Here is a 41,241-nt window from a genome sequence, read left to right as displayed (position 1 = left end):
TTGCTATAGCGATTCTTTTTTATACGGGTACTTTATCGGGGGATTACACTTCTTTGGAATAATAATAAAAAAGATAGCGATGCCCGAATACGAGTATCGCTATCTTGAGAAAAGAGACTAAAATATTATTTGATTTTAGCCTCTTTTAGCTTAACTAGATTTTATAAAATCTTATTTTCTCCAGCGTGGATCACCAATTTCATTATCTATGATTGTTTGGTTAGATACTTTGAAATTACCGTTTGCTGCATCTGTAAAGCCTGGATCAAGAGTGACTCCAGTTGCGTCTACCACTTTACCGGCTCCACCTTCAGGTATTGATAGTAAGGAAGGTGCCTCGAAATAATAGTTCGAGTTAAATGTCAGATTATCAGTTTTAGTATCTTGACTAAAGAATACTTTATTACTCATGTTAGCAAAAATGCATTTTGTGATATTTGCAGTAAAATCTTTATTACCAACTGAGTTGGAACGGACATAGAAGAGACCTTTACTTGTTGCTTCAATTCCATACAGAGTGCAATTCGATATATTTATGATATTGCCTTTCGTTGAATGTCTGTCAAAACGAATAAAATCAGAACCAGAGCAACAATTATAGAATGTGGAATTTTTCAATGTAAACTCTGCTATAAAGGATTTCTTCTTTTGATAGTCTACAAATCTTTTGCCACTTGCCATATCATGGAAAATACAGTTATCTACAGTAAATGTATTGATAGTACCAGTTTGTGTATTATCATTCTCTACTAACAACGAACCAAATCCAGTTACATCACAATTTGTAACAGTTATATTTCCACCTTTACTATCAAGTACTGTAATAATTGTACCTCCGTCACTAGCAGTTAAATTAAGGTTCTCTATTTTGAAATTGTTACATCCACTTAATACAAACTTGATATTAGTAGTTGGACGGTTTTCTGCATATAAACCTTTTATAGTAACATCTTTGGTTAATTCTATTTCCAATGTTTTTGCAGTTCCACTTTCATCTGTATATATGAAGCTATTATTGTCGTCTTTAGGTAATAGGACAATAGTAGCATTAGCCTCGGCTGTTGCTATGATTGTTGCAAGATTGTCACCCGGATAAGCAGGTAATGCTCCATCCAAGTTTATGAGAGTTGTGAATACCATCGTACCACGAGTTTTATCACCATTCTTTAAAGTTGCAGTATAAGTAGTTTCAGACTTTAAGTTTTTAATAGTAGCGGCACCGGCTGCAATTTCATCAGAAGTCACACGGTGTGCTGCAACATCATTTGGAGTTATGATGATTTCCGTAGCAACTTGTCCGGCGGGCCAGCGAAGTGTTACTTCTGATGCTGTCAGATCTTCTTCTGCAACTTCCAGAAGAATTTGTTCTGCATCTGTTGAACGGGTAGCGCTAACCCATTTGGAATCAGTAATTCCTTCTGCTACACTTTTTACCCGGATGGAGTATGATGTTTCTCCTTCTAATCCTGTAACCGTATAAGTTGCTTTTTCAGATTCTAACGTAGAAATAGCAGTTCCTGTAAAATCAGGATCTTCTTTAAATACTTCGATTACATAGGATTGGGCTCTATCCATTTCATCCCATGTTAATTCTATATTTACTTTGTCTCTAACTCTTGCGGTCAGATTAGTCGGGGATAATAGACGATCTAAATTTAATTCTTTTATGTCATCTATATCTTCACATGCAGTGAATGTAACGCTGCCTGTCAACAGTGTGATAAAAGCAAATGCTGTGATTATATATTTTTTCATCTTATCAATATTTAAGTGTATGAATTAATTATACCAGGAATAATTTTTCAATTCCGGATTGGCATTAAGATTAACCTGGAAGATAGGCCAATACATATATTTAACCGGGTCTTGTGCATAAATAGCTTCTATCTTCTCGTCTTTTAGTTGGCTGGAAGATATCCATGTTTTCGTTTCACCCGAACTGTTGGTGTATTCTGTGTAACCTGCCGGATTGATATTTTGCTCATCGCGGTTCAGACCGTATGTTACGAGACTGCCATCTTCGATTGTATTTGATGCTCCGTTGCGCGTCCATGTGTAATCTTCCATTTTATAATATAAATGCCCGCTTAATTCAGCATATTCTCCTTGCAAATCACGTAAACGATACATTTTAGCTTTAGCCTCATCAAGTTTGGTTTTTAATAGATTCCAACGGATCAAGTCAGCTTTGCGAACAAATTCACCGCAAAATTCCAAAGCGCGTTCTTGAACGATTGCATCAAACATTGCATCTTTATTACCTTGAACAGCTGCGACATATTGGTCTACTTCTGTATTCCAATCGGCTTGATCAAACGCACGTTGGCGAATCTGTTTCAAATATGGAGCTGCTGAGGCCGGACCATTTAATTCGTTTTCTAATTCTGCTCTCATCAATACGATATCAGCATAACGCATATATTGTTTATTGATACCATCGTCGGTGCTTTCAATATAGCGGTTCATCCATTCATAACGGAGTTTTCCGAAATACCATTTATCTATTGAATTGAGTTCTTGGACTCCTTTGTTCCATTTGTAAGGAACACATGTTACATCACGTCGTTTATCCTTTTGGGAATAATCAAAGAAAAAGAAAGGAGTAGGACCTGCCTGTCCACCGGATTGTTTGTAGTTTACTATGACATCAGCGGTCTCATGTCTTAAACCGAAAGTATATACTTGGCGTCCACGTGCAGTCGGTTCATTGTTGTATGGTATTTCCCATAATGATTCACTACCTGCTTTAATAATATCACGACAGTTATCAATAAAAATATCTTCGAAATTTGTTTTTAAAGCCACATATTTTCCTTCTTCTGCCATTACGTCTTTACATGCCTGCAGGGCGATAGGGTATAATACAGATTTTGCTAGTTCTGGATCACTGCTTAATGAACTGTTACCATCGGATCTCAAAGAATAACCGGATGCCTGAAGGCAAACTCGTGCTAATAATCCTTTTACAAAAGCTTTGTTGATTCGTTCTACAGTAGTAGTTGCATCCATTTCGTTGGGCCATGCTACCATATTTTCTGCTTCCTGTAAATCTTTTATCAGTTGTTTGTAGATAACGTCTTTGTCAGTTCTTGCAGCATACATTGTTTCTGTGGTTGTTGGTTCAAAGCGAGCGGGAACATCTCCCCAAGCGTTAATCAGATCAACATATGCCATAGCACGCATGGTAAGAGCCTCACCATAAAGGTGTGCCATATTTTTATCTGTCAAATCTGCGTATGTTCTAAGTCCTTGGATGGCAAGGTTAGCCTTTTCAATGCCTTGATAAATATTAGACCATGGTTCTTTACCATCAGCGAGATTCATCTGACTATTATTCGAAGAAACCTTATAAACCGCTAAATCTGCTTTTCCGTCACCTACCTGTTCAGAACTACTATACCATTCTATGTCAGTATTATAACCATACCAAGGCAAATAACGAGCACGATAGTTCTGTTCGCCATAATATATATATATGTTTTTAATTGTTCCTTCTGCTAAATCATAGATTGAAAATATATTGGAGTCGTCCATAGATGAAGGAGACTTTGTATCAAACAAGTCATCACAAGAAGTCATAAGTAAAGAACTTCCGCAGAATGGCATTGCTGCTATTACTGTATATAATAATTTTTTCATATTAGTCTTTTTTTAGAATGTTAAGTTTAAACCAATTACATATTGACGGCTCTTTGGATATGCTGAATAATCAACACCTGGGGTCAATGCGCTTTTAGTACGTGTAGATACTTCAGGATCGAAACCGCTGTAGTTGGTAATGCAGAATAAGTTATAGCCGGTTGCATAAAAACGGAGATTCTGTATTCCAACTTTTCTGGTCAGAGTTTGTGGCAGTGTGTAGCCAATGGAAAGAGTAGCTAGGCGAAGGAATGATCCATCTTCTACAGCCCAGTCTGTCAACACATATTTCTGTGTCCATGGAGACCACATTGAGGTATTTGCATTCATTGCCGCCAATTGTGTAGGATCATTACAGATAGTTCCGTCGGCATTTAGGTTAGTCCAACGTTTCTCTTCTGCCATGACATCAATCATGTTACGGTATTTATATTTGCTTGAAGATGTATATTCAATTTTGTTTGCATTATAGATATCATTACCAATACTATAGGTAAAGTTTGCAGTCAGATCGAATCCGTAAACACGGGCATTAACAGAGAAACCACCACTACAGAATGGATTAGTATCACCAATTACTTTTTGGTCGTCTTTAGTCACTTTATTATCTTCACTTCCATCTACGTTTTTTAGTTTCATAGCACCTGGACGGAGATATTTCTCACCGATGATGTCAGAAGCATCTGCTACGCCAGCTTTCAATACCCATTTACCATCAATGAAACCTTCGAAGTCACTGACTTCATAACGTCCGTCACTTACAAAACCGTAAATTTCTCCGACAGAATGTCCTGGTTGTACTTTGAAGTCTGATTGAATATCTGTTGATGCCCAACCTGAATCAGCAGAATAGTCCATTAAGCTACCTAAGGATTTAACTTTATTCTTATTGAATCCTACGTTTGCATTAAAACTCAAAGCATAATTCTTTTTATTGATGGCATTCCAATTTAGGGTTACTTCCCAACCTTTGTTTTCTGTTTCGCCTAAATTTCTGTATTGGAAGCTATATCCAACACCGGAAACGGGGAAGTTGATTAGCAAATCTTTTGTAGTATTCCAATAATATTCAACTGTACCACTTAACTTTCCGTTTAAAAGAGTAAAATCTAAACCGGCATTGCGAGTATGGGTTGTTTCCCATTTCAAATCAGGATTGGCCATTTGTGCACCAGTAGTCCAATAACTTGACATATTATTCATCCAGCCTATTGAAGCACCGGAACCAGCAGACCAAATAGTACTTGTTTGGTCACTTGGAATGTTGTTATTGCCAGCTGTACCATAACTAATACGAAGTTTTAAATCATCTAACCATGATTTAGTACTTTCCATGAAGTTTTCAGATGACATACGCCATGCAAGAGCTGCGGAAGGGAAGAATCCCCAACGGTTGTCTTTTGAAAATTTAGAAGAGCCATCGGCACGGAATGTTGCACTCGCAAGATATTTACCTTGGAAATCATAGTTTGCACGTGCAAAATAGGATAGCAGGATATCGTCAGCATTATAGAATTTGTCAGTTGAGAAAGCTGTGCCTTGACTTGATAAGTTGAAAGCTTGGTCTGCCGTAAATAGTTTTGGATAAAAACGAACTTCATCTGTATCCGTATTACTTTTCACCTTAATCAATTCCTGACCAACCAAAAGACTTAAACTATGATCTTTGTTCTTTAGTATCTTCTTGAAATCGTAATTTAAAGTATTAGTATTACGGAAGGTTTTTCTTTCTTTGGAAGTGAATACGGCAATAGGCTGATTGTTTCCATTGATGCGGGAGTTGTAAGTTGTAACTCCATAAAAACGTTTGTCTTTATTATAGTAATGATCTAAACCAAATTCAGTCTTGAATTTTAAGTTGTCAATAAACTCCCAAGTAAAACTACCGTTATAATTAAAAGTTTGACGTGACTGCTGACGTGCATTGTCCGCAACGGAAACTAATGGATTTGTTAATTGGAGATCAGGATCATACCCATCGCTCAAATCTTTGAAATTGAACGGGGTATAAATCATAACGTCTTTCATACGAGAGTCTGCACTGGAAACTTCGCTTTTGGACTCGTTAGCACCTGCACCATTGATTGTTGTATTGGAGTAACGTACAGAGAAGTCTAAAGCAACACGTTTATTGGGCTTGTGATTTACTTTTAAACTTAAGTTATCACGCTTAAAATCAGAATCTTGCATGATCGCTTTATCATCCATATGTGCATAGCTGAAAGCGAACTTTGTTTTGTCACTTCCTCCATTGATGCTTAAATTGTGATTGAAAGTATGTCCGGTACGCCCAAATACTTGATCTTGCCAATTGTTACCTTCAATATTTTCATAAAGATCTATATCCTGATAGTTACCAAAAACTTTGGTATAATCATCTGGATTGATCGTATCATGTTTACCACTATTCAACATAGCCAATTCATATTGCCATTTTGCATAGTCTCCGGATGAAAGCGTGTTTAACTGTTTGGCCATCTTTTTCCAAGAGTAGTAAGCGTTATAATTCACAGAAATCTTACCTTCCTTACCACTTTTTGTTGTAACAAGGATGACTCCATTAGCACCACGAGAACCATAGATAGCAGTAGAAGATGCATCCTTCAGAACTGTCATATCTTCAATATCTGAAGCGGGAATATCAGAAATAGATTCTACGGGGAAGCCGTCTACAATAAATAAAGGAGTGTTATCTCCCGTAATAGAACCACCACCGCGTACACGAATCTTCATTTCTGCATCAGGCGAACCTTCTGTTGTGGTAATTTGTACACCTGCCATCTTACCTGTTAGTGCTTCCGTTGCGGATGCAACAGGTACTACTGTCAATGCTTCAGCATTAACTGTGGCTACTGATCCTGTTATGTCTTTACGCTTGGCAGTACCATAACCGATAACTACAACTTCATCCAACGCTTTTGCATCATCTGATAGTGTAACATCAATCTTGCTTTTTCCTTTGATTGCGATTTCCTGCGTTTTCATACCAATATATGAAATAACTACAGTGGCGTTGGCAGGAACTTTTAGAGAGAAATTTCCATCCAGGTCAGTAATTGTACCATTGGTAGTATTCCCTTTTTCTACAATGGAAGCACCGATAATCGGTTCTCCGGTGGTGTCTTTCACATTACCATTTAAGGTAATAGTCTGCGCTGATACGCTGAGCGATAATGCTGCGAAAATCATTAGCAGCAAAGTGCGCATGTTTTTCATTCCTTTAGGCATCTTTTGTTCTTTTATATTAGATTATTAATATTCGAGTGTGTCCACTCTTAGAGTTCTCACTGGTGCAAAATTATGTTTTTGGGGCTTGTGGGATGTGTAATATTTGTTTTTACGATAGTATTTTTTGTTTTTCCGGCATAAAATGGATAAAGACGAGGATTTATGGGAAAATGTACTCTCGTCTTAATCTTTTATAACTGTTTATTCGGGCTTTTAGTTTTATTTTTTAGAATCCGCAGGATACAGATGATTCACTAGCTCGTTCAGATATACCTCCAGATTGCTGTATTCTTTACTCAAACCATATTGTGCGCCGTCGCTTGGATCATTCGGATTCAGATTGTACTTTTTCTCCCATTCGTCCGGTATGCCATCTCCGTCGGAGTCGGTTGGGGTCGGTTCGGATTTATATTCGGGCCAGCCTCCTACATCTATCGGTTGGTCAACCATTCCGTTGGTGCTTCCATGAGACCCTTCATAAGTGTAATTCCCTTTGCGGGTTTCTTCTACGATTCGTTGGTCTACGGCATCGCGGCGGTGAGAAGCTCCGGCAAATTGCAGTACATCTTTATAGGCTTTCTTTGCCGGTTGCAATGAAGTATGCTCTGCTATATCAAATGCTTTTTTGGATAATAAATTCTTTTCCGGTGCGAAGTCGTTCTTGACGATCAGACCAAATGTATTATCCATATTGACTTTATAAAGAGCTTCTTTCTGCTTGTCAGTCAGGCTGGGACAGGTGGCGTCCATAAAGTTTCCTTTGAAGTGGAAGGTTCCATGTACCCCTGCCTCATTTTGATTTTTGCCGTCGTCTGCATAAGCGGTGAACAGGCGTCGGTATGAACCTTTGGTAGCACTATAGGGACCCGGCTTATAGTAATTATTGAGAAAGTTGTACGAACCGCCTTCACCGGCATAAGCCCCGTCACTACCATAATTGTAGATTACATTATTGAATAATTCCACCTTTTCTTCTTCCGGTTTGCCGGTATAACGGCTGCCGCAGAGTCGTGGAGTACGATTGGTGTGATGTGCCAGCAGATTATGATGGAAGGATGCTTTTTGTCCACCCCAGATGCCACCATAGCCATGTGCTCCTTTCTCATGAATAGAGTTGGCGAGGCTTTCGCTGATGATACACCATTGAAGGGTGAATTGACTGTTATCATAGAAAGTGGCACATTCATCCGTACACCAGCTCAGAGAGCAATGGTCTATGATTATGTTACTGTTTCCTTTGGTACCGTTCATTGCATCGTCACCTTTTTGCTTGATGTCCGCTCCCATACGTGAACGGATAAAGCGGACAATCACATTGTCTGCTTGAATGGAAAAGGTGTAGTTCTTCAGACAGATGCCATCTCCGGGAGCTGTTTGACCTGCGATTGTCACATCTCCATTGCTGAGTTTTAAAGGCTTCTGCAATTCAATGATGCCGCTGACTGCGAAAACGATTGTACGGGGGCCTTTTTTGTTGATAGCCCAGCGGAAAGTTCCTTCCGAACCGTCATCTGCCAGTGAAGTTACAGTGTATACTGTTCCACCGGCACCTCCTGTTGTATATTTCCCTGCACCGTCGGCACCCGGGAAGGCTGGAACTTTTGAACGGTCGGGAGTAATATTCTCTTTGTACGAATTGTTAGTATTTGTATTCCCTTGAATAGAAGGGAGCATAAATAAGGCACATAGCCCTATCAGGATTTTTTTGTTCATAGCTACTTAGTTATTGGTTGGGTATAAGGAATTTACCAAACTATTCAGATAGACTTCAAGGTTGGTATATTCCTTGCTTAAGTTATATTTGTTTCCGTCACTACTGTCGTTGGGATTCAGTCCGTTGGCTGTTTCCCATTCGTCCGGTATCCCGTCTTTGTCACTATCCTGCTGTGCGGTGGTAGTGGATGCGTATTCACTCCATCCTTCCACATCAGCTTGTGTATCGATCAGTCCGTTCGTTCCTCCGTTTGAGCCTGTGTATGTGAAAGTGCCTTCCTGGGTTTCTTTTACAATACGTTCATCGATATGGTCACGCAGGTTGGAAACACCAGCGTATAGTAATACAGACTGATAGGCATCTTGTGCAGACTGAACGAACGAATAATCATCTAAGATAGGAAAACGTGAAGATACAAGCAAATCTTTTGTTGAAACTTCGTTGTTTTTTACGCAAAAAGCGGTTGAGGAGGTATTATCTGCATTTGCATTGGTCAATTCTGTCTTTTGTGAATTAGATAACTTCTCATGTGTTTCGAAATAATTCCCGTTTACATAGAATTTTCCATATACTCCTTTTGCCTGTTGATTCTTGCCATCATCCAGATAAGCGGTGAAAATACGGCAATGTACTTTCGCTATGGCATTAACAGGTCCCGGTTTATAATAGTTATTTATGATATTATAAGAACCTCCCTCTCCCGCATAGGCCCCTTCGCCAGTCCAATTATAGATTACATTATTGCATAAATCGGCTTTCTCCATATCTTCTCTGTTAGAGTAGCGACTTCCGCAGAGGCGGGGCGTGCGGTTGCTATGGTGTGCCAGCAGATTATGGTGGAAGGTTGCAGGGCTTCCTCCCCATATTCCGCCATATCCATGTCCTCCTTTGTTATGAAGAGAATTTGTCAGACTCTCGCTGATGATACACCATTGCATGGTAAAGTCGGTATTTCCATAAAATGAAGCACATTCGTCCGTACTCCAGCTCATTGAGCAATGGTCGATAATAATATTCCTTTTGCCGGGATAAGAATCTTGATACCCATTCATCGAATCATCTTCCGTCTTACATTCATCCCCCATACGTGAACGGATAAATCGGATAATGACATTGTTTGCGTTGACACGTAAAGTGTAATTTTTCAGGCAAATACCGGGGTGGGGAGCAGTTTGACCTGCAATGGTTATATCGTCATTCTTTATTTGCAACTGTTTGGTTAAAGGGATGACTCCACCTACAGCGAATACAATCGTTCTTTTGCCCGACTTCTCTATCGCCCAACGGAGAGTACCTTCTGAACCGTCATCTTTGAGAGAAGTTACTGTATATACTATTCCTCCGGCTCCACCACTAGTTCGTTTTCCGGCTCCTTCGGCACCGGGAAAAGCTGCGACTGTCGAACGGTCGGGAGTCGGATACTCCGGCAGCTGATCCTCTCCCGAATCATCCGGATCAGTAGAATCTCCCGGCTGTTCTGTTGGAGGATTTGTGTCCTGTTCGAGATTTTCTTCCGAACAGGCTGTGAATGATATGAAGACAGATGCAAGAAAAGCTCCTAAAAAAGTTTTATTCATGGCATTAGTTCTTTAAAATATTAGTTGTACTCACGTATTGTGTTAATTATATGATTGCAAATGTATAGGGAAGAAAAGACGTCGGTGTGCAATATTTGTTTTTCACATTGTATTTTTTGTTATTAGATTCAATTAGAGCATAATTTATTGCGCTTTACTCTGTTCCATTCACCGATTTTTATCCGGTATTCATCGGTTTACTGACCGGAAATCATCTGAAAAGCCTGTAAGAGCACAAAGAAATGATGTATCTTTGAACCATCAATCATTAATCATAGAAACGATGGAACAGAAATCTAAATTCTCATCTCCTACAGGTTTTTCAGGAAAACTTTTGGTAGCTTCATTATTTATCCTTTCAGGGATTTTGTTGTTCGCCCGCAATATGGGTTGGATTACTGCTGAATTATTTAGTATAATAGTATCATGGTATTCTCTTTTTATTATAATGGGAATTTATTCGATGATACGCCGTCATTTTGTTGGTGGAATTATCCTTGTATTGGTAGGTGTTTATTTTTTGCTAGGAGGTCTTTCATGGCTGCCTGAGAATTCTCAGGCAATGGTCTGGCCCTTAGCTTTGATCATAGCCGGAGTTTTATTTCTTTTTAAATCCGGACACAGAGGACCATGGAATGATAAACAGCGTATGTTTCGTGACCATAGAGAATGGATGAAACATGGACATTATGGTCATGCGGGCATGAACTTTGCCAACAATCAGCAGCAAAGTGAATCGGAAGATGGCTTTCTGCGTTCTGATAACACTTTTGGAGCTGCACGTCATGTTGTGCTTGATGAACTTTTTAAAGGAGCAGTCGTCCGTACCTCTTGTGGAGGAACAACGATTGACCTGCGCCATACTCATATCGCACCGGGAGAAACATACATCGATTTGGATTGCAGTTGGGGAGGCATCGAAATATATGTCCCTTCTGACTGGAAAGTAGTATTTAAGTGCAATGCTTTCTTTGGCGGTTGTGATGACAAACGCTGGCAAAACGGGAATATTAACAAGGAAAGTGTATTAGTCATTCGGGGAAGGCTTTCTTTTGGCGGACTGGAAGTTAAAGACTAACGTATGAAAACACATCCGATTATAGATTATCCTTATCGTTGGGTGCCGGTACTGGTGGTAGCGTTGGTTCTGGTGGTAGCTCAGGTAATGATAATGAGTGTATACACAGGTGCGGACTATGTGCCTGCTGTCATAGACGGAATAGCGACAATCGGTTGGTTGATGGCATTAGGTTATTTGGTCTGGTTTGTTGTCGGAGTAGTCTCTATCTTTCAGACGGAAGTCATTACTCTGGTGGCAGGAATACTGATCTGGATAGCCGGCAGCTTTATGGTTTACGATATTGTAACAAGGATAGCCGGTATACCCTATATCACTTTTGCATCTACCATCCCTTTTCGTCTGTTGTTTGGCATTCCGACCTGGGTTGCCATTCTTCTTTGGTATCGTTTGATTGTCGCTAAAGAAGATGCACTGAATCAGGAACTGGAAAAAGAATTGATAATGCATCAACCGGTTAGCCTGCCGGAAGAACCGCAGATAGAGCAGATCGACCGTATCACAGTGAAAGACGGTTCGAAAATTCATTTGATTAAAACGGATGAATTAATCTACATACAAGCATGCGGAGACTACGTTATGCTGATTACTCCTTCGGGGGAATATCTGAAGGAACAGACGATGAAGTATTTTGAGACTCATTTGCCTTCCGATACCTTTGTTCGTGTCCATCGCTCAACGATTGTCAATGTCACTCAAATCTCCCGTGTAGAATTGTTTGGGAAGGAAACGTACCAGCTATTATTGAAAAATGGGGTTAAACTTCGGGTAAGCCTTTCGGGTTACAGGTTATTAAAAGAACGTTTAGGACTATAAGAAATAGCTATTTGATCAACGGATGATTCATTTTCGTTCGTTATCAGCTAAAATTTGAGTGTCCATCAGGCGGCTAGCATTTAGAGTAATGAATGCTAGTCGCCTGATGGACACTTTTATTCTAATCCAAGCAAATACTGAAAATGACTAGTCGAAATTACTATGTAAAGTAAAATATGGAATTTTTGGTATTTTAATCCCAAAATCTCGTATCTGATATTTTAGTGATAAAATAGTGCACCTAAACGCTCAAAAAGTCCCCTCGCTTTATGTTTTATATAACTTCTTTTGCACATATGAAACAAAAAATAAGAACTATAAATCAGGAATATTAATGAATAAACACAAGATAATTCCTGTTTCAATTTTCCCCATGTTTTCAACGATTGATTTGCATGTAATATAAGTATTGATTAGATAGTAATATGTATTAACTTTAAATTGAAATGAATGAAAAATTGTGCATTTATTAAGAAATGGAAATCCTGGTATCAACGCTTTCCTGTGCTTATTAGAATGACGTTTGTGGTAACTCCAGTCTTTTTCAGACGTTACCTGGTACAATATCCTTTTTGTGCTTGTCTTTTATTTTTAGGGGCGTGTACCGATGTCAAAGGGTTTACTAATATGGAGTTAGGTCCCTATGCGAAAGGACCGGAGGTATTAAAGGCTTTCCCTACAGCTGAAGGCTTCGGTAAAAATGCTACGGGAGGTCGTGGAGGAAAAGTCGTTATAGTGACCAATACCAACGATGACGGAGAGGGCTCTTTTAGATGGGCATTGCAGCAATGCTCACAAAACGAAGCAACTACTGTTGTTTTTGCAGTTTCGGGCAAAATAGAATTAAAGTCGGAAATCCGTTGCAAAGCTAAGAACTTCACGCTGGCTGGACAAACAGCTCCCGGTGATGGTGTTTGTATCATAAAGAATGAAATAAATTTTGGTGGTTCGGAGAACTTTATTATTCGGCATATGCGTTTTCGTGTCGGTGAAAAAGATGCGAGTGGAAAGGAACATAATGCTGCTTGTCTGCGGGTGGAAAATGCGAATAACTTTATAATTGACCACTGTTCCTTCAGCTGGGCTAGTGAAGAGAATACCGATTTTATTGATACTCATTTTTCTACAGTGCAATGGTGCATTTCCAGCGAGGGGCTTTATTATTCGGTCAATAAAAAAGGTGCACGTGCTTATGGTGGTGCGTGGGGAGGAACTTCATCTACTTATCACCATAATCTGTTTGCTCATTGTAATAGCCGGACACCATTGATGAATGGCGCACGGGGGAAGGATCCTGGACAGGATATCGTTGTTTATATGGAATATATTAATAATGTGAATTATAATTGGGGTAGCCAAATGGCTACTTATGGAGGTATGGACGAGTCTCAGGATCCGGAACATCATGGATGGTCATGTAACTTTGTGAATAATTATTATAAACCGGGGCCCGCTACGACAGCCCGGGTAAAAGAACTGAAATTCTTCCGGCAATCAAGCGCCCGTGAACCCAATAAGGCACCTTTGCGTGCCGTTTCAAAGTGGTACTTTCATGGTAATGTAATGGAGGGTAATTCTCAACTGACTTCCGACAATTGGGAAGGTGTATATACGGATGGTAATTATCCTTATTCTATCGATGAGATGAAAGCTTCTTCTTTCATTATTCCTTCAGGGAAAGAGAATTATGAACAATATTGGTTCGACTGGGAATCATACACTTTATCTGACCAATATGAATCTGCGGAGAAAGCTTATCAATCTGTGTTGGCTGATAAAAGTGGTGCCGGCGCATTTCCCCGTGATAAAGTAGATGCGCGTATTGTAAAAGAAGTGAAGAGCGGACTTTGTACTTATACAGGAGCCGGAGACGCCAATAGTGGTGCTATCCCGGGCATAATAAATAGCCCGGATGAGGCTGAAGGTCTGGATGGACTGACGTATAAAACCAGCGGAACCATTACGGATGCGGATCAGGATGGCATGGATGATGCCTGGGAGAAAAAGGTTGGTTTGGACCCTGCTAATCCGGAAGACCGTAACAGGACAACAGAGGTTGGTTATACAGCTTTGGAAGTATATCTTAATAGTCTGGTAGGTGAAAGTATTTCCTACAACTTTAAGAAGTGAAATCAGTGTTAATATTAAAATAGAATGCTATGAATTTATTGAAATTAATGACAGTAGGGTGCCTGTTAAGTTGTTTTTCAGGACTGATGACAAGCTGTTCGGACGATGATGATGCCGGCTCAAAAGTATTGTTACGACCGGTTACTGCTATGGAGATAGTGCAAAACAAGGCATATCTTAGTTGGAAAAGCGTAGAAGGAGCGACCGAATATATCGTTGAGGTGTATAAGGTGGTGGATAAAGGGGAAGAACTTTATAAGACGGAGACCGTGCCGGGTGACCGTTCTTCCTGTGTGATAGATTTAGACTGGGAAGAAAACTACAAGTTTAAGGTGAAATGTGAAGGTAACGGAAGGCTGTCCGGTTATTGGGAAACAGAGGTGACAGGTGTTCTTTACCGCCCTTTGTCGATAGAGTTAGGAGAAGCTCGTACTATAGATACACAGGCTCTTATTTCGTGGACGCCTAATGATACTGTTGTGATTACAGCTCTGACTGCTGTTCCGATGGGGCTGGAGACTGTTAATTCTCAAGATATAAAGGTTTATAACGTTTCTTCCGAAGAATATCTGGCCGGCTCCAAAATTATAGATGATTTAACTCCGGAGACTTCTTATCGTGTTAGTTTTTATTCGGGTGATGAACAGAGTTCGGATACTTATCAGGCACGCATAGAAGTAAAGACAGCTGTAACCGAAAATCTGGATGAAGATTATGGGACGGCAAACCGGATAGATTTGCGTAACGAAGCATTTGATCCTGATTATTTTAATAAACTTGACTGGAACTCTCTGGCAGAAGGTACAACCTTTGTGCTTCCGGCAGGTAAGACGTACGTGTTGAATAGTGGAGAAACTGTTATTGAGTTTGCACATTCAGTTCATTTTGTTACTCCGCAAACGTTGGAAGATTATCCGACATTTAGTTTTGATAACGCTTTCCGTATAGTAGAAGGCGGAGTTGTAGACAAGGTTACTTTTAAACGCATCAATCTTAGGGCTTCCAAATCATTAAGTGAGGTTGCTGATAACAGTTTGAGTGGTAAACAAGTGATTTGTCCGGAGTCCGATGTTTTTCTGATTAACACGATTGATTTCACTAATTGCTATATTGAGAATTTCCGTTCTATTGTCCGTTCAAAAAAGGCTACCGGAAATGTAGGAGCTATTGCTTTCAAAGAATGTACCATTAACGCAATCGGTAATCAGGGTATAGTTTCGACTGATGGCAAAAATGGAAATTACATCAATGATGTCTCTTTTGATGAGTGTACTATCACTAATATTTGCGGTATTGCAGATTTGCGGAATAGTAGCAGCGGAAAGAGTATTTCGATTACAAATACTACATTCTGTTATGCGCCGATGGAAAACTCCTTCTTATTCCGGGTAGATCCGAGTATTGCTGTCAAGATTGAAAATTGTGTATTTGGCGGTTCCATGAAAATAGACGGAAAACTTCCGAAATTTAATGAACTGGGGTCCGGAGGACAGGATGATTATACCGGCGTATATCCTTTCAGTTCGGTTAATAGTTTTCAGGCTAATGATCGTACCTCAAGCAAAGGAAACCTCGGACTGAGTGATTCTAAAATGTCAACTGCCACTCTGTTCACTGCTCCGGGGACTAACAATTTTAAATTGAACGAGTTATTCACAGGTTGTTCCAGCGTAGGTGCTTCAAAATGGAGACGATGAACCGCGCATTAAATAATATATATAATATGAATAAACACATTGTATTTATGAAGTTCAAGAGATCTTCATTCATTAAAAAGGTAGGCGTGCTATTGTGTTTCGTAGCATTTGCGCTGTCAGCCAATGCACAGACCCGAAAGGTTACAGGACAGATAGTGGACGAAAGTGGCCAGCCGATTATCGGAGCTACTATACGGTTACAGGATGCTACGACAGGTACTATTACTGATATTGACGGTCACTTTTCGCTGAATGTGCCGGATGGGAAAAAGGTGGTAATATCTTATATCGGATATCTGAAACAAGTAATCCTGCCGAAAGGCGATACTTTGAAAGTCATTCTTCAGGAAGATAACCAGAAACTTGATGAAGTAGTCGTAGTAGGTTACGGTAGTATGAAACAGAAAAACATTACCGGTTCCGTATCGACTATTTCTGCTGAAGAACTGGAAGATCTTCCGGTATCCAATCTTTCGGAAGCCTTGCAGGGAATGGTGAATGGCTTGAATGTACAGTTAGGCTCCAGCCGTCCGGGTACGAATGCCAATGAGGTTTATATCCGTCAGAACCGGACTTTCACCGGAATATCCAAGGATGGCGGTAATTCCACCCCTTTGATTATTATTGATGATGTCATTCAGTTAGGAACGAATGGACAGCCGAGTATGGAGCAGTTTAATATGCTGGACCCTTCGGAAGTAGAAAGTATAACTGTGTTACGTGATGCCAGCGCAGCGATTTACGGTTCTCGTGCTGCCAATGGTGCAATTCTTGTAAAGACCAAAAGAGGGAAAAAAGGAGTACCTGTTATTTCCTATTCAGGTAAATTTGCCGTGAATGATGCCGTTAGTCATTCCAAGGTGCTGAAAGGTTCTGCTTATGGACGTTTCTATAATGCTTTGGCGATAGGTTCCAATAAAGCGAGTGGTTATGATGACCTCGACGTGCTGTATAGTGATATGGAATTGGCTGAGATGGATAACCTGAATTATGATTGGCTGGATAAAGCAGGCTGGAAATCGGCTTTCCAACAGACACATACACTGAATGTTACCGGTGGAAGTGAACGTGCTACATATTATGCCGGAGCTACTTATTTTGACCAGGGAGCTAATTTGGGTGATCAAAGCTATAAGCGTTATACTTACCGTGCCGGTGTTGATGTGCGTTTGACGAATGATATTAAATTATCAGCCACGGTTGCCGGTAATGAGGGTAAATCCGATCAGATCTATACAAAAGGGGCTCGCTTTAAACTGTACGGGATGAGTGGAAGTACGGAAAAATCAGACTATAGTGCTTTGCATCATATGCCCAACCATATGCCTTGGAGTGTGACTTTACCGGATGAGAACGGGCAAGATCAGGAATATTGGTTGGGACCTATAGAGAATACATATAGTAGTCCGAGTTTTAATAGAGATTATGTCACTTCCTGGAATTATTTTGCGTTGAATAATAGTGGTTCGTTCAGTAAGAACAGAAGCAACAGCTGGAATGCTGATATCTCATTGACCTACGAAGTTCCTTTTGTGAAAGGTTTGTCACTCCGTGCCACTTATTCGTCTTCGCACTCAAGTGAAGCAACCGAGCAGGCTAGTTTCCCTTATGAACTGGCGTATGTAGGCGGCAGAATGCCTGCCGATCAGCATTTGGTTTATACCATCCCGAGCAGTTCCTTTAAAACGGCTATCTTTGATAAAAACAGTACATTATCATTTAAAGATAAACAGGCGGAAAGACGTCAGATGAACTTTTACGTAAACTATGACCGTACGTTTGGCCAACATAGCATTTCGGCTATGGCTTCCATCGAGCGTTATGAATCATTCTATGATTCTCGTGATATTGAATATGCCGATCTGGCTCATGACATTTCTGATACTTATCTGGGAGTCGGTGGTCCCTCCATCGTCGGGCCGGACGGCAAGTCAGCTCTGGCTTCCGACAATACAGTGACGCTTAAAGGTGAATCGGGCTCGCTTTCTTACTTGGGACGTGTGGCATATTCTTATGCTGACCGCTATATGCTGCAGTTTATTTTCCGTTCGGACGCTTCGACTAAGTTTGCTCCGGAGAATTACTGGGGATTCTTTCCCGGTATCTCTGCAGGATGGATCATGTCTGAAGAATCATGGTTCAAACGCTCGCTTCCTTGGTTTGAATTTTTGAAGGTACGTGCATCCTGGGGACGTACGGGACGTGACAACATCAAAATGTGGAAATGGAAAGAACAGTACAAGATGGACTTGAAAGGAATGCAGTTCGGTGCCGAAAGCGGAAAACCAGGTACCAGTCTGATCCCGCAGTCATCTCCGAACCGTAATGTGAAATGGGATGTTTCCGACAAGTTTAATCTTGGTTTTGATACTCGTTTTTTTGATGGTCGTTTAAGTGCGGTATTCGATTTCTACTATGATATCAATGATAACATCTTGAATCAGTTTATGGCTAGCCAACCGGGAATTCCCGTGTATGCCGGTGGTTCGTATGCTGAAGAAAATTTTGGCCGTGTTGATACATATGGCGGCGAGTTGTCTTTGACATGGCGTGACAAGGTAGGACAGGTGAACTATAATATCGGTATGGATTTCGGTCTGAACGGTAGTAGAGTGAAAGAGTGGGTGCCGGGTTTGCGCTATAACAAATATCCGTCCAGCTCAAGCTGGGAGGAAGGAATGTCTACTTATCTGCCGGTATGGGGATTCAAGGTATGGAAAGGAACCTCGAATGGTGACGGAATTTTGCGTACGCAGGATGATATTAACAGGTATTGGTCTTATCTGGAATCATATACTCCCGAAGGCGGACAAACTAAATATCTGGATAAGACAAGTAAAGACGATTTGCGTCCGGGTATGCTGGCTTACCAGGATTTAGAGGGCGAAATGGTCAATGGAGTTCAACAAGGTCCCAACGGACAGATTGTATTGGAACAGGATTATGGAAAGTTATGTGAAAAGAATAAGACTTATAATGTCTCGACAAGGCTGGGTGCTAGCTGGAAAGGACTTGCTATCAGTGCCAATATCGCTACTTCATGGGGTGGAGTACGCTTTATAGACCGTGCTTCTATGGGTGGTAATAAGAGTACAATGATATGGGCGCCGGATTCTTTCTGGGGAGATATGTTTGACGAAATGTATAATCCGAATGGTAAATACCCTAACTTGGGAACAGAATCTCTGATTTCCAGTTCGGCTATCGCCAACTCTGATTTCTGGATGATTAGTACCTTCCGTTGTTACATACGTAATCTGTCTGTCAGCTATACACTTCCTAAAAAGTGGATTGCTCCGTTGAAAATGTCGGCTGTCCGTCTGAATCTGACCGGTAATAATTTGTGGGATTTGTACAATCCGTACCCTAACCATTACCGTAATATGTATGATGCTTCTTCTACAGATTATCCTACTTTAAGAACTTGGTCATTAGGTGTTAATGTTACATTTTAATAATTGTGTCAACGATGAAAAAGAAAAACTTTTTATATACAGGAACTTTAGCCCTCGGTATGTTTATGTCCGGTTGCAGTGATTCATTTTTGGATATGAATAATTACGGAGCTTATGATGATTTTAATTCTGAAACGAAAATCACCTGGTATCTGGCCGGATTATATCAGACTAGTTTTGAAAACTATACATCTCCGACGTCTCAGTATTTGGGATTGTATACTTCTTATGCGCAGGATTTTAACGAATTCACGGATGAGATGTGGGGAATCACGTCTACCAGCCGGATTGACCCGAGTACGCAATATTCGACCATTGATGATATAAAAACACAGACAGATGCATCCAGCGGTAAAAGTTACGACCCGTTGTTTGCCGGTTATTTCGGCAAGGCACTAGGTTCTAGTGTTACAAACAATGCTTATACGCGTATACGTAACTGCAATATCCTGCTTCGTGACATTGATGCTTCCTCGGTTTCGCAGGATACCAAAGATAAGGCAAAAGGGCAGGCCCTCTTTCTACGTGCCATGCAGTTGTTTGATTTGGTTCGTATGTATGGTTGCGTACCTATTGTGACAACAGTGCTGAATGCTGAGGTGACCGATGCAGGACTGCCAAGAGCCTCTGTGACCCAATGTGTGGAACAGATTGTGAAAGACTTGACCGATGCGGCCGCTTTGCTGCCGGATGAATGGGGAACAAACGATTACGGACGTCTCACACGTGGCGGAGCATTGGCATACAAGAGCCGTGTGTTATTATTCTATGCCAGCCCCATCTTTAATAAGAATTGGAATGATCCGGGCAACCTTCGTTGGCAAAAAGCCCTGGAAGCTACTCAGAACGCTATTTCCGGTATTACTGCCAGTGGATTGGACGGTGTGACGGATGCTGCAAGCTGGAGTAAAATATTGGCGGATGACGATAATGAACATTCTAACAGAGAAACATTAGTTGTCCGACTATTGGCTAAGGAAAGCAACTCGTCATTAGGTTACAAGAATAATCGCTGGGAGAAGAATATCCGTTTGAGTTCTCAAGGAGGAAGCGGTGGAAAAGGTGCTCCTATTGAGTTGATCGATGTATTCCCTATGGCTGACGGTACACTTCCTGATGCCGCTCATCAGGTTACCGAAGGTAGTTTGCGCTTTATGGAAAACCGTGATCCGCGTTTCTACCAGACATTTGCCTTTAATGGTTTGAAGTGGGGACATAAAGATGTCACCAATGATACGGTCTGGGCTTATCGTTGGCGAACTTCGGAGTCAACTACCAGCGGCTTTGCCTATAGTGAAGGAGTAAATATAACCAGTCCGGTATTCGTACGTAAGATGAGTGGACTCAATACTGCTTCTGCCAACAACTACGAAGCTTCGGGAGTGCATATCTATGATTTCCGTTATGCGGAATTGCAATTGAATCTTGCCGAGTGTTATGCGGCAACCAATCAGATTGATTTATGTAAACAGGCAATCGGGAAATTGCGTGCGCGGGTTGGGATTCCTTCCACTAATAATTACGGTTTGGATACTTATGTGTTTGACCGGGCATCGGCGTTGGCTGCCTGTTTGCGTGAACGTCAGGTCGAACTGGCATATGAAGGCAAAAGATATTGGGATATTTGGCGTTGGATGCTTTATGATGGAGGACGGGGAGAAGCTATGCAGTTGAGTACCACTAATACCTGTTCATTCCTGGGAGTAACTCCGTTGACCGAAAGATATCGTACAGCTAAATATGTGGATGTAAAAGATGGATATACTCCAGGCAGTAAAGATGTGTTGTCGGAACTGCGTAAGAATATATTTGCAGACCCTGAATCTGCCGATTTCCAGAAGCAACTTAAAGAAGTGGCTGATTTTTGGGAGTCTAATTTCCAGTACGGGGAGCCCAATGTGCAACCTGATAAGAACAACAGCAATGAATGGATTAAGATCGGATGGCGATCTAATTATTATATAATGGGTCTGTCAAAAGATATTTTGGACAATAACTCCTGGCTCGGACAGACCAAAGGCTGGACAGACCAAAATGGTGCTGCCGGAACTATAGATTGGCAAGATGATGAAACTCTGACCATAGATTAAAACTGTTTTCAGGATTAGATTAAGGGCCATAGTAAGGAAGAATTTTATAATACTTTTCTACTATGGCTTTTTTATGAATTATTTTCCGGAGATATACTTTGTTTGAGTACAATTTTAATAGACGAACAGGTAAATGACTATTTTTTACTCCTAATCTGTCAATAATTGAACTTAGGGGGAGTAGACTTCCATTACTTTTGCTTGTGAAATGGGAAAGACATATCAATGAAGATATGGATATTTCTGTAAGTAGTTATCAATAGGAACCCGATAAAATAAATTAAAAAGAGATGAATGGAATTTTGAAAAAGGATTTGAGAGTTGTGCTGACAGGCGTTATGATATTTATATCATATCAGGTTTATTCAAATCCGGAAAGTGGAACAAAAGAACAGGGAGACGTATACAGGAATCTTCCGTTTTCAATGCCTGAAGTGAGCCAACCTTCCTTTCCCGATTATGAGGTTAATATCCGTGATTTCGGCGCACTCAGCGATGGTGTGACCTTGAACACAGAGGCGATAAACAATGCAATCAAGGCGGTAAGTTCCAAAGGAGGGGGGAAAGTTATCATACCCGAAGGATTATGGTTGACGGGGCCCGTCGTACTTTTGAGTAACGTTAATCTATATGCCGAGAAGAATGCTCTCATTGTATTTAGCAGCGATACATCTCTATATCCCATTATCGACACTTCTTTCGAAGGGCTGGACACTAAGCGCTGCCAATCGCCGATTTCGGCAATGAATGCTGAAAATATAGCCATCACCGGCAATGGTGTTTTCGATGGGGCAGGAGATAGATGGCGTCCGGTCAAGAAAGACAAGATGACGGAACGGCAATGGAAAAATCTGGTGAGTTCGGGTGGTAAAGTGGATGAGAACGGAAAAGTATGGTATCCTGATGCGGGTGCTTTGAAAGCTTCTGTACTTATGACCGGACAAAATAACGGGCAGAAAGAAATAACCGATGAAGAGTGGACTTACATGAAAAGCTGGTTGCGCCCTGTCATGCTGAGTATAGTAAAGAGCAAACGGATTCTGCTGGAAGGGGTGACTTTCAAGAACTCACCGGGCTGGTGTATCCATCCTTTGTCCTGCGAATCTTTGATTTTGAATGATGTGAAGGTGTTCAATCCCTGGTATTCGCAAAATGGCGATGCGCTGGATGTGGAGTCGTGTAAAAACGTACTGGTCACTAATTGTTTTTTTGATGCGGGGGATGATGCTATCTGTCTGAAATCGGGTAAAGATGAGGATGGACGCAGGCGGGGAGAATCTTGTGAGAATGTGATTATTAAGAATAATACGGTTTTGCATGGGCATGGCGGATTTGTAATCGGCAGCGAAATGTCCGGTGGTGTCCGGAATGTATACGTATCGGGCTGTTCTTTCGTGGGCACAGATGTCGGTTTGCGGTTTAAGAGTACCCGCGGACGTGGTGGCGTAGTGGAGAACATTTTCATAGATAATATCAACATGATTGATATTCCCAATGATGCTCTGACGATGGATTTGTATTATGCTGTCAATGACTTTCCGGAAACTCCGATACCGGATGTGAATGAGGAAACTCCTGTTTTCAGGAACATTTATATTTCAAATGTTCTTTGTAGAGGTGCGGGACGGGCAGTATATTTCAACGGGCTGCCGGAAATGCCTCTTAAGAATATCTTTATCAAGAACATGACTGTAACTAATGCCAAGAAAGGTATTGTAATCAATCAGGCTTCTCAGGTGAATATGGAGAATATCAAAGTGGAGGATCCCGAGGCTCCGGGCATACAGATAAAAAATGCTACAGGCATTATTATTAACGGGAAAGAATATAAAAAGGATTCCGGAAAAATGCTGCTTTCCGGAAATCAGCGGAATTAACAGATACGGAACTGTTGCTAACTTATTGGAACATAGGGATAAATAAGTATCCTGCTAGCCAAAATCTTTTATGTCTTTAGTCGTTTTTCTTTCGTTGCACCTAGGTGAGACGAATGTGTTACCTAGGTGCTTCAGTTATCTGACCTGGGTGCTACAATTGTCTGACCTAAGTGCTACGAAAGAAAATAGCCGGTTATGGTGATTAATGAATGCGTACGGTCGGCTTCTTTTTTTATTTATTCTTCTCTTTATATTCGGAAGGCGTGATACCTACTACCTTCTTGAAGCATTTACTGAAATACTTCGGGTCATTGAAACCGGTCATATAGGCTACCTGTGAGAAATTATATTCCCCGCTGTCTATTAGCTGTGCTGCACGTTTGATGCGTACTTCACGTATGAAGTCTACAGGAGTCAGTCCGATGATGGACTTCAGTTTCCGATAGAAGATGGTGCGGCTGAGCATCAGATGCTCTGCAAATTCGTCGATGGTCAGTTCGGCATTATCCATCTGTTCTTCTATGAACTCCATTACCTTTTGCATGAATTGCTCGTCGTAGGGAGTAATCTGCGGTTGCGACGGGGTAAGAGCTTCTGCGACAGCTATTTCTTTCCCTTCCGTCAGTTTGGCCATATAGATTTCCTGCAAGGATTTGCGTTGGCGGAGCAGTGAAGCGATACGTGTTTTCAGATATGTGGCGCTGAAAGGTTTTGTGATATAGTCATCTATACCTTGCTCCAGTCCGGCAATCCTGTCATCCAAAGAGGCTTTTGCCGATAATACAATAATGGGAATGTGACAGATGTTATTGTTTTCTTTGATTTTCCGAATCATCTCCAAGCCGTCCATAACCGGCATCATTACGTCACTGATGATAAGATCGGGGATATTATCAACTGCGTGTTGCAATCCTTCTTTTCCGTTCGGAGCGGTGATAACAGTATAATTCTCAGACAAGATGTTTTTTAAGAAAGCTTTCAGTTCTTCATTGTCCTCAACCACCAATATAGTAAACGTATCCGGAGCCGCATTATTCTCCATATCTTCTTTGTCTTCCGCTTCTGGTCTTTTCTCAGTCTGGAGGCTGCTGTCCGGATGGGTAGTCGGACTTTGACTGTCATTCAGAATAAATTCCACCTGACTGTCTTGTTCGAAGACTTCTTTTTGAAGAGGCAGAGTTACCATGAAACGGCTTCCTGCTTCTGGTTCGCTCGTTACTTTGATTGTACCGTGATGCATGTCGACCATTTCTTTTACCAATGACAGGCCGATGCCGGAAGACGGTTGGAGCATATTCTGCTGTGCCAGTGTTTCGAAGCGCTGGAACAAAGTACGCAGTTTAGTCGGTTCAATTCCGATGCCTTCATCCACCACAGAGATTGTCACTTTATCTGTCTGTTTTGTCACTTCTATTGTAATCGCCTTCTCAGCCGGTGTATATTTGAATGCGTTGGATATCAGATTAAAGAATATCTTTTCAAACTTATCGCGGTCTATCCATGCATATATTGATTTAAGTTCACTTTCCAACCGGAAATTAATCTTCTTTTCTTCTGCAATCAATCGGAAGTTGATCATTACTTTTTCAAGAAGTGGAATCAGGTCTGTCTTCTCCACCAGTACTTTCATCTTCTGATTCTGTATCTTACGGAAGTCCAGAATCTGATTCATGAGACGTAGCATACGTTCGGCATTCTTTTGTACCACAGTCAAGTGCTCACGGGCTGTGGCGGATAAGTCTTCATTTTCCAGAACTTCATTGACCGGGCTGCTGATCAGAGTCAGCGGTGTCCGGAGTTCATGAGATATGTCAGTAAAGAAACGGAGCTTGATATTGGATAGTTGTTGCTCGATATCCACTTGGTGGCGCAACCGATAAATATAAAAAAGTACATATACGATACTGCCCGTAAAGAGAACGAAGAGAATAACGTAGAGCAGCCATGCCCAGCCCGTCTCCCAGAAAGTGGGCAGTACGTTGATGGATAAAGTGCGGATATTGTCCATCCATACGCCGTCGCTGTTGGTGGATTTGATTTGCAGTTTATATTTGCCGTTCGGCAAGTTGATGTAGCTGGCAGAACGGTTCTTGTCGCCGTCGTGCCACTCTTCTTCCAGTCCTTTCAGTCGGTATGCGTAACGGATTTCTTTGGAATCGACATAATCGAGTGCCGCAAACTGGAAAGTAACATTACGCTGAGAGGGGGTGAGGCGTAATTCTTCCAGATCGTCAATGGCGATGACAGAAGATTGTCCCTGCACTTTCAAACCGGTAAAGACAATGGGAGGGACATAGGAACTTTTCTGCATCTCTTTGGAAGAAATCTCAATGAATCCCTTGTCTGTACCGAATACGATTTGATTGCGAGCGTTGATCACCGGTGCCGCTTCTGAGAAGCTAAATTCCTGGTGCAGAGAGTTAAGCCCGTAATTCTCGAAAGTCTCTCTTTGAGCGTCGAATTTGGATATAGCATTTTCCGAAAGAATCCATAAGTTGCCTTGTTGATCTTCCTGCATGGCTTGTACCAAGTCCGAAGCCAGTCCGTCATCCGTTGTATATGTCTTGAACTCAATCTTGTTGCTGAGCAGGTTCTTGGATACGATTTGGCTGATGCCTCCCGTAAAGCTGGCTATATAGGTTCGTTTTTGCTTGTCGGTGTACGTATGCATCACATCATTTCCGCTCAGGCTGGTACTTATTCCTGACTCGCAACAATTACGATAAAACTTGATTTCTTCCGGTCTCTCAAATTGATTGGAGAAAGTCAGTAATCCGTTGGTGGTTCCTATTAACAGCACACCGCCCGGCGCTTTGGATATGTGGCGGACTTTCGAAGCGTAGCCGGTCGGGTAATTCTTCAACTCATTATCGCTGTGTATAAATTCTGTCTTACCGTCCTTATTGTAGGTTAGCAAATTGATTCCTCCGCCATAGCAGCCTATCCAGATACGTTTATGGCTATCTTGAAAAATGGAATATACACTGTTGCCACTCAAGCTGTATGGCATATTCGGTTGATGAGTAAATTGTTGTACGGAATAGGAATCCGGCGACTTTTTCTTTAACAGATAAATGCCGTTTTCTTTTGTTCCTATCCAGATATTGCCTTCATGGTCTTCAAGAAAGCAATATACGCTTGTAAAACTCTGTTTATCTTTGCTTATTTTTCCTTGTGGCGTCAGATAGCCTTCCAACTGTCCGTCCGGTTGGTACACTCTGATCATCTGTGCCTTCGAAGAAACCCACAGCCTCTTTTCATTGTCGCATAAAAAAGCGCGGGTCTCGAATCCATTGTCAATATGCACCAGATTATAGGTATGTGGAAAGAAGGACAATTTGTAAATGCCACGTGTACTGGTCAGCCAGCAGTTGCCTTGATTGTCCAGTGTGTAAAAGCGGACGAGCGGACTGAAAACAGACTTCGGATTGTTGCTGTCCTTCAGCATGGGTTTCAGTTCTTTGTTTTCACGGTCATAATAAGACAGATTCCCTTCCGGGGGGAGAACCCATAACGTGTGTTGCCGGTCTTCAAAGATCACATTCTTATTTTTCCGTTCATATCTGATCACTTCGTCGGCCGGTGTGAACAAATGCTGCATTTCCTCGGTGGATGGATTATAACGGATCACTCCTGTCGTTTGGGGGAATATCCATAGTTCCTTGTAATGGTCTTGATAAACTGACTGTACGACGTTGGAAGGTTGCGTTGATGTGCGTATATCAATCAACTGGAATTCTTTTTCTTTTATCTTATAAATAATCAGTCCGTTATCTGTAGCCAGCAAAAGTGTATTGGAGTCAAACTTCTTGACTTCGTTAATCATCGAAACATGATAAGGAATCTCTATGAATTTGAATTGTCTGGTCTTAAAGTTGTAAGAGGCCAATTTGTCCGATTGGGAAACCAGATAAATAATTCCATCCGCTTCTTTAATATATTGGAACGGGAAATCGCTGTCTACCTGCTTCTTTCCTATGATAGAAATTCCTTTGTTGGTCAGTATCCATTCATCTCCTTCGGAATCTTCGAAAACGGTATATATCTTGTCTCCCTTCAAGTTTTGTTTGAAGGAACTGTACAGAGTGATTCCTTTCCCCTGTTTGCAAAGTTGGTCATCTATGCGGATGGCGGCACATTCGTTTTGAAAGGTGATCCATGAGATTCCTTTGGAAAGGGTATAAATATGGTCGGCATAATTATTCGTTATCATCGTTTCTGCTACTGAACCTAAAATGTCGATGAACTTCTCTGTCTGATTGTCGAACATATACACCCGTCCGTCATAGGCTTGGCACCAGATATCCCCATATTTCGTTTCCGCTATCTGACTGATCCGGTTGGTATTCAGAATATAGCCGTCTTTGTAAGATGTCTTATAGTTTTTGAATGTATATCCGTCGAATTTATTCAGCCCGTTCCAGGTGCCGAACCATAGAAATCCTTTTTTGTCTTGTATGATCGTCTGTACTATTCCTTGAGACATTCCGTCATTGACGGAATAATGCTTGATCTGATAGGTAGGCTGGGCCACTAATATGCAAAAGTTAAAAAGAGAAATAAGAAGGAGCCGGGCGCGTTTCATAATATCGGTGTTTTTTGTTAGAACAAAAATAAGTAAAAGGATGGAAAACAAGAAGCCCGGACGCTACATTGAACGGATAATACGAAAGTTTGCCTATTTTTTCCTCCCTTTCGCTGTCTTGTCTGCCTGCTTATGCTAAAAATCCTCTTTATATTCTGTTTTTAGAACATAAAGAGGATAGTTTATTGACGAGAGTCGCATGGGGTATGGTGAGATGAAATCATAATTGGGGAATAATTGCACAAGACTTTCACAAGTATCCTCCCGTCAATGCTTAAAATCACACAAAACTAACTAAATAGTTTCTGCTTTCGCAATAAATATTAATTTATCTTATGCACTTTATGTTTTTTTTAATATATTGAAGATATTTTGGGGCATCTTTCCGTAACTCGCTGTTTTTTCTTATGTTTGCCACACAAATAACAAATGAATTAAATAGATATGTCTTATCAAATACAATATAATGATTTCCCAACCTTTCTGCGAAAACATTTTCCTTACAAAGTGCAGAAAATATCATTAAATGCCGGTTTTACTTGTCCTAATCGGGATGGGACGAAGGGATGGGGCGGGTGTACGTATTGCAATAACCAGACTTTCAACCCGGACTATTGCCGGACGGAAAAGTCGATTGCTACCCAACTGGAGGAGGGGAAATGTTTCTTTGCCCATAAATATCCGGAGATGAAATATCTGGCGTATTTCCAGGCATATACCAATACTTATGCAGAACTGGAAGGACTGAAACGTAAATATGAAGAGGCGTTGCAGGTAGACGGGGTAGTAGGATTGGTGATCGGTACGCGTCCGGATTGTATGCCGGAAGAACTGCTCCAGTATCTGGAAGAACTGAACCGCCATACATTCCTGATGGTGGAATATGGCATTGAGAGTGCCAGTGATGAGACATTGCGGCGTATCAATCGCGGACATACGTATGCGGATACGGTAGAGGCTGTTCAGCGTACCGCCGCCTGTGGCATACTGACGGGCGGGCACGTCATCCTCGGTCTTCCGGGAGAGACACATGATACAATGGTAGAGCAGGCAGGAATCCTTTCCGCGCTTCCTTTGTCCACACTCAAAATTCATCAGTTACAGTTGATTCGTGGTACTCGCATGGCGCATGAATACGAAGAGAATCCGGAAGGTTTTCATCTGTTTACGGAAGTGGACGAATATATTGACCTGGTGATTGACTATGTAGAGTATCTCCGCCCGGATCTGGTATTGGAACGTTTTGTTTCGCAGTCTCCCAAAGAATTGCTGATTGCTCCGGACTGGGGACTGAAGAATTATGAATTTGTAACTCGTTTGCAAAAAAGAATGAAAGAAAGGGGAGCTTATCAAGGTAAGAAGTACAGGGATTCAGAAAAAAGAGTTATTTTTGCGGAAGATAACTTCACCACAGAATAAATCTCTGTCCTCAGAGGATCATAGCTGGTGAGCAGAAATTAATTAAAGTTGAAGAATGGAACAGAAAACAAGAATTAAAGGAAATGTCCACTATGTGGGAGTAAATGACCGTAATAAACACCGTTTTGAGGCGTTATGGCCGTTGCCCTATGGAGTTTCGTATAACTCTTATTTGATTGATGATGAAATGGTGGCGTTGGTGGATACTGTAGATATCTGTTATTTTGAAGTCTACTTGCGCAAGATCAAGCAAGTAATCGGCGAACGTCCTATTAACTATTTGATTATAAATCACATGGAACCGGATCATTCGGGCTCCATCCGATTGATTAAACAACACTATCCGGATATTATTATTGTCGGCAATAAGCAAACCTTCGGTATGATTGAAGGATTCTACGGTGTTACCGGCGAGCAATATCTGGTGAAAGACGGAGACTTCCTTGCATTAGGCAAGCATATGCTTCGTTTCTATATGACTCCGATGGTGCACTGGCCCGAAACGATGATGACATTTGATGAAACGGACGGAATCCTTTTCTCAGGTGACGGATTCGGATGCTTTGGCACTGTAGACGGAGGATTTCTGGATACCCGTATCAATGTAGATAAGTACTGGGGTGAAATGGTGCGTTACTACTCCAATATCGTTGGCAAATACGGTAGTCCGGTACAGAAAGCCCTGCAAAAATTGGGAGGACTGCCTATCACTACCATTTGCTCTACACACGGACCGGTATGGACAGAGAATATTTCCAGGGTGATCGGTATCTATGACCGTCTGAGCCGTTATGATGCGGACGAAGGTGTGGTTATCGTATATGGCAGTATGTATGGAAATACGGAACAGATGGCGGAAGCTATTGCTGCGGAACTCTCAGCACAGGGAATCAGGAATATTGTGATGCACAATGTGACGAAGAGTCATCCTTCTTATATCCTTGCAGATATTTTCCGTTATAAAGGATTGATTGTCGGTTCTCCGACATACAGTAATCAGATATTCCCGGAAGTGGAATCGTTATTGTCTAAGATTCTGGTTCGCGAACTCAAAGGACGTTATTTGGGATACTTCGGTTCCTTCACCTGGGCAGGAGCTGCTGTGAAGCGTATGGCTGAATTTGCGGAAAAGAGTAAGTTCGAGCTGGTAGGCGATCCGGTAGAGATGAAACAGGCGATGCAGGATATTACCTATACCCAGTGTGAGAACCTGGCACGTGCGATGGCGGACCGCTTGAAAAAAGACCGCTAAATAAAGAATGAACAATTATTTACTAACCTATAAAACAATCGACTTATGAGACTTATTATTCAGCCGGACTATCAGTCCGTATCTCAGTGGGCTGCACATTACGTTGCCGCAAAAATAAAAGCTGCCAACCCAACTCCGGAAAAACCTTTTGTATTGGGCTGTCCTACGGGATCTTCACCTCTGGGTATGTATAAAGCTTTGATCGATTTAAATAAGAAAGGAATCGTTTCTTTCCAGAACGTCGTAACATTCAATATGGATGAATATGTAGGCTTGCCGAAAGAACATCCGGAAAGCTATTACTCTTTTATGTGGAATAACTTCTTCAGCCATATCGATATCAAAAAGGAAAATACGAATATCCTGAACGGTAATGCTCCCGACCTGGATGCAGAATGTGCACGCTACGAGGAAAAGATTAAGTCTTATGGTGGCATCGACCTTTTCATGGGTGGCATTGGTCCAGACGGACACATCGCATTCAACGAACCGGGCTCTTCACTGACTTCCCGTACCCGTCAGAAAACGCTGACTACGGATACAATCATTGCGAACTCCCGTTTCTTTGACAACGATATTAACAAAGTTCCGAAGACAGCTCTGACTGTTGGTGTAGGCACTGTGCTTTCTGCCAAAGAAGTGATGATTATCGTAAATGGTCACAATAAGGCCCGCGCATTGTATCATGCAGTAGAAGGTTCTATCACTCAGATGTGGACTATCAGTGCTTTGCAGATGCACGAAAAGGGTATTATCGTTTGTGACGATGCTGCTACGGAAGAGTTGAAAGTAGGTACTTACCGTTACTTCAAGGATATCGAAGCAGGTCATCTGGACCCGGAATCATTGATCAAGTAAGAAATATTCAGGCACGGATTTCACGGATTAACACGTTTTTTAGATATGTAATCTTTTAAAACCGTGAAATCCGTGTAGTCCGTGCCTGATTTATATATTCTCTAAGTTAATAGTCTTCGGGATTAAATCCCTTCCAGCCAGCCTTTTCCCTGACGGACAATTTCCGGTTCATCTTCTGTGCACTTCACTACTGTAGAAGGTTCTATGCCTCCTATTCCTCCGTCGATTACCAGATCCACGATATCACCGAACTTTTCGTCAATCAGTTCGGGATCGGTCATATATTCCAGATCTTCATGCTCATCGTATGGCAGTGTGGTGGTCATAATAGGAGCATCCAGTAAGCGGGCGATTTCACGGATGATATTGTTGTCCGGCATACGGATACCCACCTCTTTTCGGTTACGGAAGATTTTGGGCAGCCGGTTGGTGCCATTCAGGATAAACGTGAACGGGCCGGGGAGATTATGCTTCATGAGCTTGAACTCATTATTACCCACTTTGGCATACTCGCTGATACTGCTTAGATCGTAGCAGATGATAGACAGGTTGTTTTTGCGCGGATCAATATCTTTGATCCGGCAAATCCGTTCAATAGCACGTTCTTTCAGCCCGTGGCATCCGATGGCGTACATCGTATCCGTAGGATAGATGATCAGTCCGCCGTCGTTCAGGATGTCGGTTACCCGTTGCAAGTCCTGCGGGTTATTGTTTTTATCGTACAGTTTCAGAAGCATACTCTCTTCTCCTTTTCTTATTTAAGTTTCTTCTTTAAGAAATCAAGTGCTTTCTCTGTAGCTTTTTCCGTCACTTTCTGTTTGATGGAATCTTTGTTGGCAGTCGTGGCAGAATCCAGTCCGAGCTTTTCTCCCAGTTTGCTGATTGCTTCGTCGGCTACGGATTCAAGTGCCTGATTGGCCATACTCTTTGTATCGACACTGACTTTCGGGGAAGTGAATGAACCTCCGATCTTCAGATCGAGCGTCATTAGCTTGGAAATGCCGGTGGATGCCGGAAGCTTGATCTTGCCGGAGTAGTCGATGGTCTGGTCAAGTCCTGTGCTACCGGAGAGATTCAGATTATAGTCACCCATTTTGATATCAAACGGTTTGGTTTCCACCCGTCCGTCTTTGATGGTGAAATCCAGTGTCATATCTTTCACTTTCATTTCTTTCAGACTCGGCTGGCTGATGGCGTCGGCTATCTGGTCGATTGCTTTCACACCACTCAGACTGAGGTCGCGGGTAGACAAGCTGCCGTCTCCTTGCATCGTTTCCAGTACCGGGCTCATGGCTGCGTCCAGGTCGGTCAGCACATTGATGCTGCCGGAGAAGTTTCCTTTCAGATTCTCAAAGATAGGAGCCAGTTGCTGAACCATATCCAGTTCTTTGTATGCCTGTGAGAAGCTGATATCCGACAGTTTGAATCCGGCTTTCATTTCCGGTTTCTTCGCATTGGCGGTAGAGTAATATCCATTCATCACCACGTTGCCGCCCATAGTACCCATAGAAAGATTCTTCATATCTACCTTTCCGTCTTTGACAACAAGTTTACCGTTCATGTTGTTGAATGTCATCTTGTCAAACAGCACCTGTTTCAGATTGGCGTCCATCTGGAAGTCGATATTGCGCGGAACTTCTATCACGCCGGCAATTGCCGTGGAGTCTGTGGCAGCTGCTTCGGTAGTTGCCACGCTGTCTGCGGATGCTGTCATGAAATCATTCAGATTGAAATAATTGGAATGAATGTTCAGCGTTCCTTTCAGTGTAGTACCTTTCAGAGCGTAGCCGATATAGTTCTCGAAACGGCTGTCGGCAGTAATATCGTTCTTACCGATATTGACCGTCGTTTCGCTCAGTTGCAGATATTTCGGGGTGAAGGTGAAGAGTGATTTCTTGATGTCTACATCCGGCATATCCTGCATTTTCAGTTTCATATTGGTCAGACCGATGGTTCCGGAGGCTTTCATGTTGTCGTACTGTTCTTTCTCTATATAAGAAAGGCGTCCTGACATTTGCATATCGGCGTTGATGGTTCCGTTCAGTTCCATATCTCCCAAAGGATATACCTGTTTGATCATACCCAGGTCGAGCGTACCTTTTGCCTCAGCTTTGAAATCGGGGTCGCTGACCGGTGTTTTCACGTCCGCAGTCAGACTGAAAGGATTTCCTGCCAGACGGAAGCTAAACGGGTTGATTTGGATGGTGGTCAGGTCTATATTTCCTCCCGGATTCCGGACGTTGGCATTAATGTTGATTTGATCGACTCCTGCGGGCAATGCCGGATAGCGGAACATAGCGTTCTTGACTTGCATATCGATGTTGAATGCGGGGACAGTATCTCCTTGCAGCGTACCTTTGGCTGATGCGGCAAGAGTAGCGGTTCCGTCTGTTTTCAGACTGGAGAATTCCGTTGCGTAAATGGCAGGAATCAAAGAAAGTATTTCCTTGAAGCCTACATCATTGGTGTTGAGTTTGAGATCCATGTCGATAGCGGGATCTTTCAGTTCCACCCAACCGTCGATACCTGCCTGAATGGCGTTGAGGCGAATGGTATTGTCTTTCAGTGTATACTTGTTGTTGGCAAGATCGGCGTCTACGTCCATATTGGCGGAGATGTTGGCGTTTGCAAGGAAAGGAATGCCATTCATCTTGTAAGTCAGTGATTTGGTTTCCGCTTCCAGTTTCAGCGTAGTGCGGTCACTGCCCAGGTCACCGGCACAAAGGGCGTTGAAATCACGGATGTCGGCATACATTTTACCTTGCTGGTCGTCATAAATCAAATTCATGTTCTTGATGACGAAACGTTGCAGCTTGACTTTGAAAGGAGATGACTCTTCTTCCGTGGCAGGCGTTTCCTGCGTGTCTGTCGTGTCGGGCTTCATGATATCCCAGTTGACATGACCGTCCGGCAGGACGATGGCGTGCAGGCGGGTATCTTCTATGAATACTTTGGAAATGTCATAACCGCTGTCTCCGAAAAGGGAGAACAGATTGATGGTGGCAGTCACCTCTCCGGCTTGTACAAGGGTATCGTTTGCGAATTCTCCCGCGCCTTTCAGCCAGAAATCTTCGAGAGTAACAGAAGCCTGCGGAAAGTTGCGGAACAGGCTAATGTTGAGTTTCTTGAAATCAAATTGTGCATTGAGCATCTTGTTGCCTTCTGTTTTTACAATACCTGCTATCTTACCTTGGAAGGCGAAAGGAAGGAGGAGCATCAGAATGATTATTACCCCTACAACGATAGCTGCGATTTTCAAACCTTTTTTCATTTGCTTTTCTTTTAAGAGTTTGACGTACATACGAAGGCAAAGTTAATAAAAAGTTTTTGATGTAAGATGATATTCAATAACTTTCACAATCAGAAGACTTCTGATACACTACCAACTTATTTATGATTTTTTCTTTCTGAGTTCTTCGGCAATTCTCCATTGTATGGCGGCTTCCACTTCTTTCCCCACTCTTAACAGGGCATCTCCGAAGAGCTCGTGTGCGCCGGCATGCTCGGGTTTCAGACTTGTAGCCTTGTCCAGGTCTGCAATTGCCCCTTCTGTATTATCGATTTTCAGACGCAGTTTTCCACGGTTGTACACAGCTTTAAAGTTTGCAGGATGAAGGCTGACAGCGGTATTGAAACAGTTTTCCGCATCAAAATACTCTTTGCTGTTGAACAAGGTGATTCCTTTTCGTATCCAGGCGTCTATATAATTAGGGTCGAGGCTGAGCGCTTTGTCATAATTGGCAATGGCGGCACGGGCGTCGTGGGCTTGGGTGATACATTCATTTCCCATTAACAGATATTCATGGGCATATTGCCGCAGACGTTCCTGCTGTTCCCGCATTTGCTCTTTGAGCTTTTTGTTCTGCTCCTGCAAGGTATTGATAATCCCCAGTTTCCGGCGGATTAATCGGCGAGGAACAGGTTTCTCTATATCATAACGGGAGTGAATGGCACGGAAAAATTGTTCCAGACATTCCTCCATATCCCCTTTGTCGAAAGCACGTGCGGCAGCGGCATACTGAACATCGGCCTGCGCCTGTTTCAGAGCCTTGTCGATGGCTTGCCGGTCGTTGAACCGTCCGGCAAAGTTTACGATTTCGGGACGCACAAAGATATCCGCCCGGTTGATCGGTTTTTTGAGCTGGATGCCATCCAGTGAGGTACAACGGCTGAGTGCTACATACGCCTGTCCGCCGGCAAATACACCTCCCGTGAAGTCAATCACTACTCTGCTGAAAGTCAGCCCCTGACTCTTGTGGACGGTAATGGCCCAGGCCAGCCGGATGGGATATTGGGTGAAGCTGCCTAGTACTTCCTCTTCAATCTCTTTCGTCTTTTCGTTGTAGCGATAGCGGATGTTACGCCATGATTCCCGTTTTACATCGCATTCCTTGCCGTCATCGGTGATGACGTATATCGTTTCTTCTTCCTCGTCGATACCGGCAATCACTCCGATGGTACCGTTTACCCACCGGCGGTCGAAATCATTCTTGATAAAGATGATTTGAGCACCCGGTTTCAGAACGAGTTCCTGTGAGGTCGGCAGACTGCTTTCGGGGAAATCCCCTTCAATGCTTCCTTCAAAGGTGATCGGTTCTCCTGCCAGCTCGGCCAGTTTCTTCTCATTGATCGAGTCAACCGTATCCCTTCGGGTGGCAAGCGTGATGTACATATCGGCTTCCGATTCTTCGATATGGCTTCCGTATCGGGTGTTCAGCAGTTGCAGGTCGGCTGCTCCGGCGGTGTTGGTACGGATATGGTCGAGAACGCTGACAAAGACGGAATCAGTCTGCCGGTATACTTTTTGGAGTTCGATGGATACCAGATCGATCTGGCTGAATACTCTTGCCGAAAAGAAGTATGGAGTAGGATAGGCACGGTTCAGAATCTCCCTCTCGTCATTCTTCACGACAGGTTCCAGCTGGAAAACATCGCCTACCAATAACAACTGTTTGCCGCCGAAAGGTTCCCGTAAGTTATGCGAATATACACGTAAGATGCGGTCGATGGCATCAATGAGGTCCGCCCGTACCATAGAGATTTCGTCTATGATGACCAGTTCAATCTGTTCCAGTAACTTCCGGTGCGGTTTGGTGTACTTGAAGAACTCGTGAATGCGTCCTCTCTGGAGACTTAAATTCGGATCGTCCGGCAGTAACGGATAGAAGGGGAGTTTGAAGAAACTGTGCATCGTACTTCCTCCGGCGTTGATGGCTGCGATGCCGGTAGGTGCGAGAACGACATGTTTCTTCTTGGTATGTTCGCAGACATAACGTAGGAATGTAGATTTACCTGTACCCGCTTTTCCGGTCAGAAAAACCGACTGGCGGGTATACTGAATAAGATTCAGGGCGTCCTGAAAAGCTGCGTTATTAGTGTCTACGCTCATAAAGTTAGTGACGGATAAGCAGATGTGCTGACCGGATAAATGAATTAGATAATCCCGAAATGTTTCATAGCCTTGCTGATGCCGTCCTCATCAATGGGGGCTGTCACATAGTCGGCTGCGGCTTTTACATCCTCTTTGGCCTGCCCCATAGCGACTCCGATAGCTGCGTGGCGGAGCATGCTGATATCGTTTCCTCCGTCGCCGAAGGACATCGTTTCTTCCAGCTTGATGCCAAAGTGCCGGATGATTTCATCGATGCCTTTCTGTTTGGTATCGCCTTTGGCTGTGACATCCGCAAAAGCCGGATACCAGCGGCCTATTTCGCAAGTCGGGATGGATGGAAGCACTTCTTTTTCTTCTTCCTCCGTGATGAAGGGAGTCATCTGGATCACTTCCTTATTGCTTGCTTCTTCAAAGGAAACTGTCGGGATGACATTTACATGCAGGAAGTCATAAAAGATCTTCTTCACCATCTCATTCGGTTGGCAAACAGAGATATTATGCTCCTCCACGAAGATGCAGGGGACTCCTTTCTTTTCGCAGAAAGCAGCCATTGCTTTTACTTCTTCCTGCGGGATGGCACTTTTGTAAATTACTTCTTCTCCGACAAAACAATAGGCTCCGTTCATGGTTATATATCCATCGATCAGGTTCCGGTCCTGCAATTCGGAAAGATTGTTGATAATGGCTTTCGGGCGTCCGGTAGCGATAAATATTTTAAGCCCTTTTGCGTGGGCGGCTTCCAATGCCTCAATGGTAGAAGACGGGATACGGTGTGTTTCGAAACTAACCAGCGTTCCGTCTATATCAAAAAATAAAGCTTTCGTCATAAATTCCTTTTTGAATTGAGTACAAATGTACTACTTTTGTCTCACATAACATAAAAACCTCATGCAGTATGAACTATAATTTTGATGAAATAATAAACCGTAACGGTACGGACTCCGTAAAATGGGATGCTGTAGAACGCCGTTGGGGGCGTAATGACTTGATTCCGATGTGGGTGGCTGATATGGATTTCCGCACAGCCCCTTTTGTAATCGATGCCTTGAAGAAACGTCTGGAACATGAAGTGCTGGGCTATACATTTGCCTGCAAAGAATGGGCCGAATCCATTATTAACTGGCTCAAAGAACGGCATGGATGGGAGATTCGTGAAGAAATGCTGACGTTTACTCCCGGCATTGTCCGTGGACTGGCATTTGCCATCCATTGTTTCACGGAGAAAGGAGACAAGGTGATGGTCATGCCTCCTGTCTACCATCCTTTCTTTCTTGTGACACAGAAGAACGAACGTGAAGTGGTTTACAGTCCGTTGGTATTGAAAGACGGGCAATATCATATTGATTTCGACCGTTTTCGCAAAGATGTGCAGGGATGTAAACTGCTTATCCTGAGTAATCCCCATAATCCGGGCGGACGTGTATGGACCAAAGAAGAACTGTCGCAGATTGCCGACATCTGCTATGAGAACGGTACATTAGTAATCTCTGACGAGATTCATGCCGACTTGACCCTGCCTCCTTACAAACATCCCACCTTTGCTTTGATTTCGGAGAAAGCACGGATGAACTCCCTTGTCTTTATGTCTCCGAGCAAAGCGTTTAATATGCCCGGACTGGCAAGTTCGTATGCAATTATTGAGAATGACGAACTTCGTCATCAGTTTCAGGTATATATGGAAGCGAGCGAGTTCTCCGAAGGACACTTATTCGCTTATCTCAGCGTAGCAGCAGCCTACAGTCATGGTACTGAATGGCTGGATCAGGTCATTGCCTATATCAAAGGAAATATTGACTTCACGGAAAGTTATCTGAAAGAGCGGATTCCTGCCATCAGAATGATTCGTCCGCAAGCATCCTACCTTATCTTTTTGGATTGTCGTGAGCTGGGATTAAGTCAGGAGGAACTGAATCGCCTGTTTGTAGAAGATGCCCACTTGGCTTTGAATGAAGGAACGACGTTCGGCAAAGAAGGTGAAGGGTTTATGCGGTTGAATGTAGCCTGTCCGCGTGCTACGCTGGAGAAGGCTTTGAGGCAATTGGAACAAGCTGTCAACAATAGGTAGAAGTTTTGTCGAATGCTTTACACAAATCCGGTAACATAATACCTGTTTTTTATTCCTCACAAAGATATACAGACACTCACTACCAGACAACGGAAAAGGGCGATAATATATTTGATAACCATTTTAATTTATAACGATTATGCGAATATTTTTCCTGATATTCCTGCTTGCTTATGTAGGTGGTAATGTTTATATCTTTATCCGTACATTACAGATGCTTTCCGGCTTCTCGCTGGCTATGAAGATTCTGTTGTCTGTCGTCTATTGGCTGGTAGCTTTCTCGTTGGTGATAGCTATGCTGACCCGTCATATAGATATGCCTGTCATCCTGTCGAAATCCATGTTTCACATCGGTTCGGTATGGCTGGTGTTTACACTGTACATGATTTTTGCTTTGTTGATAGCGGATGTGACGAGAATATTTGTGCCGTCACTGAATCACGGTTTCTATTATGCGTTGGGAGCGACTTGCTGTCTGCTTCTGTACGGTTATTATAATTACCGTCATCCGCAGGTCAATAAGATTGATGTCTTCCTTGATAAGCCGATAGAAGGTCACGGAATCAATATCGTAGCCGTGAGTGACGTCCATTTAGGGTATGGTACGGGAAAAGCTATGCTGAAAGAATATGTAGATATGATAAATGCGCAGCATCCCGACCTTATACTTATCGGTGGAGATTTGATAGACAATAGTCTTACCCCATTATATAAGGAGAATATGGCGGAAGAACTGGCACGGCTGAAAGCTCCCTTGGGCATTTATATGGTTCCGGGAAATCATGAATACATCAGCGGTATTGATGAAAGCGTCCGCTTCTTGAAAGATACTCCCATACAACTATTGCGTGATTCCGTAGTAACATTGCCTAACGGTGTGCAGATCATCGGACGTGACGACCGTTCCAACCGTTCCCGTCATTCCCTGCCTACCTTATTAAAGCAAGCGGATCGTAGTAAACCTATCATTCTTTTAGATCATCAACCCTACAACCTGGCCAAAACAGATTCTTTGGGAATAGACCTGCAATTCAGCGGACATACGCATCATGGACAGATATGGCCTATGAGTCTGATTACAGACAGAATATATGAACAGAGTCACGGCTATCGCAAATGGAGTCAATCACATATCTATGTTTCCAGCGGATTATCTCTTTGGGGGCCTCCTTTCAGAATAGGAACAAACAGCGATATGGCGGTATTTCATCTGAATCAGATGGCGAAATAGTACTCACTAAAGTTTCAATATCAGAAAATATAACTATATTTGTAGCGTATCTCCGCAATGGAGATACGCTTTTTTATTTTGGAGATAGCGTTTTTATTATCTGCTCTCATAAATCTGGTAAATTTAGTATTCGCAGATAATAAGTAACCGGTCTCCACGTCTTTGTTGTATATAAGTTTGTTATATACCTCATGGGCGTGGGACTATTGCTTATTATTCGAATACGGGCTTACCAGAGCCTTTGAGAGGGTAATGTAGTAATAGTTTCCGCGCCCTTCTTTTTTGTGGCATGCGGGAACACACACAAATAAAAGAACAGAAAATTATGGATGATTCTACTTGTTGCGGTACCTGCCTGATGAAGTCTGATTTACAGAACTCCACCGACAAATTTGCCTTTCTTAAAGACAACTGGCCTAGCTTTGGACAAATTGAAAGTATTGATAAACTGTCAAAACAGGAACTTAACTGTACACTCTGTTTCCTTAATGTTCTCATTGATGAGTTCGTGAATGAAAAGTCTGCTTGTCCAAATCGTGTTATCACCCGTTTGGTGTTGATACGAATATATGTTCAGAATAGTATGGAACTCATGGAATTAAAAGAATTACAATCAGAACAAGAGAAGTCGGATGGGGGGAAATAGGTTAATTCAGCTAGTTTTTTCTCCCAATGAAAAAGTCATCTGTTTTGCTCTCATGCTCTAACTATTCATCTGTATCCCTTTATTCATCGCAGTTTCGGCTATGGTAGCAAGAGTGGTGGCAAGTATGAGAGCAAACGGTTGCTCTCATACCGTTACATTGTATTTTGAATCATTTTTTTAATGTTATCTTCTGATTTTTAGGATATTAATGGATGATAACTCATACTTTGTTGACTGAAAATGCTTGATCACTACCTGAAAGAACAGGTGAACGGAGACAACCGATACGGTTGAGTTAATCCAATCATATGGTCGATCTAATTTGATTAACAGGTGTTTCAGAAAGTTTCCTATGCTTGAAACTAGAGTTTCAAACTGATGAAACTTTAGTTCCAAACTGATGAAACTTTAGTTCCAAGCCTCAGAAACTTTAGTTCCAAGCTTCAGAATGATGTGTACTGGTTTTAGTTGACAACTTCGTTTGTTATAACT

At 42.3% G+C, this 41,241-nt stretch carries 23 protein-coding genes; 13 read left to right on the top strand and 10 right to left on the bottom strand.

What is annotated here, in order from left to right; translation table 11 throughout:
* Positions 1–171: 171 nt before the first annotated feature.
* The 5 genes from DW640_RS20890 to DW640_RS20870 form a co-directional block, all read right to left on the bottom strand.
* Complete coding sequence (locus DW640_RS20890; protein WP_011109106.1) at positions 172–1,755, bottom strand: DUF5123 domain-containing protein; 1,584 nt, start codon at positions 1,753–1,755, stop codon at positions 172–174.
* A gap of 24 nt (positions 1,756–1,779) precedes the next feature.
* Positions 1,780–3,639, bottom strand: coding sequence for a RagB/SusD family nutrient uptake outer membrane protein (locus tag DW640_RS20885; RefSeq protein ID WP_011109107.1), 1,860 nt, complete (start codon positions 3,637–3,639; stop codon positions 1,780–1,782).
* Positions 3,640–3,651: 12 nt separating this feature from the next.
* Positions 3,652–6,867: a TonB-dependent receptor gene (locus DW640_RS20880; RefSeq protein WP_048694815.1), complete on the bottom strand. Its 3,216-nt coding sequence runs from the start codon at positions 6,865–6,867 to the stop codon at positions 3,652–3,654.
* A gap of 219 nt (positions 6,868–7,086) precedes the next feature.
* A complete protein-coding gene (locus DW640_RS20875) occupies positions 7,087–8,580 on the bottom strand; it encodes a pectate lyase (protein WP_117578909.1) in 1,494 nt (497 codons plus the stop codon).
* A 6-nt stretch (positions 8,581–8,586) separates the two neighbouring features.
* Positions 8,587–10,158, bottom strand: coding sequence for a polysaccharide lyase family 1 protein (locus DW640_RS20870; RefSeq protein ID WP_117578908.1), 1,572 nt, complete (start codon positions 10,156–10,158; stop codon positions 8,587–8,589).
* Positions 10,159–10,441: 283 nt separating this feature from the next.
* Here DW640_RS20870 and DW640_RS20865 point away from each other — a divergent pair, with 283 nt between their 5' ends.
* The 7 genes from DW640_RS20865 (at position 10,442) to DW640_RS20835 (ending at position 23,301) form a co-directional block, all read left to right on the top strand.
* Entirely contained in the window at positions 10,442–11,236 is a 795-nt protein-coding gene (locus DW640_RS20865) for a LiaF domain-containing protein (protein WP_022470709.1), read from the top strand.
* 3 nt (positions 11,237–11,239) lie between these two features.
* A complete protein-coding gene (locus tag DW640_RS20860; RefSeq protein ID WP_008761000.1) occupies positions 11,240–12,052 on the top strand; it encodes a LytTR family DNA-binding domain-containing protein in 813 nt (270 codons plus the stop codon).
* Positions 12,053–12,679: 627 nt separating this feature from the next.
* Positions 12,680–14,182, top strand: a complete 1,503-nt coding sequence (locus tag DW640_RS20855) for a polysaccharide lyase family 1 protein (RefSeq protein ID WP_225665211.1) — start codon at positions 12,680–12,682, stop codon at positions 14,180–14,182.
* 29 nt (positions 14,183–14,211) lie between these two features.
* Positions 14,212–15,879 carry a fibronectin type III domain-containing protein gene (locus DW640_RS20850; protein WP_061474323.1) on the top strand — a complete coding sequence of 556 codons (1,668 nt, stop codon included), beginning with the start codon at positions 14,212–14,214 and terminating at the stop codon, positions 15,877–15,879.
* A 47-nt stretch (positions 15,880–15,926) separates the two neighbouring features.
* The gene (locus tag DW640_RS20845) at positions 15,927–19,334 is read left to right on the top strand and encodes a TonB-dependent receptor (protein ID WP_199610443.1); all 3,408 of its coding nucleotides are present in this window, start codon (positions 15,927–15,929) and stop codon (positions 19,332–19,334) included.
* 14 nt (positions 19,335–19,348) lie between these two features.
* Entirely contained in the window at positions 19,349–21,424 is a 2,076-nt protein-coding gene (locus DW640_RS20840; RefSeq protein ID WP_008764345.1) for a RagB/SusD family nutrient uptake outer membrane protein, read from the top strand.
* Positions 21,425–21,714: 290 nt separating this feature from the next.
* Complete coding sequence (locus DW640_RS20835) at positions 21,715–23,301, top strand: glycoside hydrolase family 28 protein (RefSeq protein ID WP_117578907.1); 1,587 nt, start codon at positions 21,715–21,717, stop codon at positions 23,299–23,301.
* A gap of 232 nt (positions 23,302–23,533) precedes the next feature.
* Here DW640_RS20835 and DW640_RS20830 read toward each other — a convergent pair whose 3' ends face one another.
* Positions 23,534–27,886, bottom strand: a complete 4,353-nt coding sequence (locus tag DW640_RS20830; RefSeq protein ID WP_117578906.1) for a hybrid sensor histidine kinase/response regulator transcription factor — start codon at positions 27,884–27,886, stop codon at positions 23,534–23,536.
* 444 nt (positions 27,887–28,330) lie between these two features.
* Here DW640_RS20830 and DW640_RS20825 point away from each other — a divergent pair, with 444 nt between their 5' ends.
* Genes DW640_RS20825 through nagB form a run of 3 tightly spaced genes read left to right on the top strand, consistent with a single transcriptional unit; the run spans position 28,331 to position 31,415 of the window.
* On the top strand, positions 28,331–29,305 hold the full coding sequence (locus DW640_RS20825; RefSeq protein ID WP_117578905.1) for a TIGR01212 family radical SAM protein: 975 nt from the start codon (positions 28,331–28,333) through the stop codon (positions 29,303–29,305).
* 55 nt (positions 29,306–29,360) lie between these two features.
* Positions 29,361–30,557, top strand: a complete 1,197-nt coding sequence (locus DW640_RS20820) for an FprA family A-type flavoprotein (protein ID WP_008764349.1) — start codon at positions 29,361–29,363, stop codon at positions 30,555–30,557.
* 45 nt (positions 30,558–30,602) lie between these two features.
* Positions 30,603–31,415: a glucosamine-6-phosphate deaminase gene (gene nagB / locus DW640_RS20815; RefSeq protein ID WP_008761009.1), complete on the top strand. Its 813-nt coding sequence runs from the start codon at positions 30,603–30,605 to the stop codon at positions 31,413–31,415.
* A 122-nt stretch (positions 31,416–31,537) separates the two neighbouring features.
* Here nagB and DW640_RS20810 read toward each other — a convergent pair whose 3' ends face one another.
* The 4 genes from DW640_RS20810 to DW640_RS20795 form a co-directional block, all read right to left on the bottom strand.
* On the bottom strand, positions 31,538–32,152 hold the full coding sequence (locus DW640_RS20810; RefSeq protein WP_008761010.1) for an L-threonylcarbamoyladenylate synthase: 615 nt from the start codon (positions 32,150–32,152) through the stop codon (positions 31,538–31,540).
* A 17-nt stretch (positions 32,153–32,169) separates the two neighbouring features.
* Positions 32,170–34,686: an AsmA-like C-terminal region-containing protein gene (locus DW640_RS20805; protein ID WP_074856291.1), complete on the bottom strand. Its 2,517-nt coding sequence runs from the start codon at positions 34,684–34,686 to the stop codon at positions 32,170–32,172.
* Between the two features lie 120 nt (positions 34,687–34,806).
* Positions 34,807–36,804 carry an AAA family ATPase gene (locus DW640_RS20800; RefSeq protein WP_008761012.1) on the bottom strand — a complete coding sequence of 666 codons (1,998 nt, stop codon included), beginning with the start codon at positions 36,802–36,804 and terminating at the stop codon, positions 34,807–34,809.
* A gap of 44 nt (positions 36,805–36,848) precedes the next feature.
* Positions 36,849–37,634, bottom strand: coding sequence for a Cof-type HAD-IIB family hydrolase (locus tag DW640_RS20795; RefSeq protein ID WP_008764352.1), 786 nt, complete (start codon positions 37,632–37,634; stop codon positions 36,849–36,851).
* A 68-nt stretch (positions 37,635–37,702) separates the two neighbouring features.
* On the opposite strand from DW640_RS20795, the gene DW640_RS20790 reads away from it, so the two are divergent.
* The 3 genes from DW640_RS20790 to DW640_RS20780 all read left to right on the top strand — a co-directional run bounded on the left by DW640_RS20790 (position 37,703) and on the right by DW640_RS20780 (position 40,749).
* Positions 37,703–38,872, top strand: coding sequence for a MalY/PatB family protein (locus DW640_RS20790; protein WP_048697087.1), 1,170 nt, complete (start codon positions 37,703–37,705; stop codon positions 38,870–38,872).
* 139 nt (positions 38,873–39,011) lie between these two features.
* Positions 39,012–40,103, top strand: coding sequence for a metallophosphoesterase (locus DW640_RS20785; protein WP_016269540.1), 1,092 nt, complete (start codon positions 39,012–39,014; stop codon positions 40,101–40,103).
* Between the two features lie 325 nt (positions 40,104–40,428).
* Complete coding sequence (locus DW640_RS20780; RefSeq protein WP_016269542.1) at positions 40,429–40,749, top strand: hypothetical protein; 321 nt, start codon at positions 40,429–40,431, stop codon at positions 40,747–40,749.
* Positions 40,750–41,241: the final 492 nt, after the last annotated feature.

The organism is Bacteroides sp. AM23-12 (genome assembly GCF_003434395.1).
GTDB classification, from domain to species: domain Bacteria; phylum Bacteroidota; class Bacteroidia; order Bacteroidales; family Bacteroidaceae; genus Bacteroides; species Bacteroides thetaiotaomicron.
Note: the sequence above shows the minus strand (reverse complement) of the source record. Positions and strands in the feature narration are given on the sequence as shown.

What these genes read in the sequence shown, in the direction of transcription:
- DW640_RS20865 (WP_022470709.1), top strand. Translation starts at nt 10,442, where the DNA reads ATGGAACAGAAATCTAAATTCTCATCTCCTACAGGTTTTTCAGGAAAA.
- DW640_RS20830 (WP_117578906.1), bottom strand. Translation starts at nt 27,886, where the DNA reads ATGAAACGCGCCCGGCTCCTTCTTATTTCTCTTTTTAACTTTTGCATA.
- DW640_RS20835 (WP_117578907.1), top strand. Translation starts at nt 21,715, where the DNA reads ATGAATGGAATTTTGAAAAAGGATTTGAGAGTTGTGCTGACAGGCGTT.
- DW640_RS20875 (WP_117578909.1), bottom strand. Translation starts at nt 8,580, where the DNA reads ATGAACAAAAAAATCCTGATAGGGCTATGTGCCTTATTTATGCTCCCT.
- DW640_RS20800 (WP_008761012.1), bottom strand. Translation starts at nt 36,804, where the DNA reads ATGAGCGTAGACACTAATAACGCAGCTTTTCAGGACGCCCTGAATCTT.
- DW640_RS20790 (WP_048697087.1), top strand. Translation starts at nt 37,703, where the DNA reads ATGAACTATAATTTTGATGAAATAATAAACCGTAACGGTACGGACTCC.
- DW640_RS20885 (WP_011109107.1), bottom strand. Translation starts at nt 3,639, where the DNA reads ATGAAAAAATTATTATATACAGTAATAGCAGCAATGCCATTCTGCGGA.
- DW640_RS20785 (WP_016269540.1), top strand. Translation starts at nt 39,012, where the DNA reads ATGCGAATATTTTTCCTGATATTCCTGCTTGCTTATGTAGGTGGTAAT.
- DW640_RS20850 (WP_061474323.1), top strand. Translation starts at nt 14,212, where the DNA reads ATGAATTTATTGAAATTAATGACAGTAGGGTGCCTGTTAAGTTGTTTT.
- DW640_RS20855 (WP_225665211.1), top strand. Translation starts at nt 12,680, where the DNA reads ATGGAGTTAGGTCCCTATGCGAAAGGACCGGAGGTATTAAAGGCTTTC.
- DW640_RS20780 (WP_016269542.1), top strand. Translation starts at nt 40,429, where the DNA reads ATGGATGATTCTACTTGTTGCGGTACCTGCCTGATGAAGTCTGATTTA.
- DW640_RS20820 (WP_008764349.1), top strand. Translation starts at nt 29,361, where the DNA reads ATGGAACAGAAAACAAGAATTAAAGGAAATGTCCACTATGTGGGAGTA.
- DW640_RS20795 (WP_008764352.1), bottom strand. Translation starts at nt 37,634, where the DNA reads ATGACGAAAGCTTTATTTTTTGATATAGACGGAACGCTGGTTAGTTTC.
- DW640_RS20825 (WP_117578905.1), top strand. Translation starts at nt 28,331, where the DNA reads ATGTCTTATCAAATACAATATAATGATTTCCCAACCTTTCTGCGAAAA.
- DW640_RS20805 (WP_074856291.1), bottom strand. Translation starts at nt 34,686, where the DNA reads ATGAAAAAAGGTTTGAAAATCGCAGCTATCGTTGTAGGGGTAATAATC.
- DW640_RS20840 (WP_008764345.1), top strand. Translation starts at nt 19,349, where the DNA reads ATGAAAAAGAAAAACTTTTTATATACAGGAACTTTAGCCCTCGGTATG.
- DW640_RS20845 (WP_199610443.1), top strand. Translation starts at nt 15,927, where the DNA reads ATGAAGTTCAAGAGATCTTCATTCATTAAAAAGGTAGGCGTGCTATTG.
- DW640_RS20810 (WP_008761010.1), bottom strand. Translation starts at nt 32,152, where the DNA reads ATGCTTCTGAAACTGTACGATAAAAACAATAACCCGCAGGACTTGCAA.
- DW640_RS20890 (WP_011109106.1), bottom strand. Translation starts at nt 1,755, where the DNA reads ATGAAAAAATATATAATCACAGCATTTGCTTTTATCACACTGTTGACA.
- DW640_RS20870 (WP_117578908.1), bottom strand. Translation starts at nt 10,158, where the DNA reads ATGAATAAAACTTTTTTAGGAGCTTTTCTTGCATCTGTCTTCATATCA.
- nagB (WP_008761009.1), top strand. Translation starts at nt 30,603, where the DNA reads ATGAGACTTATTATTCAGCCGGACTATCAGTCCGTATCTCAGTGGGCT.
- DW640_RS20880 (WP_048694815.1), bottom strand. Translation starts at nt 6,867, where the DNA reads ATGCCTAAAGGAATGAAAAACATGCGCACTTTGCTGCTAATGATTTTC.
- DW640_RS20860 (WP_008761000.1), top strand. Translation starts at nt 11,240, where the DNA reads ATGAAAACACATCCGATTATAGATTATCCTTATCGTTGGGTGCCGGTA.